The 57,671-nt window shown below is 36.6% G+C and carries 42 protein-coding genes (2 of these 42 running past the window's edge); 14 read left to right on the top strand and 28 right to left on the bottom strand.

Going from position 1 to position 57,671, the window contains the following annotated elements:
- Positions 1-2,323, bottom strand: partial view of a T9SS-dependent M36 family metallopeptidase gene (locus RHP76_RS22780; protein WP_311229143.1) — the 5' portion only. It extends 308 nt beyond the left edge of the window; only the first 2,323 of its 2,631 coding nucleotides appear in the window; the start codon lies at positions 2,321-2,323; the stop codon falls past the left edge of the window.
- Positions 2,324-2,717: 394 nt separating this feature from the next.
- Complete coding sequence (gene rpsA, locus RHP76_RS22775; RefSeq protein WP_034695342.1) at positions 2,718-4,508, bottom strand: 30S ribosomal protein S1; 1,791 nt, start codon at positions 4,506-4,508, stop codon at positions 2,718-2,720.
- 495 nt (positions 4,509-5,003) lie between these two features.
- Here rpsA and RHP76_RS22770 point away from each other — a divergent pair, with 495 nt between their 5' ends.
- Entirely contained in the window at positions 5,004-6,311 is a 1,308-nt protein-coding gene (locus RHP76_RS22770) for a DEAD/DEAH box helicase (protein ID WP_120230475.1), read from the top strand.
- A 78-nt stretch (positions 6,312-6,389) separates the two neighbouring features.
- Here RHP76_RS22770 and RHP76_RS22765 read toward each other — a convergent pair whose 3' ends face one another.
- Positions 6,390-7,283 (bottom strand): SMP-30/gluconolactonase/LRE family protein, encoded by an 894-nt coding sequence (locus tag RHP76_RS22765; protein ID WP_062671071.1) that lies wholly within the window; start codon positions 7,281-7,283, stop codon positions 6,390-6,392.
- Positions 7,284-7,535: 252 nt separating this feature from the next.
- Between RHP76_RS22765 and ccoG the strand changes: the two genes are divergently transcribed.
- The gene (gene ccoG, locus RHP76_RS22760) at positions 7,536-8,978 is read left to right on the top strand and encodes a cytochrome c oxidase accessory protein CcoG (protein ID WP_062671073.1); all 1,443 of its coding nucleotides are present in this window, start codon (positions 7,536-7,538) and stop codon (positions 8,976-8,978) included.
- A gap of 159 nt (positions 8,979-9,137) precedes the next feature.
- On the opposite strand, the gene RHP76_RS22755 is transcribed toward ccoG, so the two are convergent.
- Positions 9,138-10,019 (bottom strand): AraC family transcriptional regulator, encoded by an 882-nt coding sequence (locus RHP76_RS22755; RefSeq protein WP_311229142.1) that lies wholly within the window; start codon positions 10,017-10,019, stop codon positions 9,138-9,140.
- Positions 10,020-10,229: 210 nt separating this feature from the next.
- Between RHP76_RS22755 and RHP76_RS22750 the strand changes: the two genes are divergently transcribed.
- Entirely contained in the window at positions 10,230-10,574 is a 345-nt protein-coding gene (locus RHP76_RS22750; RefSeq protein ID WP_034695336.1) for a MerR family transcriptional regulator, read from the top strand.
- Positions 10,575-10,680: 106 nt separating this feature from the next.
- Here RHP76_RS22750 and RHP76_RS22745 read toward each other — a convergent pair whose 3' ends face one another.
- Positions 10,681-10,905, bottom strand: coding sequence for a hypothetical protein (locus RHP76_RS22745; protein ID WP_123278051.1), 225 nt, complete (start codon positions 10,903-10,905; stop codon positions 10,681-10,683).
- Between the two features lie 226 nt (positions 10,906-11,131).
- Between RHP76_RS22745 and RHP76_RS22740 the strand changes: the two genes are divergently transcribed.
- Entirely contained in the window at positions 11,132-12,427 is a 1,296-nt protein-coding gene (locus RHP76_RS22740; RefSeq protein WP_311229141.1) for a ComEA family DNA-binding protein, read from the top strand.
- 77 nt (positions 12,428-12,504) lie between these two features.
- On the opposite strand, the gene RHP76_RS22735 is transcribed toward RHP76_RS22740, so the two are convergent.
- The 7 genes from RHP76_RS22735 to RHP76_RS22705 form a co-directional block, all read right to left on the bottom strand.
- Positions 12,505-13,728, bottom strand: coding sequence for a YncE family protein (locus RHP76_RS22735; protein WP_311229140.1), 1,224 nt, complete (start codon positions 13,726-13,728; stop codon positions 12,505-12,507).
- Between the two features lie 170 nt (positions 13,729-13,898).
- Entirely contained in the window at positions 13,899-14,621 is a 723-nt protein-coding gene (gene rluF / locus RHP76_RS22730; RefSeq protein WP_311229139.1) for a 23S rRNA pseudouridine(2604) synthase RluF, read from the bottom strand.
- Between the two features lie 271 nt (positions 14,622-14,892).
- Positions 14,893-15,591 carry a tRNA pseudouridine(55) synthase TruB gene (gene truB / locus RHP76_RS22725; protein WP_062671113.1) on the bottom strand — a complete coding sequence of 233 codons (699 nt, stop codon included), beginning with the start codon at positions 15,589-15,591 and terminating at the stop codon, positions 14,893-14,895.
- Complete coding sequence (locus RHP76_RS22720; RefSeq protein ID WP_120233166.1) at positions 15,588-15,998, bottom strand: hypothetical protein; 411 nt, start codon at positions 15,996-15,998, stop codon at positions 15,588-15,590. Before RHP76_RS22720 ends, truB begins: the two co-directional genes overlap by 4 nt.
- A complete protein-coding gene (locus RHP76_RS22715) occupies positions 15,998-16,816 on the bottom strand; it encodes an undecaprenyl-diphosphate phosphatase (protein WP_062671115.1) in 819 nt (272 codons plus the stop codon). Before RHP76_RS22715 ends, RHP76_RS22720 begins: the two co-directional genes overlap by 1 nt.
- Positions 16,817-16,927: 111 nt before the next feature.
- Positions 16,928-17,224, bottom strand: a complete 297-nt coding sequence (locus RHP76_RS22710; RefSeq protein WP_062671117.1) for a DUF3098 domain-containing protein — start codon at positions 17,222-17,224, stop codon at positions 16,928-16,930.
- Between the two features lie 2 nt (positions 17,225-17,226).
- On the bottom strand, positions 17,227-18,126 hold the full coding sequence (locus RHP76_RS22705) for a cell division protein FtsX (protein ID WP_062671119.1): 900 nt from the start codon (positions 18,124-18,126) through the stop codon (positions 17,227-17,229).
- A gap of 91 nt (positions 18,127-18,217) precedes the next feature.
- Here RHP76_RS22705 and rsmA point away from each other — a divergent pair, with 91 nt between their 5' ends.
- Positions 18,218-18,988, top strand: a complete 771-nt coding sequence (gene rsmA, locus RHP76_RS22700) for a 16S rRNA (adenine(1518)-N(6)/adenine(1519)-N(6))-dimethyltransferase RsmA (RefSeq protein WP_123278054.1) — start codon at positions 18,218-18,220, stop codon at positions 18,986-18,988.
- A gap of 129 nt (positions 18,989-19,117) precedes the next feature.
- On the opposite strand, the gene RHP76_RS22695 is transcribed toward rsmA, so the two are convergent.
- The 8 genes from RHP76_RS22695 to RHP76_RS22660 form a co-directional block, all read right to left on the bottom strand.
- A complete protein-coding gene (locus tag RHP76_RS22695; RefSeq protein WP_062671124.1) occupies positions 19,118-21,475 on the bottom strand; it encodes a choice-of-anchor L domain-containing protein in 2,358 nt (785 codons plus the stop codon).
- Between the two features lie 287 nt (positions 21,476-21,762).
- Positions 21,763-25,347 carry a choice-of-anchor L domain-containing protein gene (locus tag RHP76_RS22690; RefSeq protein ID WP_311229138.1) on the bottom strand — a complete coding sequence of 1,195 codons (3,585 nt, stop codon included), beginning with the start codon at positions 25,345-25,347 and terminating at the stop codon, positions 21,763-21,765.
- Between the two features lie 168 nt (positions 25,348-25,515).
- Positions 25,516-27,876 carry a choice-of-anchor L domain-containing protein gene (locus RHP76_RS22685; RefSeq protein ID WP_311229137.1) on the bottom strand — a complete coding sequence of 787 codons (2,361 nt, stop codon included), beginning with the start codon at positions 27,874-27,876 and terminating at the stop codon, positions 25,516-25,518.
- A gap of 192 nt (positions 27,877-28,068) precedes the next feature.
- A complete protein-coding gene (locus tag RHP76_RS22680) occupies positions 28,069-28,635 on the bottom strand; it encodes a DUF1003 domain-containing protein (protein WP_062671130.1) in 567 nt (188 codons plus the stop codon).
- An 11-nt stretch (positions 28,636-28,646) separates the two neighbouring features.
- Positions 28,647-29,417, bottom strand: a complete 771-nt coding sequence (locus RHP76_RS22675; RefSeq protein ID WP_062671600.1) for a TIGR02757 family protein — start codon at positions 29,415-29,417, stop codon at positions 28,647-28,649.
- 7 nt (positions 29,418-29,424) lie between these two features.
- The gene (locus tag RHP76_RS22670; RefSeq protein WP_311229136.1) at positions 29,425-30,339 is read right to left on the bottom strand and encodes a ribonuclease Z; all 915 of its coding nucleotides are present in this window, start codon (positions 30,337-30,339) and stop codon (positions 29,425-29,427) included.
- A 68-nt stretch (positions 30,340-30,407) separates the two neighbouring features.
- Positions 30,408-30,983, bottom strand: a complete 576-nt coding sequence (gene rdgB, locus RHP76_RS22665) for an RdgB/HAM1 family non-canonical purine NTP pyrophosphatase (protein WP_409193514.1) — start codon at positions 30,981-30,983, stop codon at positions 30,408-30,410.
- 41 nt (positions 30,984-31,024) lie between these two features.
- Positions 31,025-31,855 carry a CPBP family intramembrane glutamic endopeptidase gene (locus tag RHP76_RS22660; protein WP_288442251.1) on the bottom strand — a complete coding sequence of 277 codons (831 nt, stop codon included), beginning with the start codon at positions 31,853-31,855 and terminating at the stop codon, positions 31,025-31,027.
- 108 nt (positions 31,856-31,963) lie between these two features.
- Here RHP76_RS22660 and RHP76_RS22655 point away from each other — a divergent pair, with 108 nt between their 5' ends.
- From RHP76_RS22655 to RHP76_RS22640, 4 genes are all read left to right on the top strand, one after another.
- Complete coding sequence (locus RHP76_RS22655; RefSeq protein ID WP_311229135.1) at positions 31,964-32,653, top strand: hypothetical protein; 690 nt, start codon at positions 31,964-31,966, stop codon at positions 32,651-32,653.
- A gap of 13 nt (positions 32,654-32,666) precedes the next feature.
- On the top strand, positions 32,667-33,389 hold the full coding sequence (locus RHP76_RS22650) for a hypothetical protein (RefSeq protein ID WP_311229134.1): 723 nt from the start codon (positions 32,667-32,669) through the stop codon (positions 33,387-33,389).
- A 148-nt stretch (positions 33,390-33,537) separates the two neighbouring features.
- Positions 33,538-35,133, top strand: a complete 1,596-nt coding sequence (locus RHP76_RS22645; RefSeq protein WP_062671139.1) for a peptide chain release factor 3 — start codon at positions 33,538-33,540, stop codon at positions 35,131-35,133.
- 356 nt (positions 35,134-35,489) lie between these two features.
- A complete protein-coding gene (locus RHP76_RS22640; RefSeq protein ID WP_311229133.1) occupies positions 35,490-36,434 on the top strand; it encodes a DUF4349 domain-containing protein in 945 nt (314 codons plus the stop codon).
- A 267-nt stretch (positions 36,435-36,701) separates the two neighbouring features.
- Here RHP76_RS22640 and RHP76_RS22635 read toward each other — a convergent pair whose 3' ends face one another.
- Both RHP76_RS22635 and RHP76_RS22630 read right to left on the bottom strand, forming a co-directional pair.
- The gene (locus tag RHP76_RS22635; protein WP_034695305.1) at positions 36,702-37,067 is read right to left on the bottom strand and encodes a hypothetical protein; all 366 of its coding nucleotides are present in this window, start codon (positions 37,065-37,067) and stop codon (positions 36,702-36,704) included.
- A gap of 21 nt (positions 37,068-37,088) precedes the next feature.
- Positions 37,089-38,228: an acyl-CoA dehydrogenase gene (locus tag RHP76_RS22630; RefSeq protein WP_120233159.1), complete on the bottom strand. Its 1,140-nt coding sequence runs from the start codon at positions 38,226-38,228 to the stop codon at positions 37,089-37,091.
- 345 nt (positions 38,229-38,573) lie between these two features.
- Between RHP76_RS22630 and RHP76_RS22625 the strand changes: the two genes are divergently transcribed.
- Together RHP76_RS22625 and RHP76_RS22620 are read left to right on the top strand one after the other, a co-directional pair.
- The gene (locus tag RHP76_RS22625) at positions 38,574-40,352 is read left to right on the top strand and encodes an AMP-dependent synthetase/ligase (RefSeq protein ID WP_311229132.1); all 1,779 of its coding nucleotides are present in this window, start codon (positions 38,574-38,576) and stop codon (positions 40,350-40,352) included.
- Positions 40,345-41,019 carry a hypothetical protein gene (locus RHP76_RS22620; RefSeq protein WP_311229131.1) on the top strand — a complete coding sequence of 225 codons (675 nt, stop codon included), beginning with the start codon at positions 40,345-40,347 and terminating at the stop codon, positions 41,017-41,019. Before RHP76_RS22625 ends, RHP76_RS22620 begins: the two co-directional genes overlap by 8 nt.
- 322 nt (positions 41,020-41,341) lie before the next feature.
- On the opposite strand, the gene RHP76_RS22615 is transcribed toward RHP76_RS22620, so the two are convergent.
- The 3 genes from RHP76_RS22615 to RHP76_RS22605 all read right to left on the bottom strand — a co-directional run bounded on the left by RHP76_RS22615 (position 41,342) and on the right by RHP76_RS22605 (position 44,192).
- Positions 41,342-42,118, bottom strand: a complete 777-nt coding sequence (locus RHP76_RS22615) for a zinc ribbon domain-containing protein (protein WP_120233156.1) — start codon at positions 42,116-42,118, stop codon at positions 41,342-41,344.
- Positions 42,119-42,120: 2 nt separating this feature from the next.
- Positions 42,121-43,218 carry a Nif3-like dinuclear metal center hexameric protein gene (locus tag RHP76_RS22610; RefSeq protein WP_062671150.1) on the bottom strand — a complete coding sequence of 366 codons (1,098 nt, stop codon included), beginning with the start codon at positions 43,216-43,218 and terminating at the stop codon, positions 42,121-42,123.
- Positions 43,219-43,343: 125 nt separating this feature from the next.
- The gene (locus RHP76_RS22605) at positions 43,344-44,192 is read right to left on the bottom strand and encodes a phage tail-like protein (protein ID WP_311229130.1); all 849 of its coding nucleotides are present in this window, start codon (positions 44,190-44,192) and stop codon (positions 43,344-43,346) included.
- A gap of 250 nt (positions 44,193-44,442) precedes the next feature.
- Between RHP76_RS22605 and RHP76_RS22600 the strand changes: the two genes are divergently transcribed.
- Together RHP76_RS22600 and RHP76_RS22595 are read left to right on the top strand one after the other, a co-directional pair.
- Complete coding sequence (locus tag RHP76_RS22600) at positions 44,443-45,270, top strand: ion transporter (protein WP_062671154.1); 828 nt, start codon at positions 44,443-44,445, stop codon at positions 45,268-45,270.
- Between the two features lie 43 nt (positions 45,271-45,313).
- Positions 45,314-45,472 carry a hypothetical protein gene (locus RHP76_RS22595; RefSeq protein ID WP_156106430.1) on the top strand — a complete coding sequence of 53 codons (159 nt, stop codon included), beginning with the start codon at positions 45,314-45,316 and terminating at the stop codon, positions 45,470-45,472.
- Between the two features lie 194 nt (positions 45,473-45,666).
- Here the strand turns inward: RHP76_RS22595 and RHP76_RS22590 are convergent, their stop codons facing one another.
- From RHP76_RS22590 to dnaE, 3 genes are all read right to left on the bottom strand, one after another.
- Positions 45,667-47,991 carry a GEVED domain-containing protein gene (locus RHP76_RS22590; protein WP_311229129.1) on the bottom strand — a complete coding sequence of 775 codons (2,325 nt, stop codon included), beginning with the start codon at positions 47,989-47,991 and terminating at the stop codon, positions 45,667-45,669.
- 170 nt (positions 47,992-48,161) lie between these two features.
- Positions 48,162-51,443 (bottom strand): fibronectin type III domain-containing protein, encoded by a 3,282-nt coding sequence (locus RHP76_RS22585; RefSeq protein ID WP_311229128.1) that lies wholly within the window; start codon positions 51,441-51,443, stop codon positions 48,162-48,164.
- 344 nt (positions 51,444-51,787) lie between these two features.
- Positions 51,788-56,455 carry a DNA polymerase III subunit alpha gene (dnaE, locus tag RHP76_RS22580; protein ID WP_311229127.1) on the bottom strand — a complete coding sequence of 1,556 codons (4,668 nt, stop codon included), beginning with the start codon at positions 56,453-56,455 and terminating at the stop codon, positions 51,788-51,790.
- A gap of 258 nt (positions 56,456-56,713) precedes the next feature.
- On the opposite strand from dnaE, the gene RHP76_RS22575 reads away from it, so the two are divergent.
- Positions 56,714-57,671 carry the beginning of a S8 family peptidase gene (locus RHP76_RS22575; protein WP_288442236.1) on the top strand. The gene runs 1,166 nt beyond the window's last position, so the window shows 958 of its 2,124 coding nt (coding positions 1-958); its start codon is at positions 56,714-56,716; its stop codon lies off the right edge, out of view.

Below are 57,671 nucleotides of genomic sequence, written 5' to 3'. Positions count from 1 at the left end.
GAACCTGGTCATTAATATTATTTTTAACTCCCGCTGATGCATTTACCCCTAAACCTCTTCTTGCAAACACACCCCAGATCATACATTTATCCTGTCCCTGAGTAGTTGCCAGCTCAGCTGCTAAAATTGCATTTCTTCCATCAATAAAGCTAGGGTTACAACCCTGAAGTTTAAGAGCATCCGTTACTAACTGTAATACTTTTGTGCTTCCATTAGGAGTTGTGGACAATACGTCTGAAGAATAACCATATTTTTCAACATATTTCCAGTGAAGATCCCATAGCATGGTTGCCCAAACAAAACCAATGGAGTGTACATCCGGAACAATTGCTGATCCGTTATTGTATTCCATTCCGTTGGTATTTCCGTACGTAAATCCGTTAACGGTTAAATTTGTAGAATATTTTGCAGGTCTGATACCGCCACCTGTTATAGGCTGGCCTATTGCATAAGTACCAGTACCTCTCGCTACAGTAGCATCGTCTCCAGCTTTGTTGGTCAGCATTAAAGCAAAGAAATCAGACCATCCTTCTCCCATCTGTTCTTTACTCACTCCTGAATTCAGACAGTTGTATCCGGTACCGGTCATTCTGTTGGATATTCCGTGACCGTATTCATGGGTTACAATTCCGTTATCAAAACTTCCGTCAGGCGTCAGGTTTCCTTTTAAAGTAACATTTACTGTTGTACTTGCTGCAAGCTGAGTTTTGATATATTCTCCTTCAGCGTTCGTAATAAGTACTGAAGGGATCGTAATTGCAGGGTCATTACCCGCCATATTTCCCAGAGTAGAGCCATTGGCCAGGTTATTATATATGATGGCAGCTTTAGCTCCCGCGTCCTGAAGATTTTTCACTTTTACGGCAAAAGCACATGTTCCTCTTTCCACAAGTCCTATTTTCTCAGTCAATGAGTTGGCTGGTAAAGCTGTACATCCATCTAAAACTGATGAAAGGGCTACATCTCCTGTTATTCCATTCATAGGTAAAGGACTACCAAACTGTGCAGTACCGGCTCCAGGTGTACGGGAAACAGCAGCAGTAGGTGCATTATAGAAAAATACTCTTCCAACCGGAGACCAAAGGTACATCTGCATTTTACCATTATAGCCGTCTGGTGGTGAAGAGAAATTCGCATTATTTAATCCGCTTCCATCCTGAGCCTCTGCATATACAGAATCATCATCTCCTCCGGTAGGTCCATTTCCAAAATTATTCTGCTGAAAGTTTCTTCCTGTTTCTGTAAACCCGAATTTGTAGAAAACATCATGGATTCTATTATTCAGATAAAATAAATTTGTGATGGCAGCATTTCTGTTGTTTAGCGGAGTTTCATTGATGTTAAAAGGGAAATCAAAATTTCTTGTTGCCCCTCCGTCTGCCGGAGCTCCTGTAAGATAATCAGGCGCTGTTAAAGCTGTTCCAGCCGCATCTTCATAGGCAAAAACATTATTTCCTCTTGTCACAGTGTAATGATTGGTTCCGTCAGAATGCCATCCTTCAGGAGAAGCACTCAGAATCCATGGATTGTTAATGATGGATCTTGAACCAAAAGTGGGTGCTTCAATTGGTAATGGAAATACGTTATATGATGCATTATCAGGTAAAAGCAATGGAATATTATTATTTTGTGCTGCATTATTCTGAGGCCCAACTAATGTATTTTGAAAATGATCAGCATGGCTCTCCCCTACTTCTGAACCGTAAGCATCATGATGGAAATTACATGATAGTGTCAGATTGTTTTTCAACAGGATATTTCCATTGTTGGCATCTACTAAAATATTCCAGTAATTGGGAGATTTTGGCTCCATTAAAGTATATTCGTAAGCCAAACGCAAGTTTCCACTCTCGTCATTTGTATAAACTAATCTTTGATTAGCAGATGTAGCTCTTTTTTGAGTCTTCTCAAGATATCCGAGAATGGTGAAATTCGCAATATCAGGATTCTTCAGATCCTCAGCAATTTTTTGAAGAGCTGTATTTTTATTAATAGCAGCTGTACCTGAAGTAGATGTAATATAATCTGTAACAAAATTATCTGTGTAGTAAATAATTTTATTGTCCCTGATCAATGCTGTTCCTACAGAACTGTATACTGGCAAACCATTATAAGTCTGTAAAAATTTAACCACATTACCATTCAATGATTTTGACGGATCTATATTATCCACAATGATGTTATTAAGATCAGACTTTTTATATTCCCTTATTTTATTTTGAGAAATATAATCTTTAATCAGTTTTTCACTATCCTGTCCGAATAATATTGCAGGAAATGCAGAAAATACTGCAAATAAAAGAGGTAGAGTTTTGTTTTTCATATCCATTATTAAAGGCACTAATCTACAAATAATTCACAAAACTTTACGATTTTTTTTTACAAAAATAAATATGTAAATAAATACCTATATAAAACAAAAAAATCAAACTATTTTACATATTCCTCAATTAATAGAATAACATAATATACTTAGATATTCAAGATTGTTTTTATTCTGTTTCTTTGATTTTTTTAGTTTAAATATTTCACAATACAAATAAATCTTTAATATAAATTTCTCATACAAACAAGACTCAACTATTTTTTATAATGTTATGTCTAATTTTTAAGAAACTCTCCTTTCCAATATCTTACATACAATTTTGCTATCGTATGTATATTCATAAAAAAAGCCGCTCGGATGAGCGGCTTCATATTTATATATGGTTCAAAGATTATTTACCTTCTTCCATTTTTCTTTTCAACTCTGCTAATGCATCGATGTCTCCAAGAGTAGATCTTTCTTCGTTGTTAGAAGAAGAAGTTACGTTTCTAGAAGAAGCTTCTTTTACGTTTTTCTTCTCTTCGTCTCTGAAGATACCTGTGTGAGATACTACTACTCTCTTGAATTCTTTGTTGAATTCGATTACTTTGAACTGAGCATCTTCACCTTTTTTGATTTTAGATCCATCTTCTTTCTCTAATAATCTTGAAGGGCAGAATGCTTCTACTTCAGCATCTTCGAATTGAACAGAAGCTCCTTTATCGTGAACTTCTACAGCTTTACCAGCGTGGATAGTTCCTTCAGCATATTTAGTTTCGAATTTATCCCATGGGTTTTCAGTCAATTGCTTGTGACCTAGAGATAATCTTCTAGCTTGGATATCTAATTCAAGAACTACAACGTCTAATTTATCACCTACTGCGCAGAACTCAGATGGGTGCTTGATTTTCTTAGTCCAAGAAAGATCAGAGATGTAGATTAATCCGTCGATACCTTCTTCTAACTCTACGAATACACCAAAGTTAGTGAAGTTTCTTACAGTTCCTACATGCTGAGATCCTACCGGATACTTAGCTTCGATGTTTTCCCATGGATCTTTAGACAACTGCTTGATACCAAGAGAAATTTTTCTTTCTTCTCTATCTAAAGTTAATACTTCAGCTTCTACTTCATCACCTACTTTTACGAAATCTCCAGCAGATCTTAAGTGAGTAGACCAAGACATTTCAGAAACGTGGATTAATCCTTCAACACCTGGAGCAATTTCTACGAATGCACCATAGTCAGCAAGAACTACTACTTTTCCTTTTACTTTGTCACCTACTTTCAAGTCAGCAGAAAGAGCATCCCAAGGATGAGCTTCTAATTGCTTCATACCTAATTGGATTCTTGTTTTCTCATCATCGAAATCAAGGATTACAACTTTTACAGTCTGTCCGTCCTCTAGGATTTCAGATGGATGGTTCACTCTAGACCAAGAAAGGTCTGTAATGTGGATCAATCCATCAACACCTCCTAAGTCAATGAATACACCGTAAGAAGTAATGTTCTTAACAGTTCCTTCAAGAACCTGACCTTTTTCAAGCTGAGCGATGATTTCTTTTTTCTGACCTTCGATATCTGCTTCGATCAATGCTTTGTGAGATACTACTACGTTTTTGAACTCAGGGTTGATTTTCACAACTTTGAACTCCATAGTTTTTCCTACGAACTGATCGTAATCTTTAATTGGCTTAACGTCAATTTGAGAACCAGGTAAGAATGCTTCGATTCCGTGAACGTCAACGATCATACCACCTTTAGTTCTAGATTTAACAAAACCGTTAACGATTTCTCCAGTTTCGTGAAGTTCGTTTACTTTATCCCAAGCTTTAAGCGTTCTAGCTTTTCTGTGAGATAATTGTAATTGTCCAGTTTTGTCTTCTCTCTTGTCAACCATTACTTCTACCTCGTCACCTACTTTCAGGCCTTGGTTGTAACGGAATTCGTTTAGAGAGATAACACCTTCAGATTTGAAGTTGATGTCTACGATAGCTTCTTTATCAGTTAATCTTACAACTTTACCAACTAAAACGTCGTTATCGTCAAGGTTGTTTAATGATCCGTTGTAGATTTCTTCTAAATCGCTTTTTTCTTTTCTCGCATCTGCATCAAGACCTGATTCGAATGAATCCCAATCAAATTGTTCTGGTGCTACGTTTTGGTTTAATAAAACCTCTGCTGAATTTGTCTCTTTTGACATTTTCTAATAAAATTTGTATTCCTTCTTTTTTAACGGTTTGAATAAATGCGGATTAAAAAATACGGAAGTAATTAATTGTAAGTAATTTACTCTTCAAACCTTTTTGCCCCAAAAGTGGGTGCAAAGATATGAATTTTATTTAAAATAAGCAATAGATTTCAGTAGACTAATATTTAATATATATATTTAAAAATCAATACTTTGATTAAAAGAATGCTTCAACTGAGCCCAACACGGCATCCTAATATTAACTGCCTTACATTCAGAATGAAGCAGTATCAGCTGTTATGCCGGGCATGAGCTGAAAGTTTACGAACGTAATTCACGAATCATCTGTAATAAATAGGATAACTCAATGTGCTTCTTCATTTCGCTACCCTTCATTCAGAGTGACAGGAACACAGAAATAAAGAAGAGCAATACTTTCCTACTCTAAAACTCTAAGGCCCTACCACTCTCAAACCCTCGAACTCCAAAATTCATTACCTTTGCAGCATGGAATTAGAATCAATCTATCAAAAACTGCAGATTCAGGATATGAATCAGATGCAGAAATCTACTTATAAAGCTTCTGAAAACAATACAGACATTGTTTTACTTTCTCCTACAGGATCCGGGAAAACGCTTGCCTTTTTATTTCCTGTTCTCAGAAATCTGAAAAAAAACGTTCAGGGAGTTCAGGCATTGATATTAGTTCCGGCAAGGGAACTTGCTTTACAGATTGAGCAGGTTTTTAAATCCATGGGGACAGATTTTAAAGTTTCTGTCTGCTATGGTGGACATGACAAAAAAATTGAGGTTAATAATTTGATTGAAGCTCCGGCTGTATTAATCGGAACTCCTGGAAGAGTTGTTTACCATTTAAGAAATAATAATTTTGATCCGAAAACGATTAAAACATTAGTTCTTGATGAATTCGATAAAGCTCTGGAATTGGGGTTCCATGATGATATGGAATTTATTTCCAATTCTTTAAAAGGTCTTTCTCAAAGAATTTTAACATCTGCCACAGCTATGGATGAAATTCCGGCTTTTACAGGCTTAAAAGATGAAAAAATAATCAGTTTCCTTAAAGAAAATGATGTAAAACCGGATCTCCAACTGAGAAAAGTAATGACGATTCCTGAAGAAAAACTGGATACGCTTTTCAATCTGGTTTGTAAAATCGGGAACAAAAGGACTTTGATTTTCTGCAATCACCGTGAGGCTGTAGACCGTATCTCTGAACTTCTCAACCAAATGGGAATCGACAGAGAAACCTTCCACGGTGGTATGGAACAGGATGAAAGAGAACGTGCCTTACTGAAATTCAGAAATGATTCTGCAAGAATTCTTATTACCACAGATCTGGCTGCCCGCGGGCTTGATATTCCTGAAGTAGAATCAATTGTTCATTATCAGCTTCCTCCAAAAGAAGATGCTTTCATTCACAGAAACGGCCGTACAGCAAGAATGAATGCCAAAGGTTTTGTATACCTGATCATGACGGAAGATGAAAACTTTCCGTTCATTAAAAACAATACTCCTGAAGAAAATGTTGCCGGATTTACTAAAGTTCCACAAAAAACACCTTTCCAGACTGTTTATATCAGTGCAGGAAAAAAAGATAAAGTTAATAAAGTGGACATTGTGGGATATCTGCTAAAGAAGGGAGAGCTGCAAAAAGAAGATGTTGGAATTATTGAAGTAAAGGACACCACATCCTATGTTGCCGTTGCCAGAAATAAAGTAAATGCTCTTTTAAGAAAACTTCAGAACGAAAAACTGAAAGGTAAGAAAGTGAAAATGGAGGTTGCATATTAAACCTTCCACTCTACACTTTATTGTCATTGCGAGGAACACAGCAACGAAGCAATCCGCCCTCCCCGCAATGACATAATATTATTTAATTCCTCTCACCCTTGTAGGGAAAGTATATACAGATTTCGAGGCAGTAATGAAGAGAATATCATTGTTTTTGCCACCAAAAGTCACATTGGATGTCCATTTCTCAGGAATAGAAATATGATAGATTTTCTTTCCCAAACGGCTAAAAACATGTACACCATCTCCCGTTAAGTAAAGATTTCCGTGTTTATCCAGTTCCATTCCATCTGAGCCCATTTCGCAGAAGAGTTTTTTCTCAGACAATTTTCCTTCTCCCAGTATATCATATACGTAGGTTTTTCCGGCATCAATATCAGAAATATAAAGTTTCTTTAATTTTTCGCTTCCAACAATTCCATTAGGTTGTGTGAAGGTATCCAGTTTCGTTACTTTTCCGGTTCTATCCCTGTAATAAAGGCTTTTATGCTGGATCTCCTGTTTAAAACCAATCCAGTAATCTCTTTCATACAAAGGGTCTGTAAAATACATCCCTCCAAATTCATCATTCCATACATCATTAGGCCCATTCAATCTTTTTCCTTCAAAACCTTTTAACAGGACTTCTACTTTTTTATCTTTGGAAATCTTCCAGATCTCACCCTGATCGTCTGAACAGGTAATCAAATAGCCGTCTTTGTCAAAATGGGTTCCGTTGGCTCTTCCAGTTTTATCTAAAAACTCTATCACTTTATTGCTTTTCCAATCCCAATAATAAATTTTATCATTAGGCTGATCGGTAAAGTAAACATTCCCTTCTTCATCTGCTGATGGTCCTTCTGTGAAACTGAACTTATCGGAAACCATTTCCGGTTGTACTCCTTCATAAAACATTTTACTATAATTTACTGATTGACAGTTTACCAATGCGAAAACCAAACCAATCATACTTATTTTAAAGATATTCTTCATACTTCATTTTTAAAGCTGCAATTTACGATATGACCCAAAAGCATCAAAATATTTTCTCACTTTGACACAATAAAAATCACAGAAGTAAAATGTCTCAATTGTCCTATTTTGGACGTAGATCATATTAGTAATAAAAAGATATAATCCGGAGCTTTGCAGTAACAGAACCGGTCACTTTCTTCAAGAAAAAATATCTTAAAAAATGATGAGTCCGGACGAAAATTGTACCAAAATACTTTATAGCATACAACAATGAGCGCAGAGTCCAACAATATCAAGTCTTTGGAAATTGAAAATGAAGATTTCAGAAATTCCGTAGGAACTATGGATGAAACCGGGAAAAGAAAATGGATTTTCCCCAGAAAACCAAAAGGAAAGTATACCAACTACAGAAATTACACCAGCTATATTCTTCTTGCGATTTTCTTTGGGTTGCCTTTTGTAAAGATCAATAACAATCCTTTTCTTCTCATTAATGTGATCGACAGAAAGTTTTTTATCATTGGACAACCTTTCTACCTGCAGGACTTTTTTATCCTGGCTTTAGGAGCAGTAACCTCCGTGATTTTTGTAATGTTATTTACAGTAGTCTTCGGAAGAATATTCTGTGGCTGGCTTTGTCCGCAGACCCTTTTCATGGAAATGGTTTTCCGCAAAATCGAATACTGGATTGAAGGTGACCGAAATAAACAAATGAAACTTGACAGACAGGAATGGGATGCGGAGAAAATAAGAAAGAGGCTGACTAAATGGTCTGTTTTTCTTCTTATTTCACTGATTATTTCTCACTTTATGTTCATGTATATTGTGGGCTACGAAGAAGTTTTCCGTATTATGAGTGAAGGACCGGAAGGAAACTCACTGAAGTTTCTTGTGATGATCTTCTTTACCCTGACGTTCTACTTCGTATTCGCATGGCTTCGTGAGCAGGTCTGCACACTGGTTTGTCCTTACGGAAGACTGCAAGGTGTATTGATTGACAAGCAAACCATTAATGTATACTATGATTTTAAAAGAGGGGAAGGCCGTGCAAAATGGAGAAATAACGAAGACAGAAAAGCAGCAGGAAAAGGAGATTGTATCGACTGTAACCAATGTGTTGTGGTATGTCCTACAGGAATCGATATCAGAAATGGACAGCAATTGGAATGTGTAAACTGTACAGCCTGTATCGATGCCTGTGATGAAGTCATGGAAAAGGTTGGTTTGCCTAAAGGTCTGGTACGTTACGCAACAGAAGCCGAGATTGAAAACCAGGATAAATTCCGCTTTACCCCAAGAATGAAAGCAACAACTGTTATCCTTGCATTGTTAATCGGATTCCTTGGATTTTTAATGTACGACCGTGGTTCTATGGAAGCAAAATTCATCAAACCGGCAGGTTCTACATTCTTTGTTAAAAACGGTAAAATCACCAATACCTTTATTTATACTCTTCTGAATAAATCTAATGAAAAGAAAACCCTTTTCATCAAAGTGATTACTCCAACAAATGCAGAAATTACTTACTTCGGTTCTGAAAAAATCATATTGAAAGGAGATCAGATCCTGAAAGGAAACATTAACATTTCCTTCCCTGAAGAAGAAATTAAGTTCTCAAAACAGAATATGGTCATCGGCGTGTTCGATGAAAAAGGAAAACTTGTAGATTCGTTTGAAACGACTTTTGAAGGACCATTTAAGTTAGCTCTTTAGATTACAGATGATAGGTTGCAGGTCGTGGTGATTAGAAAAAGTAGTTGATATTTCCCTAATTCCCCTCCTCTGGAGGGGTGTCAAAAATTCAAAGAATTTTTGGCGGGGTGGTTTTCCAACACATTTCTCCCCAACCTTAAACCTTAAACTTTGGACTCATTAAGCCTTATATTTCCTCATAAACTGCGTGGGAGTCATTCCGGAGCTTTTCCGGAATACTCTTACAAAGTAGGAATATTCTTCATATCCTAAACGGAAAGCAATTTCAACCAGGCTTTCGTCCAGATACATGAGCATTCTTTTAGCTTCCAACACTACCCTTTCTGTAATTACATCAGTGGCTGTTTTTTGAACAACAGTCTGGGCAATTCTGTTCAGATGTTTGGATGAAATCCCTAATAAAGAGGCATAATGGGTAATGGATTTATGTTTTGTAAAGTTCTGTTCAATCAGATTTTCAAAATCCTGATAATGTTTAAAATAAGAAAGTCCGGCTGCTGAATCCATTGTATCAAAGTCCTTTGAAAACAATCTGGAAGCATTGATAAAAATCTGAGACATAAATGATAAAATCAGCCCTTCTTTCATGATACTTTTAGTCTGATGTTCTTCTCCCAATTCCTGAAATAAGCTAATATTTTTTTTAAGCTCACCAGCATCCAACTGCAGTTTTCTTGGAAAAGATACAGACCCAAAAAAAGGAAAATTTCTCAGTTTCTGATTCACATAATGCATTTCATAAAATTCCTGAGAACAAAAGAAAATATATCCATCAATATCCTCCGATAGCTCCCAGCTGTGAATCTGCCCCGGCGACAGAAAAAAAAGGCTTCCTTCCGAAACTTCATATCTCTGAAAATCTATTTCATGTACGCCTGTTCCTTTGGTAAAAAGAACAGAGGCATAGAAATCATGTCTGTGAGGTTTCTCTATATGACGATGTCCCACCACCAAATGATTCTTCATCGTGTTAAAATAAAAATCTGAAGTGTTTTTACCCGCCTGGAAAAGATCGATATGAAGAACAGAAATTGGATTCATTTATATTTATGTATCGTAAGAATTCACAAATTTAGACAAAAAAGAGCTGGCATATAACGGTCCTCTGTATATGCTACAATAAATCTGTGCCATTGAATCATGAATTTGACCCTATAAATTCCTTTGAAACAAAGTATGACCGCACTTTTTACAATATATTTTGGGTGAAACTTTAAAAAATTTTTATCTTTGAAGTTTAGGAGTTGTAAAATGAAAATAAATTTACCTGATAAGCTGTATTATTCGATAGGAGAAGTTGCGAAAGCATTCGATGTAAACACTTCATTAATACGTTACTGGGAACAGGAATTCCCGATTATCAAGCCTAAAAAAAACAGAAAAGGAAACCGATATTTCACTCCTGAGGACATCAAAAACCTTCAGATGATCTACCATCTGGTAAAAGAAAAAGGGTATACCCTGGACGGAGCCCGCGTTGCCCTGACCACCAACAGTAAAATTTCTGAAACCATCACTCTGATCGACCGCCTGGAATTTGTAAAAGCTGAATTGATTAAGCTGAAAGAGTCTTTGGGAGAAAGAGAAGAAGAGTAATTTCTTTGAAAACATAAAAACCTCCGCTGCAATGAATTGCAGCGGAGGTTTTTATATTTTAGTAACACATGAAAGCCAATGATTCACTATTGCTTTTTGTCCAAAATTATTCTTCTTTCTTAAAACTCACCACCAAATATTCTCCGTTAGAACAGTATTTCTTGCAGCTGTCATCTTTAAAGTTTTTAGGCTTTTTGGTGTACTCTTCAATATACCTCGCACTTTCAGCTGTATTAGCCGGAACTATAACAATATGGTAATTGTCAGCCACTGTACTGTCGGCTTTTTTCAATGCCTCTTCCTTGTATTTCAATGCTTCAGTGTAATTCATATTTATATCGATTAATAAGGTGTGATAAAAAATTTACAAAAACCAAGCCGTTTGAAGAAATACATTCTAAAATGCAGTCAAGTCTTTTATTTCTCTACGAAATTATATCACATAAAAGACAATATTCCCGCCACCTTTTAAACCATAAAATACTTTCTCTACATCATTTTTAACCATTTCATAATCAACTATTGCCATGCTTTATTTCTATTAATACATTTACTGTATGATGAGAAAAAACTATTACCGAAAACTGGCATTGATGGTCACCTTGCTGACTGTTTTATTAGCCTATCAGAAATACACCAGCCGTGAAAAAGAACCTTTTCCTGAAGTTACCTTTATCAAAGATTCTTCAATACGGGATCTATCAGATTTTGATCCTAATATACTGGACAAAGAACAGTGGCTGAAACTTGGATTTTCAGAGAAACAAACAGCAACCATCCTGAAATATAAAGATATGGTAGGAGGAAAATTTACTTCAAAAGAACAGTTGAAAAAATGTTATGCTATTTCCGAAGAGAAATTCAGTGAGCTAGCCTCTTTCATCTTGCTTCCTGAAGCAGCAGAAAAAGGAGATTCCAAAAGATTCACTCCATACGGGAAGAAAGGAATTATGATTTCAGCGAAATTCAATCCTGATCGGTTTTCTGTCCACGACTGGCTTAAGATGGGTTTCAGTGAAAAGCAGGCAGAAGCTATTATAAAGTATAGAAATTATCTCGGGGGAAGTTTTATCAGTAAGGAAAAGTTTAAAGAATGCTTTATCATTTCCCCGGAAAATTACAGCAAAATCGCACCTTATCTTTTGCTGCCGGAAAACACTCCGGAAAACTTCAGGAATTTTGCGAAGGATAATACTGTAAAATCCAGAATTCAATATCATATTTTTGATCCTAATCAGCTTGATTTAGAGGGTTGGAAAACACTTGGATTCTCAGAGAAACAAGCAATCATAATCCTCAATTACCGGGACAGAAATTTACGGGGAAGTTTCAAAAGCCTAGAAGATCTGCAGAAATGTTTTGTGATCTCCGCAGAGAAATTTCAGGAGATGAAACCCTATATCAAAATTCAGGAAAAACAACAGGAAAAACAACAGGAAAAACAACAGGAAAAACAACAGGAAAAAACAGATTTTTCAAAAACAAATCTTAATACCATTACTTTCAAACAGCTTATAGAATTTGGTCTGGATGAAAGAAGTGCAGGCTCAATAATTGGCTTCAGAAAGAAGCTGGGAGGTTTTATGAATAAGCAGCAAATTTTAACCACCTACAACATAGATCAGGATCTGGTTCAAAAACTGATTTCAATAGCCCCGTTGAATATATCAAATGTACCCCGGTATTCATTAGTAGACGCACCTGAGGAATGGCTTAAAAATCATCCTTATTTCAAATATTCAGCAGACAAAATCATATTCTACCGGATCAGTAACCCTGATGATAAGAAAATATGGAAACTTTTGAAACTGAAACCTGAGTATGAAGAAAGAATGAAATTATATGTAAAATAACATGAACCCTAAAATAGGCGTAAACTCTTCCAAAATATTCCGGAAGAGTTACGTCCTGTAAAATAATATCTTCGATTTTAGTGATGCATGTAGTTGCTTGGCCCATTAGTCCCTTCAATGGATTCCGGCAGTATTCCGTATTTATTACGTAAATCTACTGTGCCTAATTTTTTTTCCGTATTAATATCAATTATACTGATCGTACCGGAATTTAAGTTGGGAAGATCCAATAAATTATTCTGTACTGCTACAACTTCTTTTCCTGATTTGGTTTTAAAGAAAGCCATATGATGTGCGCCTTTATCCGCATCCAGAGTCTTCAAAAGCTTTAGTTGAGGAAGATTATTAATATCAAAGACAAGTACTTTTCCAGGTTCTGCAAAACTCACGTACAATTTGTTGGTATCATCGATATACATTTCAAGTGCCCAGCCTAAACCTTTTGTGCTTCCGTCAAAAATCTTAGTAAAAGCATCATATTTTTTGGTTATAGCATTATAGGGAGCTATCCAGATATCTCCACCAAGCATTGTAGTAGCAAGTGCATATTGCGGGAACTTTCCGCGCAGTAACAAGACTTCTACAGGAGCAGATAAATCAGTTGGAGAGTCTGCAACCTGATAGGTTTCCTTTATTTCGTAAGTATTGAGATCTAATAAAGTACAGGTATTACCCATTCCGGTAGTAAGATCAGGGTGAATAGTGGATGATACCATCATCAATCCTTTTTCCTCATTGATGGAAATACCGTGTGGATACATGATAAACTTATTTGGGTTAGTCTGAATGGGTGCTTTAATCGTTTTGATAAGCTTATTATTAGCCGCGTTAAAAACACCTATACTTCCGTCTTTTGGACCTCCTGCTCCACCCATAAAGGTCATAAAATACCTTCCGTCATTGGTAAAAAATAAATTTTCGCCTACCGTATTCTCGCCCGTATCAACAGGAGTTGCGTTCAATAATATGGGTTGTCCGTTTTGGTCTTGTCCGGTTTTTACTTCGTAGAGATAGCTGCCTCCCAAAGCAGTTGTGAACATTTTATTGGCATTCTGATTGTAGTAAATATGATGCGGCAGTACACCAATGCCCAATTCAAGTTTGCTGCTTATATTTCCAAAATTGGGTGCTTCAGGATCAAGTTCAATAACGGCAATTCCGTCTGGTAATCCTTTTAAACTTCTGTAATCAATGTAAAATGAAGAATCATGTGGATGATCCGGATAATGATTATCATTTTGACAACTCACTAATATTACCAAAGTAATACATAATAGAACTGAATTAAGACTTAATTTCATGATTTTCAGGCTATTATTGTTAATATTATAAATATAAAACATTTTCACTGAAAAATAAAATATATTACACCAATACGTGAAAAAACAATAAATAACATTAAAAAATAATGCTTCCCATAGGTAATACAAGGAAGCATGAAATTAAAAACCGTTAAGTATTTTAGATATTTTTAATCAATTGTTTTACTGGAATCTGCCAGCAGGGAGTTAAGTGTATTCAGTTCCTCATCCGTCATATCTCTCCATTTCCCGATAGGTAAATCAAGTTTGATATTCATGATACGGATTCTCTTAAGTTTTTTTACTTCGTATCCAAGATATTCACACATTCTTCGGATCTGTCTGTTCAATCCCTGAGTAAGAACAATTCTGAAATTCATTTCATCAATCTTTTCTACCTCACATTTTTTAGTCACGGTATCAAGAATTGGAACACCGTTTCGCATTTTTTCCAAAAATCTTGGTGTGATAGGTTTGTCTACCCGAACAAGATATTCTTTCTCGTGGTTATTTCGTGCTCTAAGAATTTTATTAACGATATCACCATCGCTCGTTAAGAAAATAAGTCCTTCACTTGGTTTATCCAGTCTTCCGATCGGAAAAATTCTTTTGGGGTGATTGATATAATCTACGATATTATTTTTTTCACGTTTTGTATCCGTGGTACAAACGATTCCTACCGGCTTATTAAAAACGATATACACCGGTTTTTCCTGAGGCTCTCTGATCAGTTTTCCATCTACTTCTACAAGATCTTCATCAGAAACTTTGGTTCCTAACTCAGGAATTTTCCCGTTTATCTTGATCCTTCCTTCTTCCAAAAGTTTATCTGCTGCTCTCCTTGAACAGTATCCCACTTCTGATAAATATTTATTGATACGCGTTTTTTCCATTAGTCTTTTCCGTAGCCGGTATAATTTTTATTACTGAAATCGGAGGTCCATAGTTTAAATCTATGAAAAATCATCATCCCATCTTGCAGTTTATGTGATTTGAAAACGATTCCTCCTTTTGGCTCAATATTTTTGAATAGGAAACTTGTATTTTCAGTATTTCCTAATGCAAAATTAGGAAGAAAATGATATTCTTATGAAAGTAATACCATAATCAATATTTCCTGATGGTGTATTATTTTCAATCTCCTGAGAATTGCTGGTTTAATTTTTACAGACCTTCAAATCTGTACTCGTTATTCAGGAACTGATCTGTAGCATCTTCAATGGCATAGTCGCCAATCTTGGTACGTCTCAGCTGTGTCAGATAAGCTCCTACTCCCAATTCCTGCCCGATATCATGGGCCAGACTTCTGATGTAGGTTCCTTTTGAACATCCTACCATAAAACTCACCACAGGAAAATCAATTTTAATATCCTTGATGTAATGGATCGTTGTTTTTCTTGCTTTCATTTCCACTTCTTCACCAGCTCTGGCAAGGTTGTATGCTCTTTCACCATCAATTTTAATAGCCGAATAAACAGGTGGTTTCTGTTCAATTTCTCCAACAAATTTTTCCAACACTTCTTTTACCTGTTGTTCAGTAATATGCGAGATATCCTGTTGAAGAATTTCAGGCTTTTCAGTATCATAGGATTCCGTTTGTACACCAATCTTGATCTCTGTCCAATATTCTTTGGGAGCATCCTGAATTTCAGGAATTTTCTTTGTAAATTTTCCACAGCAGACAATAAGAAGCCCAGTTGCTCTGGGATCTAAAGTTCCGGCGTGTCCGATTTTAAATTTTTTAGGAAGATCAAACTCCCTCTTAAGTTTATATTTCATTTTATTGACAGCCTGGAAAGAAGTCCAGTCCAAAGGCTTATCCAATAAAAAAATGTATCCTGATTTCAGTTCTTCAGCAGTCATTCTTTTCCAATATTGTCTATTTCTCTCACTTGTTTGAAACTAACTTTATATTTATTTACAAGATAAAGAAGAATTATTAAAAATACAGTTATTACAGCTTTACAATAATAAGGGGTATAATCATAATAATGATTAAAAAATAAAGCAATAAAAGATTTAATATTTATTAATAAAACTAATATGAGATAAATATTTATTAATCGTATTGTAATTCTTTTTTTGTTAATCAAGAAAATGAAAATTATAATTGCAAAAATAAGAATACTTGTTACAAAAATATCATGTTCTAAACCTACATTATAAGCAAAAGGATGGATATTTAAAGGAATAAAGATAAAGCCACCAAGGATGAAAAATAACAGACAAAGTAGATAAACAAATTTCTCTTTAAATAATATGTTTTGCATTATTTAAAGAAATAAAAATAAATCAACAGGGCAACTCCAACAAAAATACGGTACCAGCCCCAAGGTTTGAATCCATATTTGTTAAGCACACCAATAAATGCTTTAATGGCAATAAGTGCTACAATAAATGCTACAATATTTCCTACCACGAAGATCATAATGTGATCCTGTGAAGACATAATCATTTCATATCCTTTCTGTGGATTTGCGGTTTCTTTTCCCCAGGTCTTAACAAAAACTGAGTACACTGTTACCGCAAGCATGGTAGGAACTGCAAGAAAAAAAGAGAATTCTGCAGCAGCCTTTCTGGTAAGACCTTGTGCCATTCCCCCAATGATGGAAGCAGCACTACGGCTTGTACCCGGCATCATTGCAAGACACTGCCAGAAACCAATGGTAACAGCATTTCTTATCGTAATTCCTTTTTCATCATCAATCTTAGGATTCTTAAACCATTTATCTGCAAACAGCAAAACAACACCCCCTAAAACCAATACGGAAGAAATCGCAATCTGGTTCCCAAGAACGGCTTCAATTTTATCATCGAATAAATATCCCAATACCAAAGCCGGAACTACGGCAAATGCAAGTTTGAAATAGAACTGAATATTATTTAAGTCAAAAAACTTTTTCCAATAGGCTACTACCACAGATAAAATAGCTCCAAACTGAATAGACACCTGAAACATTTTTAAAAATTCTGTTTCTTCCAACCCCATAAGATTCGCAGTAAATCCCATATGTGCTGTAGAGGAAATCGGAAGATATTCCGTCAAGCCTTCTACAATGGCAATAATAATTGCTTTGATTAAATCCATATTCTTTTAAAAATTAAAAAGATTAAAAGATTTAAGAATTAGAAAAATCAGCTCATTGGCTTACATCTTTCAATTCTTAAATTTTTTAATCCTTAAATAAAATTATTTTATTTATTTTCTTTTTAAGATCGCGTACACTTCTATTGCAAATCCTATAACAACAAACAAAGGTGCTATTCTGATTCTTCTGATAGAAAAGATCCCGTCATTCCATGAGTTAGGATCAAATTTTCCATCTACAGTATTGGCATCAGGTCCCATCATCAGTAGAAATCCTACTACAATAAATGCTAATCCGATCAGCATCCATTTGAAATTCTGCTGTCCGAAATAGAAAGTGTTTTCCTGTGGTACTTCAGCTTCATGTCCAAAGTCTGAAGCGGAAAATTTATTTGTTTTTTTGCTCATTATTAAGAGTAATATAAATCGTCAACGTTTGATTTTAAGAATCTCCATGTAGCGAAAATTGTACTTAACACAGAAATAAAAATTCCTACTCCAAGTACCAGGATAACTAACCAGAAGTACTGATTGTTGTCCTGCACGAAAGCTGAACCAATCTGACTTGTGAAATAATACCAGACTCCACCTAACGCAATAAGACCTATTACAGAACCGATAGCTCCCAGAATAATAGCTTCTACAATGAAAGGTTTAAGGATAAATCTTCTTTTCGCTCCTACCAACTGCATTGTTTTAATAATAAATCTCTTTGAGAATATCTTCAGACGGATAGAGTTGTTGATCAATACAACTGCCAATATCAGAAACAGAATCGAAAATCCTAAAATCCATTTCAGAATTCTGCTCAGGTTATTGTAAACATCTACCATCAAAGTACTGTCATTTTTAACATCGATAATCCCTGGAACAGATTTGATCTCTTTGATGGCTTCATCAATTTTTGCTGGATCTACGAATTCAGGTTTTAAAGCTACTTCAATAGAGGAAGGGAAAATATTTTCTTCGAACAATGCATCACTGTCGATTCCCATACTCTTTTTGGCTTCTTTAGCCGCCATATCCCTTGAAATATAAGTCGCTTTTTTTACAGGAGCTAATAACTGTACCTTTTTAAAAGTTTCTTCCTCAAGTTTTGCAATTTTTACAGAATCTTTAGCATCATAGTTTTCATCAAAGTAGGCATTCACCACCAACTGCTCTTTGATATAGTCAGAATACTTCTGGGCATTAATCAGAATAAGCCCCATTAATCCTAACAAAAATAACACTAAGGCAATACTTATCACTACTGTAATATTGCTGGACCGAAGCCTTTTCTTATTAAATTCATCTACAGATTTAGCCATTAATATTAAAATTTTTGGCTAAAATAGAAAAAATCTTCCGAAATTTGGGACGAAATAAAGAAAATCACTGTTAATAAAATCATAAAAAACTTTGAGTGTAAAAGCAAAAAAACATCTTGGACAGCACTTCCTGACAGATGAAAATATCGCAAGAAAAATTGTAGAAGGTCTTAGTTTTGAGAACTATACCAACATCATGGAAGTAGGCCCTGGAATGGGAGTTCTTACCAAATATCTTCTTGAAAAGGATCAGAACATTTACCTTGCAGAAATAGACACAGAATCTATTGAATACCTGAAAAACAATTATAAAAAAGTAACGGAAGAAACTTTTGTAGGAGATTTCCTGAAGCAGGATTTCAGTTTTATCAAAGACGATCAGATTGCTATCATTGGAAATTTCCCTTACAACATTTCGTCACAGATTCTGTTTCAGATTGTAGATCATTACCAATTGATCCCGGAAATGGTGGGAATGTTCCAGAAAGAGGTTGCTGAAAGAACGGCTGCTGTTCCCAGAACTAAAGATTACGGTATTCTTTCTGTTCTGATACAGGCGTATTATGATGTATCTTATATGTTTACGGTACATGAGAACGTCTTCAATCCTCCGCCAAAAGTAAAATCTGGAGTCATCAGACTTACAAGAAACCCTAAAGAAGGACTTACAGGCAATGAGGTTCTGTTTAAGCAGATTGTTAAGACAGGTTTCAACCAAAGAAGAAAAAAGCTTTCTAATGCTCTGAAATCATTAAACATTCCTGAAGCCTTAAAAGGACATGAATTTTTAGATAAGAGAGCGGAAGAACTTAGTGTTGCAGATTTTATACACTTTGCGAATCTCTGGAAAGAAAATCAATAGACAATTATTATAAAAAGCTCCTTTATCAAGAGCTTTTTTGTTGAATAAAGTACAATACCCTTATTCGTTAAAAGTAGAAAGCCTTTCAAATAAATTCGAAAGGCTTTCTTTTATAGTACATTATCAATTTTAGTTTCTGTTCTTCAGCATGATCCATCCTGACCAGTTCATCTGAGCTTTTGATTTTGGATACTCAAAGTTGAATTTATACCAGTATGTTGCTGTAGGAAGTCTCTTACCACCTACTGTTCCGTCCCAGGTAGGATTTTCTTTTGAGAATCTGAACATTTCTACTCCATATCTGTCATACACAGAACCTGTAAAGTTTTTAAAGTCTCCAAGAGCCTTAAGATCCAGTACATCGTTGATTCCGTCTTCGTTCGGCGTAATGATATTGTTAATCTGCAATGTAAAGAATTCAAGAGATCCCACACAATGCGTTCCTACTCTTCTTACTAAAACAGTGTAGTTTGTATTATCTAAAAGGTTAGTAAATACATTAGAAGCCTGCCATGTAATACCATTGTCAATAGAATATTCCAAAGTACTTGGTGTATTGTTCATTGGCGGGTTTTCCGCTGTAATTGTTACTGACTTTTTGATACTTTCATAATTTAAAGCGGTAACGAAAGGAGTTGCTGCTCCCATTACTTTAGCTTCAAAAACTTTCTTACAGATACCGTTATCAATTTCCACTGAGTAAATACCCCATTGGTTTACATTAATTTTCTGCGTTGTAGCACCTGTGCTCCAAAGATATTTATAACCGTCACCAGCTCCTGCATCCAGGGTTACAACATCACCTACACACATTTCAACATCTTTCAATGTAGAGGTAATTTCTGGTGTCACTTCAATTCTAATTGTTGCCGGATTCAGAGATTTACATCCTTTTGCTCCAATTGCATATACTGTAAATGTGGTAGTCTGATACAGAGTAACGGTCTGCATATTCCCTGTTCCCATAAAATTGCTCCACAGATAAGTATCTCCTCCTTCAGCAGTAAGAGTTACAGATTCTCCCGGACAGATTTTTATTCTGGAAGCTTTCACTTTAGCGGTTGGGGTTGCTTCTTTCTGTAATGTCAGTTCTACAATTTTGCTACAGAATCCTCCATTGGAAACCAAAACATACAAAATCTGTCCATCGTTACCATTATAGTTTAAAGGAGTCTGAATATAGTTGTTATTCTGTGCAACAGCATCCGCCTGATTTTCGTAGAATTTAAAGATAGCTCCAGGCGTTGGGCTGATGGTAGGCATAATTGTACTTAAATCAAAAGTAGTAATATCCGGTGTGGTACAAAGCAGCAATGTTGCATCCTGAGCCTGAGGTGTTGTTCCTCCGTGAATCTGTATGGAAGCTTTACCCGGACATGGATTACCTGGAACACTTACTTCGATAGTATAAGTACCAGGCTGTATTGCAGTAATTGTATTAGTCGTTGCATTAGGTATTGGTGCACCGTTATAGAACCACTGATATACAAGGTTAGGGTCATTTACAGAAGCTGTAATTACCTGAGGGACATTATCACATACATTGATATCTGAAGGCAATTTGGTTCCTGCAGGATCTAAAAGGTCTACTCCGATATTGAAAGATCCACCTTCAAGGAATACTGCAGAGTCATAACTGTGGTCACTGTAATCGGCAATTACCATTTTGAAGTGGTATTGCTGTCCTGCTACTACGGTTGCCGTAGCAGTCAATGGAATCGTTCTTCCGTTAAAATTTGTTTCAACGTTCCCGGTGTTATATCCTGCAAAATATTGTTCGTTTACGGCACCACAACTCCCTGCAATTGCAGGGTGGATATTGGTAATACTTACCGGTCCTGCTCCTCCCGGAAGTACAGCCATATTTACATAAGGTCCACCTGAAGTAGGTCTCAATAAGATGGCAAATGCATCTGCAAAGGTACAAGGGAATGAGCCTGTATATTCTTCTGAGGCAATCAGATAATTAAATTTAATCTGAGAGGTGGTTGGAACGAAGTCAAACTCCAAAAGCACAGCATCATTCAATCTGCTTTCCACTACCCCAATCACCTGTGCAAGGTCAGCATCAGATCCTCCACCGTTCACATCACTAAGGCCACCCTCAAAGGTGTTACCAGCTCTTCTTGCAAATCCTGTGGAAAGAATAAGTCCATCTTTAAACGGAAAATTGGTTGCAGCCTTATGAAAATATCCCCATGCTCTGTTTGCCTCACTTGCAGCATGGTTAGGTGTAATCTTCACATTGGTTACATTGGGAGTAAGACAAGTATTGGTCCCGGATGAGATCAATACATCTTTAACCATTTTTTCAATAGTATAAGCTGTTTCAGGATACTGCGGAGCATTCACATCAATAAAAGCACCAGCCCTTCCGGATAGATTGGAAGGAATTTCTTTTGCCTGTTTTCGCGGAGGCAGATCTTGTGAAAATAAAAAAGTCGAGATGACTAAAAAAAATAAACAAAGCGGTAGATATCTTCTCATAATATTTTTGTTTCAACAAATTTAATTTTTTTTTAAATATATCATATACATATTTATATTTTTTACCACAAAAAAACAAAATAAGAACCTCTTACAGTAAATTTTCATTAATCAATCCCTATTCGGACAAATCATAAATAGTGTGGTAGCATTGTATTACAAAATATTTTAACATATTCCTCCCCTATTCCAAATAATTCACAAAACGCAACAATCTTTATTCCTAAAAACAACAAAATCTTTCATTGCTGAAAGATTTTGTTGTTGATTTTTTATTTTAGTAAATTCTAGTTTCTGTTCTTTAAGAGAATCCAACCTGAACGTTGTTCCATTTTCTTGCTGGCCGGATTTTCCCATTGTACTCTATACCAGTAAGTAGCGGTAGGAAGATTGATTCCTTTTAAAGATCCTGTCCATATAACATTACCTTTACTTGCTTTAAATACTTCCGCCCCGTATCGGTCGAAAATTGAAGCTGCGAAGTCTTTGTATCCGCTGATTCCAGTAAAGTCAATGGTATCATTTACACCATCCATATTTGGAGTAATAGCATTGCTGATAACAAATGTAAAGTAATCCAGTGAAGTACCACATTTGGCACCTTTCACTCTTACCATTACAGAATACATCGTATTATTCAAAATACCTGTAAATATATTGGATGGCTGCCATGTCAATCCTCCATCTATAGAATATTCTAAAGTTCCACCTGTAGGATTACTTGCCATAAGTGTAAGAATATGGTTATCATAAACAATATTGGTAAACTGTGGCAGATCAGGATTAATAAGCTGTGCAGAGAATGTTTTGGAACAAACCCCATTGCTGATTATCACAGAATACGTTCCGGGAATATTAGTGGTTATCGTCTGAGTCGTTGCTCCTGTACTCCATACATAAGTATAGTTGGGTCCTGCCCCGGCATCCAGAGTTCCTTTATCTCCTGCGCAGACAAATACATCTTTTAAGGTAGAAACAATCGCCGGAACTACTTCAATAGTAACTTTAGCCGGATTCACAGAGCTACATCCGTTTCCTCCTAATGCATATACTGAATACTCTGTTGTTACGGTAGGCGTCACTACCTGTGTGTTTCCGTTTCCTGTAAGTCCTACCCAGTTATAAGTGATCCCTCCTGTGGCAGTTAATGTTACAGATTCTCCTTCACAGATTTTTAATTTAGATGCTGTAAGACCTGCTATAGGTGGTCCTACCTGAACTGTAACAGTAGCGGGCGTTGCAGAAATACATCCGTTAGCTCCAACTGCAAATACCGTATAAACAGTAGTCGTAGTAGGTGAAACAACCTGAGTATTTCCATTTCCTGTAAGACCATTGCCCCAGTTATAGGTTACCCCTCCGGAAGCGGTCAACGTCACTGATTCTCCCACACAAATACGAGGTTGTGATGAAACCAATGCAGCAACCGGTTGTACTTTATCTTCCTGAACTGTTACTGTAGCAGTAAATGTACAGCTCAGGTTTCCTGGTTGTGAAATGTTAGTAACCGTTAGATTATAAGTTCCTCCAGAGCTTACAACAGGGGTAAGAGTATTACCTCCTGATACAATAGTTCCTCCGGTTGTTGTCCAGGCAATTGTAGATCCTGCAGGAACTACTGATGCCGAAGCATTGATAGTAACCTGAGGAGTTGTACAGGTAATTGTTTGTGGTGCAGCAATGGTAAGAGTAGTTTGGGCTGTGCTTAATAACTGCAGAGATACTACATAGCTGCAGCCTCCATTGCTTACTAACACATAAATAGTCTGGCTTCCTCCGGGAGGTGTATATGTTGTAGGTACTGCAATAAAGTTTCCGTTAGCTGCATTGGCATCAGCCTGATTGATATAATAAGTAAAAGTAACGCCTGCAGTAGTTGTAATCTGAGGCTGAGCTTCAGTAAGATTATAAGTTAATCCTGGCTGATAACACTTATGCAGTGTTGCATTTTGTGCTGTAAAAGGCTCTGAAACTTCTATTGTTATCGTTGCAGGGTTTTGAGAGACACAACCATTTGCACCTACTGCTGTTACGGTATAAGTAGTGGTAACAGTAGGTGAAACAACCTGTGTACTTCCGTTTCCTGTAAGGCCATTACCCCAGTTATAGGTAGCCCCGCCTGAAGCGGTAAGTGTTACAGAATCTCCTTTACAGATTTTTATTTTGCTTGCTGTAAGCCCGGTAACTGGCGGGGCACTGTTTCCTGTTACAGTTACAGTTCCTACAGCGGTACAGCTGATATTTCCAGGCTGATAAACTTTTGTAATAGTTAAAGTATATGTTCCTGCCGCATTAATGACAGGGTTTAAAGTAGTTCCTCCTGAAACAATATTTCCTCCTGTAGTTGTCCAGTTGAAAGTAGCTCCTGCCGGATAAACAGAGGCTGAAGCATCCAGTGTAGTCTGAGAGTTAGCACAGGTAAGTACAGCCGGAGGAGCAATAGTAGGCGTCATTTGTGGCGCCTTTACCAATTGCAGCTGTGCTACTTTTGCACAGAAACCGTTTGCTACTCTCACATACACCGTTCCACCTGCACTCTGATGAGCTGTTGGATTAGGAATTGTATTTGCATTTCCTGCATTAGCATCCGCCAATGTGGTATAGTAGGTAAACACAGCTCCCGGTGTGGTGCTTATTGAAGCTTGTGCTGATGTTAAATTAAAAGTTGCATTTCCGGCAGCATAACAGGCTGTTAATGTAGCATTCTGTACTGTAGGAGATGTTCCGCCAACTACTGTAATAGTAGCTTCCCCCGGACAGGTATTCCCCTGGATGAAAACCTTAACGGTGTATACCCCTGGTGCTGTTGCCGTGTAACTTGCATTGGTAGCTCCTGCAATCGGAGTGGTACCCTGATACCACTGATACGTTATATTAGGTCCCTGTACAGAGGCTGTAAAAGTCTGTGGTGTATTATCACACATATTAACAGAATCAGGAAGCTGCACGCCAGCCGGATCCAGGATTTTCACCCCGATATCAAATGATCCTGCTTCAAGAAATACTGCTGAATCAAAGTTGGGATCCTGATAATCCGCCAACACAATTTTAAAATGGTAGGTTTGCCCGGGAATGACAGTTGCTTTTGCTGTCAGAGGAATAGTACGTCCGTTAAAATTGGTTTCAATCTGAGCGGTATTTGTTCCTCCGTAATAGGCTTCATTCTTAGGTCCGCAGTTTTGATATTGCGGGTGAATATTCGTTACACTTACAGGTCCTGCTCCTCCGGGAAGCACTGCAAGATTGGTATAAGTAGGATCAGATGCCTTTTTTAACAGCAAAGCGAAACCATCTGTAATAGTACATGGAAAGTTTTGCTGATATTCTTTAGAAGCAAATAAATATCTGAAAGTAATTTCAGTAGAGGCGGCTACAAAGTCAAACTCTATAGAGGTTGCATTGGTTAGGTTATTGTTAGCAATCCCTAAAGCGTTCGCAAGATCTACATCTCCTCCGGTTCCCAGATCATCACTTAATGTTCCCTGAAAAGTATTCCCTGCTTTATTGGCATATCCGGTTGAAAGTATAATCCCTTTACTAAAAGGAAAGTTGGTATTTGATTTATTAAAATATCCCCAGCTACGGTTCTGATTGGTGGCAGACAAGTTAGGAGAAACGGTTACATTGCTTACCGTTGAACTGGTACAAGTAGAGCCTCCTGATATAAGCACATCATTTATAAGCTGGGTTATAGGATAGCCGGACTCCGGGTAACTAGGTGCATTTACATCTATAAAAACACCTGCCCTCAAAGAAGCAGCTTTAGGTTTTGCAGCAATTTCTACCCTTCCTTTATTTTGAGCCAAAACAAAGTTCCCCATGAAAGCTAAAAATAACGCTAAAAATAAATTTCCTCTCCTCCTATTTAACATTTTATATTATTTTGAACAAAAATACTATTTTTTTTGATTGAAATTCAAGTTAACACAATTTACATTATTACTAACGCAAATTTATTTATATTAGAATATCAACTCTGTTTATTTTAAAATAATAAAAAAAGACTGACGAAATAGTCAGTCTTTCAGTTATAGTTTAAATTATTCTATATTTTTAAGTAATATCCATCCTGTTTTTACAGTAAGTTCTTTACTTGCAGGATCTTCGAAGGTTACCTGATACCAATAGGTAGAAGTAGGAAGCTTTTTACCCTGGAAATATCCGTCCCAATATGGATTGATCTTCGCTGCTTTGAACACTTCTCTTCCATATCGGTCGAAAACCTGTCCGCTGAAATCTTTATAATTAACCACACCGCTGAAATCAATGACATCATTAATATTATCACCGTTTGGAGTAATTACATTTTTCATCACGAATGTAAAGAATTCAAGGAAACCTACACAGCTGGTAAATTTAACCCTAACTCTAATCGAAATGACTTTATTTTTAGGCACATTGTTAAACACATTTGAAGACTGCCATGTAACCCCGTTATCTACTGAATATTCCAGGATACCATTACTTGGATTACTTGCTGTAACGATCATAACTCCATTCTCACTATAATCCACTTTTATCACTTCAGGGATCACGGCCTTAATAACCTGAGTTTTGAACTCTTTTGAACAAACTCCGTTACTGATCGTTACCGAATATTCTCCAGGTGTGGCGACTGTAATACTTTGACTTGTTTCACCAGAACTCCATTGATATGTATATCCTGAACCAGAACCTGCATCCAGAATGATTTTATCACCCTGACAGATATGTCCTCCTTTTAAGTTGGAAACGATAGCCGGAACTACTTCAATGGTAATACGTGCCGGCTGAAGAGATTTACATCCCTGTGCCCCGATAGCATATACAGTATAGGTAGTAGTTTGAGTTGGGCTTACCGTTCTGATTCCTCCGGTAGTGGCTGCTGAATCACTCCATTCATAGGTTACACCACCTGTAGCTGTAAGCAAAACAGATTCTCCGGCACAGATTTTCAATCTTGGTGCGGTAAGTAAAGCCGTTGGTGTCTCTTCTTTTCTTAAAGTTAATGTTGCAATCTTACTACAGAAAGCTCCATTGGAAACCAATACGTATAATATCTGTCCATCTGTTCCTGAGTAGTTTGTGAGATTAGTGATGTAGCTGTTATTTTGAGCCTGTGCATCGGCCTGATTTGCATAAAAACGGAATACTGCTCCCTGCGTTGTACTGATTAAAGGTTTTGCTGTTTCCAGATTAAAACTGGTAATTGCAGGTGTAGTACAGAGTTTAAGTTCAGCATTCTGTACGGTAGGGCTCGTTCCTCCGATAATGGTAATAGTAGCTTCACTTGGACATTGATTTCCCGGGACCATTACTTTTACAGTATAGACTCCCGGTTGGGTAGCTACATACACAGCACTTGTTGCCCCTGGAATAGCCACTCCATCTTTATACCACTGATAAGTCATTCCCGGAATTGCTGCTACCTGTGCCTTTAACTGTTTCGGAGTATTATCACACATGTTGATAGTACCTGGTAACACAACTCCTGTTTCATCTACAATTTTAATTCCCACGTCGAAAGATCCTCCTTCTAAGAAAACTGCTGAGTCATGAGACGGGTCTTTGGCATCTGCCAATACCATTTTGAAATGATACGTTTGTCCTGGGATTACGTCTGCCACAGCTGTTAAAGGAGTTGTTCTTCCAAAATAATTGATTACTAAATGTGGATTTGCCAGTGCTCCAAAAAAAGCTGCATTAATTGGCCCACAGCTGAATCCATTTCCTGCAGGAACAATATTGGTTGCACTTACAGGTCCGGCACCTCCCGGCAATACGGCCAGGTTAGTATAGGTAGGATCTCCAACTTTCTTTAATAAAAGAGCAAAGGCATCAGAATAGCCCAGACATGGATAATTGGAAGTATATTCATCAGAAACGAATATGTAATTAAATTTTACCTGGTTTGAATTCGGAACGAAATCAAACTCAAGGGCTACCGCATCGGTTAAACTTACATTGGCTCCGGTAGCGGCTACAAGATCCGCATCACTTCCTGTTCCTACTGATTGTCCTACAGCGGCTACATAGTTGTTTCCAGCTTCAGATGCATATCCTGTAGTAAGGACAATCCCATCCGTAAAAGGAAAATTAGTAGTTCCTTTATGAAAATACCCCCAGAATCTGTTGCTGTTTGTCACATCATGATTAGGAGATACAGTAACGTTGGTAACATTGGCTGTTGTACAATTGGTACCGCCATTGATCAAAATATTCTTTACCAACTGCTCGGGAGTATAATTTGAAGGGGTGTAAGGCGGTACATTCACATCTATAAATGCTCCGGCCCTGAGAGCGGCGGCAGAAGGTTTTATTCTTTCTGATTTTCTGACAGGTCTCGTTTGAGAAAATGCAGAAACAGAAATCAATAAAAAAGAAAAAAGGAAAAAATAGTTTTTTAGTCTATAGATTAACATTTTGTTTTCATTTGTTCAAATGTAGCAAAAATAATCATACCAAATCAGCCTTTAACATTACTATTTTATAATCCAGCAGGTAGATTCATAACATTTTTTTCTTATTATTACATTTTCCGCAAATCATTTTGAACAGAAATTAATCCAAAAAAAACAGATCAACGTATTGATCTGTTTAAACTTTAACGGCCACTATTCCGGTTCTTTATCATCTTTTTTCAACTGGTCTATTTCATTCTGCAACTGAGAGATAATATCTTTTAAGGCTTTTATTTCGTTTTTGTTCGAGCTCACATTACTCTTGAGCATTACATTTTTCGCTCTTTCATTGTGGTCTTCTTCATCTTCGTCTTCGTTAATTTCTTCAATATCTTCGCTGATTTCCTCAATGTCTTCCTGGATATCTTCAATATCTTCATTGATCTCTTCAATGTCTTCGCTGATTTCTTCTATATCCTCGCTGATTTCCTCAATATCTTCCTGAATGTCTTCAATATCTTCCTGTATATCTTCAATTTTCTCGTGGCTTTTATTCACAGACATCTGAATGAAGATTGCCAGATAAATAGCTTCCAGGGAAAGTACGGTCGTAAGAATCAGAAGCATTTTATCAAAATCAACGATATTCAGCATCGGAAGTAAAAACGAGGTAAGGAACAGCAGAGTATGAACAATCAGGGACTGAATAGATCCTATCCAAGATGTAATGCTGTCTGCTATTTTTTCAAGAACTTCTGTTTTTTCGTTATATTTTTTCATCCTTTATATTTTTACAACAGTTCCTTTGTTACTCCTAATCCAAACAATGCAAAGTCATATTTTGCCGGATCTTTTTCATCAAATTTTCTGATGGCAATATCAAGCTCTTCTACTGTTTTCCAATCATTCTGTGTTCGGAAAACCAAGCCTAATTTTCTGGAGATGTTTCCTGTATGCACATCCAGTGGAATGGAAAGATTTTTTTGGTCTATATTCTTCCAGATGCCAAAATCTACTCCCCTTTTATCTTTACGCACCATCCATCTCAAAAACATAATAATCCTTTTGGCAGAGGAATTCTTATAAGGTGAACTGATGTGTTTATGGCTTCTGTGCTTCTCTGTTTCCAGGAAACCACTTCTGAATCTTTCTATAGCGTGGAGAAAGTTATTCTCTGATTCTTTTACTTTAAATAAACTTTCCAGGCTTTCATTTTCATTATAAATTCTGTTGAACTGTCTGATGAAATAGGAAAAATCCTGTCCGTTGAACGTTCTGTGAATGCTTTTATCCTGAATACTTTCCAGATCTTTTTCTGAATAATTCATGACAAAATCATAGGGTGAATTTCCCATAATATCAAGCATTTTATCTGCAGAATTAATGATCGACTTTCTGTTTCCCCAGGAAATTGTTGCTGCCAGAAATCCTGCAATTTCAATGTCCTGTTTTAAAGAAAAGCGATGCGGAATCTGTATCGGATCATTTTCAATAAAATCAGGAGCGTTATACTGATCTGCTTTTTCGTTGAGAAAATCTCTGAGTTCTTCAAATTTCAACATATTCATTCTAAATCTTTACACTTTCCAATGCTTTTGGTAAAAATGTATTGGGAAATATTTCTCTTGCCTCATCAGTAAATACTGTCAGATCTCCATATCTGTTGGAAAAGTGACCTAAAATCAGTTTTCCAACCTGAGCTTTCTGAGCAATGGTAGCTGCTTCCAAAGCTGTGGTGTGGCCTGTATAATCTGCCATTTCCTTCAGATCATGTAAAAATGTAGATTCATGATACAAAACCGTTACATTCTTAATAATAGGAATCACAGTTTCAAAATAACGGGTATCACTGCAAAACGCATAGGATACTGATGGAGCCGGATCAACAGTCAGAATTTCATTTTTAAGGACATAACCATCGCTTAGTACAAAGTCCTTCCCTGCTTTGATATTGTGATAATCGCAGGTTTCAATTTCGCTGTACTTGGCAATCTCTTTCATATTAAGATGCCTGTCTTTCGGTTTTTCTTTAAAAAGATACCCATTACAGTAAATCCTGTGATCCAAAGGAATAGTGTATACTTCTACCCTGTTATCCTCGTATATTTTTTCAGAATAATCTTTATCCAGTTCATGATAAATCACTTCAAAACCACGGTGGGTTTCTGTAATCTGAAAAATGGTTTCCAACATCTTCTTAATTCCTTTAGGACCATAAACATGCAAGGGCATATCTCTTCCTAAAAGACGAAAAGAGGCTATAAGCCCCGGAAGTCCGAAACAATGATCTCCATGAAGATGGGAGATAAAAATATGATTGATTTTTGAAAATCTTGCTTTTGCCTTTCTCAGCTGTACCTGTGTACCTTCTCCACAATCGATCAGGAAGAGTCTTTCTTCCATTTCCAGCAGCTGTGCTGTGGGTGATGTATTGATGGTCGGAATCGCAGAGTTAAAACCTAATATTGTTAAATAAGTACTCAAATCAATAATTTATGATAACAAATGTACAACAGAAAATATAAATGGGGATTTCGTCCTGATATTTAAACTTAATCAGTTACTTTTAAAAAATCCATAAATAGGTCTAATGCCTGTTTACGGTGGCTGATCTTATTTTTGTCTTCAGGATCCATTTCTGCAAAAGTTCTTTCATATCCTTCAGGAACAAAAATCGGATCATATCCGAAACCTTTGAAACCTTTATTTTCTGTCAATAAATTTCCATGAACTCTGCCTTCAAAATATTGAGCGCCATTTTCATCATAATAACACAGAACCGTCACAAAATAAGCCTTCCTGTTTTCAATTCCTTCCATTTCTTCCAATACCTTTTCGATATTTTTTGCGAAGTCGTGATCTCCGGCATAACGGGCTGAGAAAATTCCAGGTCTTCCATCCAAAGATTCTACTACCAAACCGCTGTCGTCTCCCAAACTTGGAACCCCTGTTTTTTCAAAGCAATATTTGGCCTTGATCAGGGCATTAGCATGAAAAGAATCACCATCTTCTACAATTTCTTCGTGAATATTATAATCGGTAAGACTTTTCACCACGCAGTCACTTCCCAGGATCTGTTGGATTTCTTCTTTTTTATGTTCGTTGTGTGTAGCTACTAATAATTCCATTTCTATATTCATTTTCAATTTTATTTTTTTAATCGGGTTACTTACATTTCAGCATAATGTATTTTATACTTTTTCATAAAAAGATAATAGAACAAAGAGAAAAGTACAATTCCAACAGCCAGCACAAGCCATTCTGAAATATGAAGAACCTTTGCAAAACTCTCGTCTTTACCATAAAGCACCAATAGCGACAAGGTTAAATTATTAAACGCATGCAGTAATATCGGCATCAGCAAAGACTTTGTTTTATGATAGACCAATCCCAGTACACAGCCCAACATTACAGCGCTGATAAACTGCCATGGATTTCCGTGAACCACGCCAAAAATAATGGAAGCATACAGAATCGCCTTCCATGGTTCTACTCCTTTATTGACCAATCCTTTCTGGATAATTCCTCTGAATATAATTTCCTCAAAAATCGGAGCCATGATTACCGTCATGATAATCATTACAACAGGATTATCTGTCAATTGGCTCATCAGCTGGATAAAATATTCATAAAAGTCACCGAAAAACGGTCCTGTGGTTGGGATCTGAGCGGCAATAAATTCGGAAATAAACATCATCCCCGCCATCATTGGAAAGATGAGAAGATAGGTAGAAAAATTAACCGATGAAAAGTTGAAGTTAAGCCTCTTTTGAGTAGTACGTCTTACAATGAAAAAATCAAAGAAAGCAATAGCTGTAAGAAATCCTACAGAATTTGCTACCATCAGAAACCAGTCTTTCAATTCAATATTTTCTCTGAAAACAACCTTCCAGAAAGTGCTGAATAAAGAAACGGCCATTGTTCCCACGAATAATCCAACCACCAAAACAACACCGCCAAACCATGTGAACGTAAACTTCGGATATTTGCTATTTTCCATCCTTTCTCTGTAAAAGTTTATGAGAAACAAAGATAATTTTTTTGACTGCTACAGGCAACTAAAAAAGGAATTTCTTATTTTCGTTCCTTTATCCATGAACATCACAAAATGAATACAGAATTTCCATTCCAAAGATTTGAGTCTGCAACCAACAGGTGGATGACTGTTGTTCTGAATGCTCTTTTCTTTGTGATGTTTATTTCTTTCGTTTTGCTTTTTGTTTTAGGTCCTGCTTACGGAATTTACAGAAGAGGGTTTGAAGCTATGCTATACCCTGCCTTGATCAGTTGGGGACTTTCATTGTTGATTTTGATTCCTGCGATCCGTTATATTATTAAAAGGAAAAAGCCGGCCCATACAATTGTGGTTGATGAAACCGGCCTCTTATTTTATAATTCAAGAAATGAAATTGCAGATCAGATCCTCTACACAGATCTCCGGCCTTCAAAACAGAATTTTGATATTTACACAGTCAATCCGGTAGGATCAGGAATCACTCCTTTACTGCAGGTAACAGTCTTATCAGATAAAAAAGAAGAAACTCTAAGACGTATTGATATGAATCTTCCTTTGAGAGTGGTAAAAAACAAATCTGCTTTGTATGCCCATTTTCTACACGGCATCAGCACTTTCCGTCCTGATTTGAAGATAGATCCTCTCGTTTTCCGCAGCTATTCTATTGATACGGAAACATGGAAAGTGAACAGTAAAGGGATTTCTTTGGGAGGCTGGCTTTTATTTCTGGCAGCACTTGTTATTACAGCACTTATATGCGGGCTTGTTTTTTTGTTAACTTAGGCTAAGAATTAATATGATTGAAAAGTTCCAGACCATAGAATCCAAAATCAGCAAACCCATTACTTATTTTCTAATGGGAATTCTCTGGATCGCTGTCATTCTGATTATGGTAGTAATCGGGTTTGTTTTCAATCTTATTTACAATAATTTCAGACAATATTTAGAACAGGATCTGGGCATTTTTTTCACGCTTATTATTGCACAACTGCTTCTTATATTTTGTTGTATCGCTTTGATAATGGCTTTAACTTACAGAAAAAAGCAAAAGATACGAAAAGCCATTGTAGATGAAAAAGGAGTAACATTCTATAACAACCGAAATGTAATCATTGAAACCATATTATATCATGAACTTCAGCCAGCTCAGAACTCATCCACCGATGTACATGTATCCAATACCCAAAACATAAAATATAGCAAAACGACATTGCAGATCTACCTGAAAAATAAAGCAGGAGAAATTGGACCAATACGTGTTGATTTCAATTTTGAACTGGTAATTTTAAGTAACCAATATGATCTATACCATCATTTTCTAAAAGGGATTCAACACTTTCGTCCGGATCTGAGAATAAGTCAACAGGCGATTGATCAGTACAATATCAGTTCAGAACCACAAAAAACAGAATTTGGGATATTTGAATATATCATAGCAGCCCTTGTTATCCTGATTTCTGCCGGACTGGTGTATGTTTTTATGTTGCTTGTAAAAATAATAGTTGATAAGCTGCATTGAAGAAAAGCCAGCTATTGGCCGTTTCACAGCTATATTCATCATTCCGAAACCTGAGTATCCTTCTATTATTCTGTCTAATTAATATTGTCTTCATTTAAATTTGAAAACCTCGTAAAAAATCACGATTTTTGCAACTTCAAAATACGATATGTCAGACTTAATCAAAGAAATACAAAAAAGAAAGACCTTCGGGATCATTTCCCACCCGGATGCCGGAAAAACGACTCTTACAGAAAAGCTTCTTCTTTTCGGGGGAGCTATTCAGGAAGCGGGTGCGGTAAAATCCAACAAAATAAAAAAAGGAGCTACCTCCGACTTTATGGAAATTGAAAGACAGAGAGGAATCTCTGTAGCGACTTCCGTATTAGCTTTTGAATATAGAGACCACAAAATCAACATTCTCGATACTCCGGGTCACAAAGACTTTGCTGAGGATACTTACAGAACATTAACTGCTGTAGACTCCGTAATCGTTGTAATTGACGTTGCAAAAGGGGTTGAGGAACAAACTGAAAAACTGGTTCAGGTTTGTAGAATGAGAAACATTCCGATGCTGGTTTTCATCAATAAACTGGACCGTGAAGGTAAAGATGCCTTCGATCTTTTGGATGAGGTAGAACAAAAATTAGGATTAACAGTTTGTCCGCTTTCTTTACCAATTGGTATGGGAAGTGACTTCCAGGGAATTTATAATATCTGGGAAAATAATATTCAGTTATTCTTAGAGGAGAAAAAACAGAAAGTTGGAGATTCTATTAAGTTTGATGATATCAATGACACATCTATTGATGATGTGATTGGTGAAAAAGCGGCAAAAACATTAAGAGAAGAGCTTGATCTGATCCAGTCTGTTTATCCTGAATTTAATCGTGATGATTATATGAAAGGTGATCTTCAGCCGGTATTTTTCGGTTCTGCTTTAAATAACTTTGGAGTACGTGAATTATTGGATGCTTTTATTGATATTGCTCCAATGCCACAGCCCAAAGAAAGTGATACGCGTCTGGTAAAACCTGAGGAAAGCACTTTCACAGGATTTGTTTTCAAAATCCACGCGAATATGGATCCTAAGCACAGAGACAGGCTTGCATTCGTAAAGATTGTTTCAGGAACATTCAGGAGAAACGAAAACTACTTACTGGTAAGAGAAGGTAAAAAAATGAAATTCTCCTCTCCTAACGCATTCTTTGCAGATAAGAAAGAAGTGGTGGAAGAAAGTTTCCCTGGTGATATCGTCGGTTTACATGATACGGGAAGTTTCAGAATCGGAGATACATTAACTGGTGGCGAAAAATTAAGCTTCAAAGGAATTCCTAGCTTCTCTCCTGAACATTTCCGTTATATCAATAATAACGATCCGTTAAAAGCCAAGCAATTGGCGAAAGGTATTGATCAGCTGATGGATGAAGGGGTTGCGCAGTTATTTACGCTTGAAATGAACGGAAGAAAGATCATTGGAACGGTTGGAGCTCTTCAGTACGAAGTTATCCAATACCGTTTAGAGCATGAATATGGTGCAAAATGTACTTATGAACCGTTATCGATGCACAAAGCATGTTGGGTAGAAGCTGATGAGAAGTCTGAAGAATTTAAGGAATTTGCAAGATTAAAGCAGAGATTCCTGGCAAGAGATAAGTACAATCAATTGGTATTCCTTGCAGATTCTTCTTTCACGATTCACATGACGCAGGAGAAATTCCCGAATGTGAAATTACACTTCATCAGTGAGTTCAGAGAAAATTAAATAAAAGACAAATCGCAAAAAGGCAAAATTGTTTACAATACAGGTCCGCAGAATTTTTCTGCGGATTTTTTTATAATATATCGTATGAAACCACCTCGTCTAAAATTTTTCAATTTTTTGCCACCACTCCGGAGGATGAGAATTTTTAGATTTCCGAACTAATATTTAGTGAAAAGACAAAGCTTTCGAATCATTTCAATACCCCAAAATCAGAAAAACACTTTGTAAATCTTTTGTAAAACGAATACAAAAGATTGAAAATACAACACTTATAATTTTACCAGCACAATACATTTCATTTACAATCTTTACAAGAACTTCCCTTCTAATTTTACTTCATCAAAAAAATTAATCTTATGAAAAAGTTCATCTTACTCACTGCTGCAGCAAGCACTTTCATTATGTGTAAAAAAGCGGAAGCTACACAGGATAAAATACATGAAGCCATCCATTCAGCCGACAGCGCGGTTACAGTGGCTACAGAAACCGTTGAAAATGCCAGTAAAACAGTAGACCAGGCTATGGATTCTGCAAGTATTAAAATAAAAGACTTTGAGAACACAAAAAATGATATCCGGCAAAATATAGAGAACACTTCCAAAATGGTAGATTCTTTATCGGATAAAATTGCCAATACAAAACTGGAATCAAAAATTGAGAAAAAAGATTCTATAACAAAGAAGACTGAAAAGATTGCAGTAAAAGCTCCGGCTCCAAAGGTTATTAAAGAAACCAAAATCATTTATAAAGAAAAGCCTAAGAATGACAGTTACGAACTGAATATGCCTAAAGATAAAATGGTAAAATCAGGATATCTTTCTATAACCGCAGAGAATGTGGAAACGGTAAAGGAAATTATCCGGGAAGAAGCGAACAGAAATAACGGTTATATCAAAAGTGAAAATCTATCTTATGTGGAATCAGCCAGTCCTCACGGAGAGGATCAAAAAGTATACAGTCTGGATATCAAAGTTCCCATACAGCATTTTGATGGGTTAATGGAGGGTATCAATAGCAATGTTGGAGATATTGATACAAAAGATATTCAGGTTTCAGGACGAAACTACGCAGACAATACCATCTGCACAATCAGTGTAAATATCAGTGAGAAAGCCAAAACAGAAACAGAGCCTAAAACCTTTGGTGGAAAATCACTGGCTGCCATTGAATCCGGCTGGGATGTTATTACTTCCATATTCCTGTTTATCCTTCCATTATGGCCTTTATTCCTGATTGCCGGCATTGGGTATTATTTCTATAAAAAGAAGGACAGAAACATTCCTAATAACGATTCTCACTAAGTTTCAATCTTTACTCAGGATAGATTTTAATAATTTTTTAATGAGGTTTAGAATAGAAGTTCGATACTAATGTTTAATTTTATCAAACGTTAAAAGAAAGTGCTTGCTTATTAGAAAAATAACTCTTAACTTTAAGTATAAGCAAAATGTAAAGAATCTTCGTTGTGAAACAAGGTTCAAAAATAAATTTGGAAATTTTATTTCATATATTAATATTTTGTGATTTGGTGTAAAATAAGGCCCTCATATTGAGAGCCTTATTTGTTTTTATTTCATATTCACTACTTTATCTACAATGAACTTTGTGTTTCCTCTCCAGGGAAGCGCGCCATTATACTCTTTGTAATGCAGGTCAAAAGTTTTACCGCTGTTGGTTTCCAATTGTTTGAAAACTTCGGGATCATCTACGGAAAATTCAAACTCATAGCTTGTAATAGTTCCTGTTTTTCCCCTCCCAAAACCTTCCTGAATCAGCTTGCCTTCATAAGTTTTGAAAACATAACCTTTTTTCATGGCATAGTTCAGGTATCCGGACTTTACTCCTTCTCCGAAAACAAAATAATACTTATACCAGACAAATACGCCCAGTAGCAGCAATACAACCCCAAGGGTGATCCACAAAGATTTTTTCATAGGTAGTGTGTTTTATAAATGTTATTTTGCAATGCTTCTGGAGATCACGATTTTCTGAATTTCAGAAGTTCCTTCATAGATCTGAGTGATTTTCGCATCTCTCATTAATCTTTCTACGTGGTATTCTTTCACGTATCCATATCCTCCGTGGATCTGTACTGCTTCAATAGTAGTATCCATTGCCACCTGAGAAGAGTATAATTTGGCCATAGCTCCGCTTTCAGAGATATCTTTTCCTGCATCTTTTTCACACGCAGCTTTGAAGCACAGCATTCTTGCAGCAGTGATCTGAGTCGCCATATCAGCCAATTTGAATGCAATCGCCTGGTGGTTGATGATTTCAGTTTTGAAAGCTTTTCTCGTTTTAGCATATTTCAATGCCAGTTCGTAAGCTCCTGAAGCAATTCCTAAAGCCTGAGAAGCAATACCGATTCTTCCCCCATTCAACACTGCCATAGCAAAGTTGAACCCGAATCCGTCAGCACCAATTCTGTTCTCTTTTGGAACTTTTACGTTATTAAAGATCAAAGAGTGAGTATCACTTCCTCTGATTCCTAATTTGTCTTCTTTTGGTCCGATTTCAAATCCTTCCCATCCTCTTTCAACGATAAAAGCATTGATTCCTTTGTGCTTTTTCTCAGGATCTGTCTGTGCAATTACGATATAATAAGTAGCTGTTCCACCATTCGTGATCCAGTTTTTGATACCATTTAAAAGATAGTAATCTCCTTTGTCTTCCGCAGTAGTTTTCTGAGAAGTAGCATCAGAACCTGCTTCCGGCTCAGATAACGCAAATGCTCCGATAACCTGCCCGCTTGCCAGTGGAGTAAGATATTTTATTTTTTGCTCTTCAGAAGCGAATTTTTCAAGACCGGCACAAACCAATGAGTTGTTTACAGACATCACAACAGCCGCAGAAGCATCCACTTTTGCAATTTCTTCCATTGCAAGTACGTAAGAAACGCTATCCATACCTGCACCGCCGTATTTTGGATCTACCATCATTCCTAAAAGTCCCATTTCTCCCATTTTCTTCACCTGTTCTGCAGGGAATTTCTGGTCACGGTCTCTTTCAATCACTCCAGGTAAAAGTTCGTTCTGTGCAAAGTCTCTTGCTGCCTGCTGAATCATCAGCTGTTCTTCCGATAAATTAAAGTCCATAAAAAAAATAATTAGATAGCCGTAAATTTACACTTTTTAAGCAAATCTGAAAAAATAAATTAAAAACGGGAAAAAGGCAGGTTTGGGGAGATTTATTGATGGCGGATACCCGTTTCGGGATTCCGGATAATGGGTTAAGAAGGCAATATAAAAAACCTGGAGAAAAATAAACCATTATAAAAGAATCATTGAAAATATAAAATCCCTACTTCAGGGCTTCCGGCCTCCTTTTTGATTCAAACTGTTATGGCAAGCATTTAACTAATTTCTAAATCTTACCTTCGGATGGTTTCAATTAAAAAAAATGCTTATATTTAAATTCCTTTATAAATTACGTAAAAAATCATGACGATCAAGAGATTATTCGATATTCCACACTATGCTTTAGAAAAATATCCTAAAACGGATATGTTTGTAACCAAATATCATGGGGAGTGGAAAAAAACTTCTACACAGGAGTTTATTAATGAGGGAAATAAGATATCCAGAGGATTATTGAAACTTGGTATAAAACCAGGTGATAAAATTGCTTTGATTACAACCAATTCCCGTACAGAATGGGCTATCATGGATTTTGGACTTTCTCAGATCGGCGTTGTTTCAGTACCGGTTTATCCAAGTATTTCTCCTGAAGATTATGAATTTATCTTCAATAATGCTGAAATTCAGTATTGTTTTGTTTCTGATAAAGAGCTCTTGAATAAAGTAATGAAAGTAAAACACAATATTCCGAGCTTACAGGGAATTTTTACTTTTGATACTATCAGTGGAGCAGCCAACTGGAGAGAAATTCTGGATCTGGGTAAGGATGAATCTACCCAAATTGAAGTAGAAGACCTTTCTAACGCAATCAACACAGAAGATCTTGCAACTATTATTTATACTTCCGGAACTACAGGAAGACCGAAAGGAGTAATGCTGACGCACAATAATATTGTTTCAAACATATTGGGATCTATTCCAAGAATTCCAAAAAAGAGAGGCTTTGATTACAAAGATGCCAGAGCATTAAGTTTCCTTCCTATCTGTCATATTTTTGAAAGAATGTTGTTCTATCTTTATCAGTACAATGGTTTTTCTCTTTATTTTGCTGAAAGCATCGAAAAAATGGGTGAAAACGTAAAAGAAGTGAAACCTCATTATATGACTGTAGTACCAAGACTGGTAGAAAAAGTATATGACAAAATCTATAATACCGGATCTTCAGCCGGAGGTTTAAAATCAAAAATATTCTTCTGGGCCCTGAATCTGATTAGCAAAAAGAAAACCATTTCAAAACCGTCCGGACTTCAGGAAATTATTGCTGACAAGCTTGTATTTTCTAAATGGAGAGAAGGTTTAGGTGGTGAAATCGTGACTTTGGTTTCAGGATCTGCAGCATTATCTACAAGGCTCAACCTGATGTTCCAGAATGCTGGTATTCCAATTCTGGAAGGCTATGGCTTAACAGAAACTTCCCCTGTAATTTCAGTTAATAGCTTTGATAAAATGAGAGTGGGAACCGTAGGAGTTCCATTGGATAATTTAAAAGTTAAAATTCAGGAAGACGGGGAGATTACAGTAAAAGGACCGTCCGTATTTAAAGGCTATTTCCAGAATGAGGAAATGACAAAAGAAGCCTTTACAGACGATGGATTCTTTAAAACCGGAGATATCGGACATATAGACAGCGACGGATTTTTACAGATCACTGACCGTAAGAAAGAAATGTTCAAAACTTCCGGAGGAAAATATATTGCCCCTCAGACTATTGAGAACTTAGCGAAGGCTTCAAAATTCATAGAGCAGATCATGGTGGTGGGTGACGGTGAAAAAATGCCGTGTGCTTTGGTACAGCCTGATTTTGAATTTGCTAAAAACTGGGCTATGAGAAACAATCTCAACATCGGTTCCACACCTGAAGAGATTGCAAAAAGCCCTGAACTGAAACAAAGAATTGAAAAAGAAATAGAAGGTATCAATGAACACCTTGGAAATTGGGAAAAAATCAAAAAAATTGAACTTACTCCTGAGGTATGGAGCATTGAAAGCGGACTGCTTACTCCAACTTTAAAACTGAAAAGAAAGGCCGTAAAAGAGAAATTTATTGCTTTGTATAATAAGATGTACGATCATCATGATTAATTATTCAATGAAATTATGTAAGCATAGATTCATCTACCAATCCACTTTTGTAGGATTGGTATTTTTTATGTTTTCATGTAAACAACAGATAGAAAACACAAAATCAATATCTGAGAAAAAAATTGAAATTCCACAACTTTTGTCAGATTCCACTTTAAAAGAGAAAACATTGAATGATTATATTCAAACTGCTGAAACCATAAAACCCAATGTAAAAAACGGGGTTCCTTTTAACAAGCTTGATTATGATAAAATTATTGCTTATGATTTTGCTGGTGACGAAGAGACCTATCCTAATCCTATTGATAGAAAAGGAAAATTTACACCTGTGATCTTGAAACAACAGTTTCTGACTCAAAAACAAGCTGATCAGATCTTATCTGCTTTAGCAAAAAATTCAAGCTATGGTGAAAGCTCTGCGGCATGTTTTCAACCTCATCTGGGATTAGTATTTTTTAAAGGCAATAAAAAAATCAATCAGATCAGTATTTGTTTAAGCTGTAACACTTCGATTACAGAAATTGAAATTCCCGCCAGAACACATAAAATATTTAATAAGGGAACAAATAATGAGTATTCCTTTACTGGTTTCAAACCGTCTGGAAAAAAAGCAATCATCAAACTGTGTAAGGAGATTAACTTTCATTATGGAAACAAGAAAGAGTAATACATTAATAAAATAGATTGAAGAATAACTTTATTTATAACAAAGTATTTTATTTCGGATATTTCTATAGTTTTGGCTAAAATTTTATCTTGATTAAACAGGCTAAAGCCCGTTCCTACTGATCCCCATCATTTAGTTTTTTAATCAATTACAACACTATCACCGTCATTCCGTATGAATCCATGCTATGTCGAAAAAAGAGCCAAGATTCTTCGGAATGACAAAGACTCTGATTAAATTGTACTGCTATGTTTAGATCAGTTCAGATAAAAAAAAGCTGCTTCATTTTTGAAACAGCTTTTGTATGTTATAAAATCAATAATTAGAATTTAATTACAGATTTCATTTTTTCGTTTTCTTCCATTACCAATTCATCATCAACAAGGATTTTTCCAGAGTGCTCATCAATGATGATTTTCTTTCTCTGAGCAATTTCCATTTGCTTTTGAGGAGGGATAGTGAAGAATGATCCTTTTGGAGCTCCTCTTTCTAATCCTACTACAGCAAGACCGTTGATAGAGTTAGTTCTGATTCTGTTGTAAGAAGCTAATAATCTCTCATCAATTTTACCTGCGAATTCTTTAGACTGCTCTAAAAGATATTCTTCTTCTTTCTGCGTTTCAGAGATCAGACCATCCAATTCTTCTTTCTTGAATTTCAAATGGCTTTTCAAATCATCGATCTTAGAGTTCAGTTCGCTTAAAGTTTCGTTTTTGTGAGCAATTTTAGCTCCGAACTCTTTAATTCTTTTTTCAGCAAGCTGAATTTCCAGATCCTGGAATTCCATTTCCTTCCCTAATGCTTCAAACTCTTTATTGTTTCTTACATTATCCTGCTGAGATTTGTATTTCTCAATTAAAGTTTTAGCATGGTTAATCACTTCATGCTTTGTTTTGATCTGATCCTCCTGATCTTTGATATCAGCATGAAATTTTTCAGCTCTTTTTTCAAGACCTTCAATCTCAATCTCAAGATCTTCAACTTCAATTGGCAATTCTCCTCTAGTATTTCGGATTTCATCCAATCTTGAATCAATGATCTGTAAATCGTATAAAGCTCTTAATTTTTCTTCAACTGAAATATCGTTGGTTTTTGCCATATTTAAATGAAATAATTTACTGGGTTTGTTTTTTCAATAGATTTTGAAATTGCAAATGTACTAAATTTTTGTGATAAAATTTCAAATAATTGTTGACTAACAAATTGTTCTGATTCATAATGTCCAATATCACAGATCAGCATTTTAGACTCAGCCAGAAAATAGTCGTGATATTTGAGGTCTCCGGTAAGGTAAGCATCACATTTCCTGGCAGCTGCAGATCGTATTCCACTTGCCCCAGATCCTCCCAGAACCCCTACTCTTTTGATTTTTTTATTGTTAAAAGAGGAATGTTTAATCACTTCCAAACCAAATTTTTCTTTTACCAATCCAAGGAAATCTTTTTCATCCATTTCTTCTTCAAGATCTCCATACATTCCCAAGCCGGCATGATGATTTTTATTATCCAGATTATAAATCTGATAAGCTACTTCTTCATAAGGATGCGCTGTCTTCATTGCGCCCACAATCTGCCCTTGTTTAAAACCTTCAAAAATCACAGAAATCATATCTTCATCTGCATTTTCGCGAATTCCCTGTTGTCCTGAAAACGGATTTGAACCTTCTGCAGGCCTGAATGTTCCGTTACCATTCACTGTAAAACTGCATTCGTCATAAAATCCGATATTTCCAGCTCCGGCAGAGAACATAGCTTCTTTTACTTTTTCTGAATAGTCTTTGGGAACAAAAACCGTTAACTGTTTTAAATTATTTTCTTTAGGCTGCAGAATTTTCATATTCTTTAATCCCAACTGACTGCATATCCCATGGTTCACTCCAAAGAAATCATTATCAAATGCAGTGTGGATGGCATAAATAGCTACTTTATTTTCAATAGCTTTTAAAACAGCTCTCTCTACGTAGTTCTTCCCTGTTAAAGATTTTAATCCGGAAAATATAATGGGATGAAAGCATACGATCAGATTGCAGTTTCTTTCAATAGCTTCATCAACCACATTTTCCAATGCATCATGGCAAACCAGAATTCCTGATACATCACGGTCGTAAACCCCGCACAGCAATCCTACGTTATCAAAATCTTCTGCCTGTCTGATACTTATTTCCTCTTCAATCTTTGCAATTACAGTTTTTAGCTTCATTAATTTTATATTTTACAGTTACAGCGAAGATATTAATTTTACGGTAAAAATTTCCAACCCCATAAAAAAACCGGCTTTCATAAACCGGTTTTATTTTGATATTAAAAAAGAATAAAGTAACACTGTTAATCTTTGAAAAGAGATACTCTTGTAAAGGATTCCACAACAACACTACAGTTGATATCAGACTCCATAAAAAGCTGATATCCTCTTCCCGGATCAAGACTCGCAGGGTCTGCAATGGTATAGAAATAAAAGGTAAGAATGTTACCCGTTCCACTGGAACCACTCGGAACCAGCTGGATAGAGTTAATTTCAAAGCCTGAATCAGGATTTTTAAAAGTAGCTTTTATAGATCCTGAAGAATTGGATCCTGGAGTGATGGTAGCAATTACTCTCCATACATGTACTTGCCCGTAAATTTCATTTTCTCGCCATTTACCAGTTGCCGAGATATAGATATTACTGGTTACTCCGGGAAATGGAACAGTGGTTTCCGGCCAGCTTGTAGTAGGGCTTGCGGCAAATACTAACGGAGTAGCATAAAGTACCTGTTGTCTTGGGCCGTAGCCGCTTCCTGCTGCACTTAAACTGAATGAGGGTTTTACATTTGCGTTTCCAGAATTGATTTTAACGACACCATCGTTACCAGCCTGAGAAGATGTGGGAACAAAAAGCTGTCTCCAGAGGGTACCGTCCCAATACTGGAAGTTATTTGTTGTCGTATTAAAAATAAGGGTTCCTGCAGTAAGGTTAGGGTTTACCACACCTGCAGGAGGTACTGTGGAAACGTCATTATCAGCCAGGTTGGTATCCCGGTCAGTATCTGTAAGACGATGAATAAGAATTCCTTTTTGGTTGGAAACTATATCCAGTACTGAAGCCCCATTCGGTGCTGAAGTATTAATCCCAACCTGAGCGTTAACAAAACTGTTTATAAAAAACAGAATAAACAAGGTTAAAATTTTTCTCATGATATAAAGCTTTTGTAGAATAAAATTACAAACTTGGATGAAAAAAATGTTAAAAATTTAATTTTTATACGTCATATTTTATTCGTATTTTACTAAATATAACACATTGAAAACCATACAATTAATACTAAATAATTCACTTTTTAATGATAGATTTTTTATTAACATTTGCAAGATTCTTTTAACAATCATATATTTACCGTATACATTATAGAAATTATTAACTTCGCTGTGAAATAACCTTATATAAATGGAAAGAGAACATAATCTGATTCCTGAGGATACTCTATGGAAAAGATTCCTTTACCGGATAATTTATCGCTCCGATACGAAGCTTGGAAAACTGTTCGACATCATATTATTGTCATTGATTCTTGCCAGTACTGCTATTATTATGATGGAAAGCGTACCAAAGCTTGATAAAAGATTCCATTATACCTTTCTGATTCTTGAATGGATCATCTCTATTTTTTTTACAGCAGAATATTCTATGCGGATTGCGGTGGTAAAAAACAAAAAGAATTATATATTCAGTTTTTTCGGAATTATAGATTTCCTTGCTCTTGTTCCTTTTTATCTAAGCTTTATTTTCCCTGTTACTAAATATTTCCTGATTTTCAGAATGCTGAGAATGCTGAGAGTGTTCAGAATTTTCAACTTGCTTGATTTTATGAATGACGGGTATTTTATTGTGCGGGCTCTGAAAAACAGTTCGAGAAAGATTTATATTTTCCTTTTATTCCTGATTATATTCTCTGTGATTGTAGGATCACTTATGTTCATGGTAGAAGGCGGAAGACAGGGCTTTGAAACAATACCTCAATCCATCTACTGGGCAGTTGTTACGGTAACTACTGTAGGCTACGGTGATGTATCACCTATAACGCCTTTAGGAAAATTCTTTGCAGTTATTCTCATGCTGGCAGGTTATTCCATTATTGCAGTTCCTACCGGTATTGTAACAGCCGAAATGAGAAACAAAAGACAGAACCTGGAAATGGTATGTGAACGTTGTGGCAATGAAGATATTGATGATGATGCAAGATACTGCAAGAAATGTGGCAAGAAATTAGCTTAACATCTGGTATAAGTAAAATTTATTCACTAAATACCACAAAATCATGGAACCAAAAAAGAAAAACAGACCCAATAGCTTAGTGATTATTCTTTTTGCACTGATTGTGCTTATGATCATCATCTATTTTATATTAGCAATGTTCTTCCCTACCGTATTTGACCTTATGAATAAAGGAGAAATACAGCCTGTACCCAATAAATGATGAGTGATGTATGCTGGGTAATATGTGATGGAAAATATTCGATAATCGATAACGGCCACAGGATAAAATAAAAAAGATGAGTGAAATATTTTGCTCATCTTTTTTCATTCAAACATTTAATAAGATTCTATTCAATCTCCATAAAAAAGACGGATCATCAATGACCCGCCTCCCTTTTTTATTTAAATGATGAATTATTTTTTTATAGCTTTAATAGTCTGCTTAGATCCGTCTTTCATTTCAAGTGTTACTACATAAACTCCTTGCATCAGATCTCTTAAATGGATTGTAGATTCAGGGTTGATAATAGTTTTCACCAGTCTTCCTGTCGCATCTGTCACCATTACATTTTTTACATTTTTCACATCAGAGATATTCAATACATCCGTAAATGGATTAGGATAAAGCTGGATATTATTTTTCGCTTTAGCAACTTCAGCTGTTGCCAGATTCGCGTTATTAATACTGATATCGTCAATATATAGATTATACTGGTCTGGATCTGAATAAGCATTAAATCCAAAGAAATACACTCCTGTTGTAGGTACAGTAAACGTTATAGATTCTGTATGTGCCATTTCATCATTGATTGAAGGATAATCTGCAATAGAACCTGTCATAGCAGCTGCAGCTGGTGAAGTTCCGTAGGCTACCTTCAATTTTTCGACATAGGTTGATGAGTTATTACCATATTTATAACTAATAGTATACTGCACTCCTGCTGTCAAATTCAATCCTTGTGTAAAGAACCATGCATTACCGGAATTGGAAGAGTTATACTGGTATTTCAACACATTGGTAGTGAATCCCTGGCTATCAGAAGGAGGATCCATTGTTACCCAATCATTTCCTGTTCCCGCATTAACATTATTTGTACAACCAGGTAAATCTGGAACAGTAACGTTTTCAAAATCTATCGTGTAAGGAAGATTCGTACTTGAACATAATGTTGTAAAGGTAGCAGAATCACTCCATATACTTTTACTTGTTGCGCTACAGGCAGATCTTACCCATACGTAATAAGGAGTGGAAGCAGCTAAGCCTGGAATATTATAAGTGGTTGCTGTAACTCCTGTAAAGTTAGGTGTACTTGTTGCCGTAGGTGCTGTATTCGTTGTACTGTAATAAATATCATAGCCGTTAGCCGGAACCGGAGTGGCTGCTGCCCAGGAAACTGTAGCTCCTGCAGCGGTAATATTTGAAACAGCTAATGCATTAGGTTCGCTACAAGCCGGTGCAACATCTATATTAATATCATCAACGTATAATTTATTCATATTAGCATCAGAATAGGCCTGGAATCCAAAATAATATACTCCGGTAGTTGTTGGTGTGAAGTTCGTAAAAGAACTTGTTGCAGTGCTGATCACAATATCCGAGTGGTCTGCTAATGTATTAGTCATTCCTGCACTGGTAGCTGAAGTCCCATAGGCTACTTTCAGTTTTTCAGCATATACAGTTCCTTCCGCATTGGCATATTTATATTTAATTCTGTAAGTCACTCCTGCAGTAAGATTAATTCCGTTGGTAAAAAACCAGGTATTCGCATTCTCTGCATAGTCATATGAATACTGAAGAACATTTCCTGTAAATCCCTGAGCATCCAGATCACCTGTTTCCCATATATTTCCTGCCCCATCATTCACTACAGAGGTACAAGTTGGCATATCTGGTGGAGTTATACTTTCAAAATCCAATGCATAAGGCACTCCCACAGCAACACACGAGGTCATAAATGTGGCCATTTGAGACCATGCACTCTTATTAGAAGCACTGCATACAGAACGTACCCAGACATGGTAAGTAGTGGCTGGTGTAAGAGAAGGTAGATTTGCAGTCAATCCATTGATAGACCCGGAAACTACTGTCGCAGCAGTAGGATATGTACTGGAAGTTGAGTAATAATATTCATAACCACTTCCTGGAGCAGAAGACGGAGCTGTCCATCCTAACTGAGCTGAATTGGCAGTAACAGCAGATACTGTTAAAGCAGACGGAGCAAAACAAGTCGGAACCGCCCCAATTACTACTGTATAATCATGAGCCTCTCCATATCCGTCTGTATTACAAGGAATAGGATCTCCGGAGAATCTATCCCCTACTCTCATTCTGTAAGTACCTGGAGTTACAGTTGAAGGAATTGTGATAAGCCCTGCCGTAATATCATTCCCTCCTATAAGCGTACTGCTTGCAGAAGCCACAAGCTCCGGAGCAGCATCATCAAAAGTTCCATCGTTATTGAAGTCAATCCAGATACGAACATTCTGATCACTGTAATCATGTTTAACGCTAAAATCATAACTTAAACCTGCACTGAGATTAATCGTCATCGAGGTATAATCTCCATAAGCATTAGTAGAGCAACCTGTATTAGAATGATCAAATCCGGCACCCGGAATTGCAAAAGTATCTATCATATCCCCGCCACTACAGCCACTAGCGAAAGCAGGCGTACAATAGGTTTGCGCGGAGGATAAAAAGCCAGTTATTAAGAAACCAACGAGTAAAAAATTTTTCATATAAATCAGTATTAGTTAATCAAATCTAGTGAAAATCAGCAATAAAAAAAATATTTTTTTCATCATATGACAACAAATATAAATTTTCTTTCAACAAAAGACAATCACCCTTATAAACAAAGAGACTGCTCAAATTGAACAGTCTCTCTCTTTATTAGTAAGAAATTATTTTATCTTTTAATTGCTTTAACGGTTTGTTTAGATCCGTCTTTCATATTCAGGATTACTAAATACAATCCTTCTTTAAGATCTCTCAACTGAAGTTCAGAAGAAGGTTTTTCTATTGTTTTAATCAATCTTCCGGAAACATCAACAATTGAAACAGATTGTACTTTGGATACATCAGAGATCGTTAATCTATCTGTAAACGGATTAGGGTATACAGTAAGCTTATTCTCTTTTATTGCAGTTTCAGAAGTTGCCAAATTAGGATTCTGCTTTACTTCCACATTATCTAAAAGAACATCATCATAGAAGTATCCGTTACCACTCACGTTTTTATCTACAGTAAACCTCACCTGAATAGTTGCTCCGATATAAGAAGCTGCTAAAGGAACAGCAACTGTTCTCCATTGATTTAAGTTGGTATTATCACTAAAGATCACTACCCAACCGTTTCCATCATTTACCTCTACCGTAAGTTTATTATTATCATAAGTAGAAGGGGAAACTGTAGTACCACTTGACATAGAATGGTTTTTAAACCAGTCAAAAGAAACAATTGGCGCAGTTAATCCCGTTAAATTTACAGAAGGAGTAACTAATTGTACAGTATTTACACCAGCTCCTGCATATGGCGAACTCGCATCCACCCATGCATAGGTACCAGCTGCTTTTTGGTTATTAGCCGGACTTGCACCATAATCTGCACTTCCTGCAAATTTCCAGAAAAGAGTTGCATCCGTACCTGTTGCTGTAGGGTTTACATTGTTCCAGCAGTTTGGTGCTGCTCCACTATCAAAGTTTTGAACAAAAGGTGCCATAACTGTTCCACAAAGTGTATTGAAAACAGCAACAGTAGAACTCCATGCACTCTTATCAGAAGAACTGCAAACCGATCTCACCCATAAATAATAGGTAGTAGAAGGAGAAAGTCCGGATAGAGGAGCTGAAGTTGTAGTACTGGTTCCCAAAGCTGTTGTAGAAGCGGTAGGAGCTGTACTGCTTGTAGAATAGTAATACTCATATCCACTTCCAGGTGCTGTGGCAGGAGCTGTCCATGAAACACTTGCTCCAGTAGTTGTAATCGCTGAAACTGTAACAGCAGATGGCTCTGAACAAGTAGGAGTAACATCTATATTGATATCATCAACATAGATTTGATTCATATCTGCAAGAGAATATGCCTGGAATCCGATATAATAAACTCCTGTTGCGCTTGGCGTAAAGTCTGTAAAAGTATTTGTAACAGTTCCACCGGTAATATTACCATGATCTGCTATGGTATTCGTCATCGCCGAACTTGCAGGAGAAGATCCGTACGCTACTTTTACTTTTTCAGGATATTGTGTTGTACCGGTTGCGTTTGCATATTTATATTTAATTCTATAGCTAACGCCCGCTGTAAGGTTTAAACCTTGGGTAAAGAACCATGTATTGGCAGCATTACTACTGTTGTATGAATAATTAAGTACTTTCCCTGTAAATCCGGTTGGAGCAGTTGCTGTTTTCCATAAATTCCCGGAACCGCTATTAATAACTGTTGTACAAGTCGGTAAAGCCGGAGTAGTAACACTTTCAAAATCTAAAGTATATGGTAAGCCAGTTGAGCTACACACTGTCTGGAATGACCTTACTGTACATGCTGTTGCAGGACCTGTAATATTGGCAGTGTAGCCAGTAACAGAGTAATAATATGTAGTAGCAAAGTTGAGAGGTGTAGTGATCGTATAAGAATTACTAGCTCCACCCGCGATATCCATATCTAAAACATCATTTCCTCCTGAAGTGGTTCCGACTTTTAGTTTGTATACTGCAGCACCATTTATGGCAGTCCATGTAATGGTAGGAGTTACACTTACTCCTGTAGCGCTGGAAGCCGGAGCTGTTACTGTAGGACAAAGACCTAATGTTGTAAAGTTAGCCGAGCTTGACCATACCCCTTTATCTGTTCCGTTACAGTTTCCTCTCACCCAATAGTAATACTGAGTTGAAGGAGTCAAACCTGATAAGTTAGCTGTTGTTACCCCTGCACCTACAGAACCCGAAGGAGTAACTGTTGAAATCGGAGCAGTTGAATTGGTAGAATAATAATATTCATATCCATTACCCGGAGGCGTTGTTGACGCCGTCCAGCTTATCGTTGCAGATTCAGGAGTCAGAGCAGCAGAAGAAAGGCCGGTTACTGTACTTGCGCAGTTCGGTGTAGTTGAAAAAGATCCTGCAGACACATATCCGCTTCCGGATCCGGCTGCATTTGGAATATGAGAATACACGGATTGTACTGCACCATTTAAAGCCTGTACCTGAACCTGGTAGGCCGTATTCTGAGTAAGACCTGTAATTGTAGCAGAAGCAGCAGAAACGGGATTACCCACAAGATCTGTCCAATCGCAGCTTCCAACTGCTCTATACTGAACATTATAGCCGGTTGCCCCGGTTGGAGCGGTCCAGTTTACAGTTGCAGCACTATTGGTGATTCCGGTTGCAGCAGCAAAAGTTCTTACAGGCGCCTGCGTACCAGGAGTCCATTTATATTGTAAACCTGCGGGAATTTTAACGTTTGCATTGGTTGTACTGGAGAAAAGCATAGTACTGTTATTAGCACTACCAGTAACTGCTTTAGACCAATCACAGGTAGTTCCGTTCGGTACATTTCCAATCATCAGAGAATTTACATTGGATGCGTAAGTAGTACTGTTTCCTCTTATTCCTACCTGAGGAGTACTATTTGAGGTACTGGTTCCTGGGTCTGTACAGTTTCCATAAATAATTTTGATTTCACCTGTAGCATACACCAGACGGATCTGAAAGTTCAATCTTTCGGTAGACCGGTTACTATAATTAGCATGATCCTGCCACTGCACAACAAATTCAGTCCCCAGATCCTCATATCTTACTTCATGATTTCCAGGCGGCTGTGTTGCATCCGATGATGAGAAACCTCCATCCTGTCCAAAAGCGGAAATTGCTCCTGTAGTTGTTCCTAAAGATGACATTGGAGTATAATTTGTCCCTGAAGGAGCAGCTCCAAAAGTTATAAATCCATTGGCACTTATATAACACGTAGTCATAGAAACGCCGCCGAAATTAAAAGGAGAAGACAGAGGAATTGCCGCGGATACTTCATTGTCATAAGTAGTATTGGTTCCGGTAGGAAATAATTTTGTACCTCCTGTAATCGAGGTGTAAGCTACCCCAGTACTTTTTGAAAAAGTATAGTTGGCAACATTGGTTTGTGCATAGACTCCCATACTCAGGGAGGCTAAACACGAAAGTAGTAATTTCTTCATAAAATAGTAATAATAATAGTTTGGGCGGTAAATGTATAAATATTAATTTAATTTTTAAACGAAATATTAAAAATTATCATAATTTTTTACGCTAAAACAACTAAAACCACCATTAAAACATAATAAAATTAAACATTTATTTAAATTTAACAATTATTTCGCAATATATTGAAAAATATTAAACATCTAATTATCAAATACTTAAATACTATACAACCAAAATAGACTTCAGAAAATTTTTCTATTTAACATAAATAAATATTTAAAATTTTTCATCAATATCATCAAATAGCAAACAAAAAAAAGAGCGACCTAAGCCACTCTTTTATATTATTAAGTATTTTCTAGTTTAAATAAAACTCATATTTATTAAGAAGTTGAATTTCTTTAATCAAATCTCCATTAAGATCCACCGAATGCTTCATAGACTGCACTTCAATATGGGAGTCATCTTCGAGATTTTTAATAAAGAATTTCAGTTTTTGATTTCCTTTGTTTCTGTCGAGAACTGTTCTGAAAAAGTCAAGATCCTCAGGTCTTACATCCATTACATCCATTACTAAAGATATACTTTTTGCAAACCGTTCAAATGCTTCCTGAAGTTCTATCACATCATTTACATTCACGAAGACTCTTCCATCTTTTACCTGAGCAAATTTTATTTTAAAAATAACAAATCTCTGAACTTCCAGTTTCTCCTTCAGCCTCATATAATCTCTGTCTCCCAACCTGAATGAATATGATCCTGAATAATCTTCGAGCGTAACAAAAGCTACTTTCTCACCACTCCTGAAACCATCCTGAACTCTGTATTCAGTAATAAGACCAGCTACAGTATATTCTTTTCCTCCGCCGCCATTTTCTCTTTCTTTCTGAAGCGTTTTCCAGTCTTTCTTTTTCTCTTCAAACAACTCTTCCTGTTTATTAGAAAAAGCCTGTTCTTTATAAGCATCTACCTCATCCAGATTCAGGAATAAGAAATTTCCTTTTGGTTCTGCTTTTTTAGTCACTTCCTCCACTACTTCCTCTTCACCAGCCACTACATCATCTGAGACAATTTCTATAAGATCTACAGCATCATCCTGAGCATCCTTCTCCAATACGGGTGTTTCATCCGTAACTACTTTATCTTCCTCATTTTTCTCAAGAACAGATTTTTTAGAAAGCCGCCCCTGCATAAACTGGAACTGATATTTAAATTCATCCAGCGGATGGGCAGAAAGATAGAAACCGATAATCTCCTTTTCTTTATTAAGTTTATGCATATTTGGCCATTCCGGACAAGGTGCCAATTTCGGCTGCTCAATCTGAACTTCTTCCGCAAAATCTGCAAATAAAGAATGTTCCATCTCATTTTTACTTTCCTGGAAGCTCTGCCCATATCTGATAAGCCTTTCAAGATTGGTCTTTCCAGCCATATCAATGTCAAAATACTGTCCTCTGTGGAAAGAATCCAGTTCATCAAAAGCTCCGGCAAGCACCAAACTTTCCGCTACTCTTTTGTTCATCTGGGAAGGCATTATTCTTTCGAAAAAATCGTAAATATTTTTAAATCTTCCGTTCTCTCTTTCTCTTGTAATACATTCACTCGGTCCTTCACCAATTCCTTTGATTGCTCCCAATCCAAAACGGATCTGCCCCTTTTCGTTTACGGAGAACTTGTATTGAGATTCATTTACATCCGGTCCTAATACATCAACTCCCATACTTTTACAATCTTCCATGAACATGGTAATTGCATCCGTATTGTTAATGTTATTACTCATTACACTCGCCATATATTCCGCCGGATAATTCGCTTTTAAATAAGCAGTCTGATAAGCAATAAACGCATAACAGGTTGAGTGAGACTTGTTAAAGGCGTATTCTGCAAAGGCCTTCCAGTCGTTCCAGATTTTCTCTAATCTCTCCTCATTCAGGTTATTTTTTCTCCCTCCTTCAATGAATTTCGGGTACATTTTATTAAGAACATCGATCTGCTTTTTACCCATCGCTTTTCTCAAAGTATCGGCTTCACCTTTGGTAAAGTTGGCCAGTTTTTGAGACAAAAGCATTACCTGCTCCTGATAAACGGTAATCCCGTATGTTTCCTTTAAATATTCTTCTGTTTCTGGTAAATCGTAGACAATTTCTTCAATTCCATGCTTTCTGTTGATGAAGTTTGGAATGTATTTAATAGGACCCGGACGGTACAATGCGTTCATGGCAATGAGATCGGCAAAAACCGTTGGTTTAAGCTCCCTCATGTATTTTTGCATCCCTGGACTTTCATACTGGAAAATCCCTACTGTTCTTCCTTCTTTAAATAGCTGATATGTTTTAGCATCATCAAGAGGAATAAGATCCGGATCAATATCAATATCATATCTTGCTTTTACCAGCTTCAATGCATCCTTAATAATAGTCAGAGTTCTCAACCCCAGGAAATCCATCTTCAGAAGTCCCGCACTTTCCGCCACTGAGTTATCAAACTGTGATACCAGGATATCTGCATCTTTCGCTGCAATAGTCACCGGAACCAGGTTACTCACATCTTCCGGCGTAATGATTACACCACAGGCGTGAATCCCGGTATTCCTGATACAACCTTCCATCTTTTTGGCGCTTGCCAAAACTCCATGTCTCGCATCATCAGGAGTATCAAGAACATATCTCATTTCATCAACGAGCATCTGTTCTTCCGGCTTTAATTTATCATATTTTGCTAAAGCTTTCGCAATGTTCATCCCCGGACTCGGAGGAATCAATTTAGCAATATTGTTCGTGTCAGGAATTGGGACATCCAAAACTCTTCCGGCATCTTTAATGGCAGATTTTCCTCCCAACACGGAGTATGTGATAATCTGTGCCACCTGAGTTTTTCCGTATTTTTCAACTACCCATTTGATAATTTTATCTCGTCCTTCATCATCAAAGTCGATATCAATATCGGGCATGGAAACCCTTTCAGGATTTAGAAATCTCTCAAAAAGGAGATCATATTTAATAGGGTCTACGTTGGTAATTCCGATACAGTAAGCCACCGCAGATCCCGCAGCTGACCCCCTTCCAGGACCAACCCAAACCCCCATCTTACGAGCTTCATTACAAAAATCCTGTACAATAAGGAAGTATCCCGGATAACCGGTATTGGCAATTACTTCAAGCTCAAAGTCCAGTCGTTCTTTAATTTCATCAGTAATGCCTGTATCTTCATATCTTCTTTTCGCTCCTTCATAAGTAAGATAGGTAAGATAAGCCATCTCCCCTCTTTTTCCTCCGTCTACCTCATCTTCCGGATGGATAAATTCTTCAGGAATATCAAATTTTGGAAGGAGAACGTCCCTTTTTAAAGTATATGGTTTAAACTTTGCCGTAAATTCTTCATAGGCATCAAAAGCATCAGGATACGCTAGAAAGGCTTCTTTTATTTCATCAGAATTTTTAATAAAATATTCACCTGTTGCCAACCCTCTTCTTTTACCGAATCCCTTTCCAATAGGCGTTGTCAGCTTTTCACCATCTTTGATGCAGCTTACAATGTCCTGGATATTAGAATCATCTTTATTGGTATAAAAAGTCTCGTTCTGAGCAAGAATTTTAACATCATATTTATCAGCCAGATACAAAAGAACTTCATTCAAATGCTCTTCTTCAGGCAGTTTGTGATTCTGAATCTGAACATAAAAATCATCCTCAAAGGTATCTTTCCACCATTTGAAAAGCTCTTCCCCTTTCTGTTCACCGGTATTTAAAATCGCATCAGGAATATCTCCCATAATTCCGGAAGTCAAAGCAATGACTCCTTCTTTATACTGCGCAATCAATTCTCTGCTTACCCTTGGAACCCCAAAATAGAAACCTTTCAGAAATCCGATACTGGAAAGCTTTGCCAGATTTTTATAACCATTGAAATCTTTTGCCAAAAGCACTACCTGGGTTCTCCTGTCCGGATCATCCTTGGTAAATTGCTTTTGTTCATAACGTTCTGAAATATAAAATTCGCAACCTAAAACCGGGATAAGCGGTTCGGAAACAGGTTCAGCTTCATTAAATTCCGTTCCGTTTTCTTCTGCTTCCTGCTTTTTCGCCAGGTATTCTTTATGTTTCTTTGCCCTTTCACCATTAGCACTCTCAACTGCTGACACAAACTTGAAAGCTCCCATCATATTTCCCAGATCTACCATACCGACAGCAGGGAAGTTTTCATCAGTAGCTTTTTTAATCAAATCATTGATACTCGAAGTAGCGGTAAGTGTAGAGAAAACACTGTGATTATCAAAATTGAAATATTTTCCTAAATCAATTTCATCAATACTTCCGAAATCCTGTTGTTTTTTCTTATTATGAAAATCAGCGACCTGCCTTCTGATCACAATATTGAAAGGCTTAATAGGATCCGGATAAAGGCTTCTGAAATAAGCAAGCTGATCTTCTGAAATCTTTAATGTCTCAGCCGGTACTACTCCAATTCTTACCATTTCAAAGAAAGCTCTGGCAGTAGCATTTACGTCGGCAGCAGCATTATGGGCTTCATCAAATTTGCTCCCATAAAGTTTTTCATACAGTTCTTCAAGTTTTGGAGGTTTGAATCTACCTCCACGTCCTCCACCAAGCTGACAGAAGTCAGTCCCCAAAATCATGGTATCTGCTTTAGGCTTTTCCTGAAGATTATCTTTCAGATTTTTTCTATAAAATTCTGCTCCTACAATATTATAGTCGAATTCTACATTATGTCCGGAAACCACCCTTACCCTTTCAAGGACTTTAGAAAACTCTTCAAGAATTTCCTGCAGATCCCGTCCTTCTTCATTGGCAATTTTGGTTGTAATCCCGTGAATACGTGCTGCATTGAAGGGAATATCGTACCCTTCAGGTTTTATGATATAATCCTGGTTTTCAATCAAGTTTCCATCATCATCGTGTACCTGCCATGCAATCTGAACCATTCTTGGCCAGTTATCCGAGTCTGAAAGCGGAGCGTTGAAATTTTTTGGTAAACCGGTTGTTTCTGTGTCAAAAATTAAATACATATAATGTTCTAACTTTTTTATAAAAAGAGAATGTAAAGTTACTTCATTTTTTCTAATTATTAGTTTATGACAAAAACTCACAATATTCAGAATAGCTAAACAATTTCGTTTTGTAAAAAAAACAACCAACTCAAACAATGTTGAAATAAAATATTAAAATGTAATTAAAAAAATTAGAATTATTCATTTAAAACTATTAATTACTAAATATTTACCATATATTTGACAAATTACAATTTTAATATTTCAACAACTAAAATGAAGAAACATCTACTTCTCATCAGCACATTAGCAATAGCTTTAGTAAGTGCTCAAAACAACGATGGTTTAAAGAGAGAATTTGAAAGACAAAACAAAGAGAATAATGAAAAGTTTGACTCTTATGTTTCTAGAAGATTTGGTAGTGATAGAAATCCTGAAACTCAAAAAATAATTCAGGAAATGAGAGAAAATCTGGCCGGGTTTAGTGGAAATGTTCCCAACTTTTACCAGTCAGAAGATCAAACTCAAATTTTAAATAACAATGTTGATGCCCTAACAACTGCCGGAGGTGTCAATGGTCTAGCCGGATCATTTAAAGGTGAAGGAATTGTATATGCAATTTTTGATGGAGGAAGAATTTATGAAGCTCATACCGCTTTTAATAACGCGGCAGGTAGAATTTCCAACAAAGAAGCAGCCACTAATGCTTATAGTGCCCATTCAACAGGTGTAGCAAGTATTATTGGTGCTAAATCTTCCCCTTTATCAGCCACAAGTAATGGAGTTGTAGTCACAGGAAATGCAATGGGAATTGCATTAAATTCAACAATGGATTCTTACAGATTTGCAACAACAACATTACCTGGTAACTCAACTACAAGTACTGTATTTGATAAAATCTTGCTGGCCCAACCTAAAATATCCAATCACTCTTATGGTATAAATGCTGCCTGGGATTATAAAACTACGGCAAACGGATATCCTGCTAACGGATGGTATTGGGGAGGAAATTATATTTCCGGAACTAATTACGATCTAATGGGAACCTATTATACAAACGACAGATCTTATGACGCTATCGTTTATAATAACCCAACTTATACTATCGTGAAATCTGCCGGAAATTATTTCGGATTCGGACCAGGATATTCAGGCAGTACTACAACAGCTTATTATTATAATGGATCGGGGTATTCTACCTATGCAACAGGTACAGAACCACCTGCTAACTGTG

The organism is Chryseobacterium sp. SG20098, from assembly GCF_031844745.1.
In the GTDB taxonomy this organism is placed as follows: Bacteria; Bacteroidota; Bacteroidia; order Flavobacteriales; family Weeksellaceae; genus Chryseobacterium; species Chryseobacterium cucumeris.
The sequence above is the reverse complement of the archived record's forward strand: the minus strand, read 5'-3'. Positions and strand labels throughout refer to the sequence as shown.

Coding starts and splice junctions, on each gene's coding strand:
- RHP76_RS22645 (WP_062671139.1), top strand. CDS start 33,538: ATGTCAGACTTAATCAAAGAAATACAAAAAAGAAAGACCTTCGGGATC.
- RHP76_RS22770 (WP_120230475.1), top strand. CDS start 5,004: ATGGAATTAGAATCAATCTATCAAAAACTGCAGATTCAGGATATGAAT.
- RHP76_RS22685 (WP_311229137.1), bottom strand. CDS start 27,876: ATGTTAATCTATAGACTAAAAAACTATTTTTTCCTTTTTTCTTTTTTA.
- rdgB (WP_409193514.1), bottom strand. CDS start 30,983: ATGGAATTATTAGTAGCTACACACAACGAACATAAAAAAGAAGAAATC.
- RHP76_RS22690 (WP_311229138.1), bottom strand. CDS start 25,347: ATGTTAAATAGGAGGAGAGGAAATTTATTTTTAGCGTTATTTTTAGCT.
- RHP76_RS22765 (WP_062671071.1), bottom strand. CDS start 7,283: ATGAAGAATATCTTTAAAATAAGTATGATTGGTTTGGTTTTCGCATTG.
- RHP76_RS22595 (WP_156106430.1), top strand. CDS start 45,314: ATGGAACCAAAAAAGAAAAACAGACCCAATAGCTTAGTGATTATTCTT.
- RHP76_RS22625 (WP_311229132.1), top strand. CDS start 38,574: ATGACGATCAAGAGATTATTCGATATTCCACACTATGCTTTAGAAAAA.
- ccoG (WP_062671073.1), top strand. CDS start 7,536: ATGAGCGCAGAGTCCAACAATATCAAGTCTTTGGAAATTGAAAATGAA.
- RHP76_RS22680 (WP_062671130.1), bottom strand. CDS start 28,635: ATGAAAAAATATAACGAAAAAACAGAAGTTCTTGAAAAAATAGCAGAC.
- RHP76_RS22695 (WP_062671124.1), bottom strand. CDS start 21,475: ATGAGAAGATATCTACCGCTTTGTTTATTTTTTTTAGTCATCTCGACT.
- RHP76_RS22755 (WP_311229142.1), bottom strand. CDS start 10,019: ATGAATCCAATTTCTGTTCTTCATATCGATCTTTTCCAGGCGGGTAAA.
- RHP76_RS22655 (WP_311229135.1), top strand. CDS start 31,964: ATGAATACAGAATTTCCATTCCAAAGATTTGAGTCTGCAACCAACAGG.
- RHP76_RS22740 (WP_311229141.1), top strand. CDS start 11,132: ATGATGAGAAAAAACTATTACCGAAAACTGGCATTGATGGTCACCTTG.
- RHP76_RS22745 (WP_123278051.1), bottom strand. CDS start 10,905: ATGAATTACACTGAAGCATTGAAATACAAGGAAGAGGCATTGAAAAAA.
- RHP76_RS22620 (WP_311229131.1), top strand. CDS start 40,345: ATGATTAATTATTCAATGAAATTATGTAAGCATAGATTCATCTACCAA.
- RHP76_RS22590 (WP_311229129.1), bottom strand. CDS start 47,991: ATGAAAAATTTTTTACTCGTTGGTTTCTTAATAACTGGCTTTTTATCC.
- dnaE (WP_311229127.1), bottom strand. CDS start 56,455: ATGTATTTAATTTTTGACACAGAAACAACCGGTTTACCAAAAAATTTC.
- rpsA (WP_034695342.1), bottom strand. CDS start 4,508: ATGTCAAAAGAGACAAATTCAGCAGAGGTTTTATTAAACCAAAACGTA.
- RHP76_RS22710 (WP_062671117.1), bottom strand. CDS start 17,224: ATGAGCAAAAAAACAAATAAATTTTCCGCTTCAGACTTTGGACATGAA.
- RHP76_RS22735 (WP_311229140.1), bottom strand. CDS start 13,728: ATGAAATTAAGTCTTAATTCAGTTCTATTATGTATTACTTTGGTAATA.
- RHP76_RS22675 (WP_062671600.1), bottom strand. CDS start 29,417: ATGTTGAAATTTGAAGAACTCAGAGATTTTCTCAACGAAAAAGCAGAT.
- RHP76_RS22715 (WP_062671115.1), bottom strand. CDS start 16,816: ATGGATTTAATCAAAGCAATTATTATTGCCATTGTAGAAGGCTTGACG.
- RHP76_RS22610 (WP_062671150.1), bottom strand. CDS start 43,218: ATGAAGCTAAAAACTGTAATTGCAAAGATTGAAGAGGAAATAAGTATC.
- RHP76_RS22615 (WP_120233156.1), bottom strand. CDS start 42,118: ATGGCAAAAACCAACGATATTTCAGTTGAAGAAAAATTAAGAGCTTTA.
- RHP76_RS22585 (WP_311229128.1), bottom strand. CDS start 51,443: ATGAAGAAATTACTACTTTCGTGTTTAGCCTCCCTGAGTATGGGAGTC.
- RHP76_RS22605 (WP_311229130.1), bottom strand. CDS start 44,192: ATGAGAAAAATTTTAACCTTGTTTATTCTGTTTTTTATAAACAGTTTT.
- RHP76_RS22600 (WP_062671154.1), top strand. CDS start 44,443: ATGGAAAGAGAACATAATCTGATTCCTGAGGATACTCTATGGAAAAGA.
- RHP76_RS22640 (WP_311229133.1), top strand. CDS start 35,490: ATGAAAAAGTTCATCTTACTCACTGCTGCAGCAAGCACTTTCATTATG.
- RHP76_RS22635 (WP_034695305.1), bottom strand. CDS start 37,067: ATGAAAAAATCTTTGTGGATCACCCTTGGGGTTGTATTGCTGCTACTG.
- rluF (WP_311229139.1), bottom strand. CDS start 14,621: ATGGAAAAAACGCGTATCAATAAATATTTATCAGAAGTGGGATACTGT.
- RHP76_RS22630 (WP_120233159.1), bottom strand. CDS start 38,228: ATGGACTTTAATTTATCGGAAGAACAGCTGATGATTCAGCAGGCAGCA.
- truB (WP_062671113.1), bottom strand. CDS start 15,591: ATGACTGCTGAAGAACTGAAATCAGGATACATTTTTTTATTGGATAAG.
- RHP76_RS22650 (WP_311229134.1), top strand. CDS start 32,667: ATGATTGAAAAGTTCCAGACCATAGAATCCAAAATCAGCAAACCCATT.
- RHP76_RS22660 (WP_288442251.1), bottom strand. CDS start 31,855: ATGGAAAATAGCAAATATCCGAAGTTTACGTTCACATGGTTTGGCGGT.
- RHP76_RS22720 (WP_120233166.1), bottom strand. CDS start 15,998: ATGCAAAACATATTATTTAAAGAGAAATTTGTTTATCTACTTTGTCTG.
- RHP76_RS22705 (WP_062671119.1), bottom strand. CDS start 18,126: ATGGCTAAATCTGTAGATGAATTTAATAAGAAAAGGCTTCGGTCCAGC.
- RHP76_RS22750 (WP_034695336.1), top strand. CDS start 10,230: ATGAAAATAAATTTACCTGATAAGCTGTATTATTCGATAGGAGAAGTT.